The organism is Craterilacuibacter sinensis, assembly GCF_009831765.1.
Classification (GTDB): Bacteria; Pseudomonadota; Gammaproteobacteria; order Burkholderiales; family Chromobacteriaceae; genus Craterilacuibacter; species Craterilacuibacter sinensis.
The window spans coordinates 56,979-112,926 of record NZ_WSSB01000006.1; the positions used below are offsets into that span (position 1 = coordinate 56,979).

57 protein-coding genes and 1 tRNA gene (2 of these 58 only partly in view) are annotated in these 55,948 nt (G+C 57.5%); 39 read left to right on the forward strand and 19 right to left on the reverse strand.

Annotated elements, in window-relative coordinates:
- On the forward strand, positions 1-328 hold the 3' portion of the coding sequence (locus GQF02_RS07895; protein ID WP_160796194.1) for a thiamine phosphate synthase. The gene continues 680 nt to the left of window position 1, outside the view; only the last 328 of its 1,008 coding nucleotides appear in the window; its start codon lies off the left edge, out of view; it ends in the stop codon at positions 326-328.
- A 23-nt stretch (positions 329-351) separates the two neighbouring features.
- Here GQF02_RS07895 and GQF02_RS07900 read toward each other — a convergent pair whose 3' ends face one another.
- From GQF02_RS07900 to GQF02_RS07920, 5 genes are all read right to left on the reverse strand, one after another.
- Complete coding sequence (locus GQF02_RS07900; protein ID WP_160796196.1) at positions 352-1,041, reverse strand: DUF3313 domain-containing protein; 690 nt, start codon at positions 1,039-1,041, stop codon at positions 352-354.
- Between the two features lie 264 nt (positions 1,042-1,305).
- Positions 1,306-3,498 (reverse strand): patatin-like phospholipase family protein, encoded by a 2,193-nt coding sequence (locus GQF02_RS07905; RefSeq protein ID WP_160796198.1) that lies wholly within the window; start codon positions 3,496-3,498, stop codon positions 1,306-1,308.
- Between the two features lie 365 nt (positions 3,499-3,863).
- Positions 3,864-4,712, reverse strand: a complete 849-nt coding sequence (locus tag GQF02_RS07910) for a 23S rRNA (adenine(2030)-N(6))-methyltransferase RlmJ (protein WP_124735819.1) — start codon at positions 4,710-4,712, stop codon at positions 3,864-3,866.
- An 18-nt stretch (positions 4,713-4,730) separates the two neighbouring features.
- The gene (locus tag GQF02_RS07915; protein WP_160796200.1) at positions 4,731-5,495 is read right to left on the reverse strand and encodes a pseudouridine synthase; all 765 of its coding nucleotides are present in this window, start codon (positions 5,493-5,495) and stop codon (positions 4,731-4,733) included.
- Positions 5,496-5,505: 10 nt separating this feature from the next.
- The gene (locus GQF02_RS07920) at positions 5,506-6,399 is read right to left on the reverse strand and encodes a LysR family transcriptional regulator (RefSeq protein ID WP_160796202.1); all 894 of its coding nucleotides are present in this window, start codon (positions 6,397-6,399) and stop codon (positions 5,506-5,508) included.
- A gap of 138 nt (positions 6,400-6,537) precedes the next feature.
- Between GQF02_RS07920 and htpX the strand changes: the two genes are divergently transcribed.
- A complete protein-coding gene (gene htpX, locus GQF02_RS07925) occupies positions 6,538-7,416 on the forward strand; it encodes a protease HtpX (protein ID WP_160796204.1) in 879 nt (292 codons plus the stop codon).
- Between the two features lie 46 nt (positions 7,417-7,462).
- A complete protein-coding gene (locus GQF02_RS07930; RefSeq protein WP_235930112.1) occupies positions 7,463-8,434 on the forward strand; it encodes a TerC family protein in 972 nt (323 codons plus the stop codon).
- 68 nt (positions 8,435-8,502) lie between these two features.
- On the opposite strand, the gene GQF02_RS07935 is transcribed toward GQF02_RS07930, so the two are convergent.
- Positions 8,503-8,889 (reverse strand): diacylglycerol kinase, encoded by a 387-nt coding sequence (locus tag GQF02_RS07935; protein ID WP_124735824.1) that lies wholly within the window; start codon positions 8,887-8,889, stop codon positions 8,503-8,505.
- Positions 8,886-9,476, reverse strand: a complete 591-nt coding sequence (locus GQF02_RS07940; RefSeq protein WP_160796208.1) for a phosphatase PAP2 family protein — start codon at positions 9,474-9,476, stop codon at positions 8,886-8,888. The genes GQF02_RS07935 and GQF02_RS07940 overlap by 4 nt, the downstream gene beginning before the upstream one ends.
- 130 nt (positions 9,477-9,606) lie before the next feature.
- Here GQF02_RS07940 and GQF02_RS07945 point away from each other — a divergent pair, with 130 nt between their 5' ends.
- Together GQF02_RS07945 and GQF02_RS07950 are read left to right on the forward strand one after the other, a co-directional pair.
- Complete coding sequence (locus GQF02_RS07945; protein ID WP_160796211.1) at positions 9,607-11,274, forward strand: SulP family inorganic anion transporter; 1,668 nt, start codon at positions 9,607-9,609, stop codon at positions 11,272-11,274.
- A 127-nt stretch (positions 11,275-11,401) separates the two neighbouring features.
- Positions 11,402-11,893, forward strand: a complete 492-nt coding sequence (locus tag GQF02_RS07950; protein WP_160796213.1) for a DNA-deoxyinosine glycosylase — start codon at positions 11,402-11,404, stop codon at positions 11,891-11,893.
- Positions 11,894-11,962: 69 nt separating this feature from the next.
- Here GQF02_RS07950 and GQF02_RS07955 read toward each other — a convergent pair whose 3' ends face one another.
- Positions 11,963-12,541 carry a superoxide dismutase gene (locus tag GQF02_RS07955; protein WP_124735828.1) on the reverse strand — a complete coding sequence of 193 codons (579 nt, stop codon included), beginning with the start codon at positions 12,539-12,541 and terminating at the stop codon, positions 11,963-11,965.
- Positions 12,542-12,657: 116 nt separating this feature from the next.
- Between GQF02_RS07955 and GQF02_RS07960 the strand changes: the two genes are divergently transcribed.
- Genes GQF02_RS07960 through GQF02_RS07975 form a run of 4 tightly spaced genes read left to right on the forward strand, consistent with a single transcriptional unit; the run spans position 12,658 to position 16,235 of the window.
- Entirely contained in the window at positions 12,658-13,836 is a 1,179-nt protein-coding gene (locus GQF02_RS07960) for a BaiN/RdsA family NAD(P)/FAD-dependent oxidoreductase (protein ID WP_124735829.1), read from the forward strand.
- Between the two features lie 58 nt (positions 13,837-13,894).
- Positions 13,895-15,301: a replicative DNA helicase gene (gene dnaB / locus GQF02_RS07965; protein ID WP_124735830.1), complete on the forward strand. Its 1,407-nt coding sequence runs from the start codon at positions 13,895-13,897 to the stop codon at positions 15,299-15,301.
- Between the two features lie 17 nt (positions 15,302-15,318).
- Positions 15,319-15,627: a (2Fe-2S) ferredoxin domain-containing protein gene (locus tag GQF02_RS07970; protein ID WP_160796215.1), complete on the forward strand. Its 309-nt coding sequence runs from the start codon at positions 15,319-15,321 to the stop codon at positions 15,625-15,627.
- The gene (locus GQF02_RS07975) at positions 15,627-16,235 is read left to right on the forward strand and encodes an alpha/beta hydrolase (RefSeq protein WP_160796217.1); all 609 of its coding nucleotides are present in this window, start codon (positions 15,627-15,629) and stop codon (positions 16,233-16,235) included. The genes GQF02_RS07970 and GQF02_RS07975 overlap by 1 nt, the downstream gene beginning before the upstream one ends.
- Before the next feature lie 550 nt (positions 16,236-16,785).
- On the opposite strand, the gene GQF02_RS07980 is transcribed toward GQF02_RS07975, so the two are convergent.
- The 7 genes from GQF02_RS07980 to GQF02_RS08010 form a co-directional block, all read right to left on the reverse strand.
- The gene (locus tag GQF02_RS07980; RefSeq protein WP_160796220.1) at positions 16,786-17,178 is read right to left on the reverse strand and encodes a hypothetical protein; all 393 of its coding nucleotides are present in this window, start codon (positions 17,176-17,178) and stop codon (positions 16,786-16,788) included.
- Positions 17,179-17,346: 168 nt separating this feature from the next.
- Positions 17,347-17,907 carry a recombinase family protein gene (locus GQF02_RS07985; protein WP_160796222.1) on the reverse strand — a complete coding sequence of 187 codons (561 nt, stop codon included), beginning with the start codon at positions 17,905-17,907 and terminating at the stop codon, positions 17,347-17,349.
- A gap of 891 nt (positions 17,908-18,798) precedes the next feature.
- Positions 18,799-19,239 (reverse strand): hypothetical protein, encoded by a 441-nt coding sequence (locus GQF02_RS07990; protein WP_160796224.1) that lies wholly within the window; start codon positions 19,237-19,239, stop codon positions 18,799-18,801.
- A gap of 247 nt (positions 19,240-19,486) precedes the next feature.
- Complete coding sequence (locus tag GQF02_RS07995; RefSeq protein WP_160796226.1) at positions 19,487-20,158, reverse strand: ORF6N domain-containing protein; 672 nt, start codon at positions 20,156-20,158, stop codon at positions 19,487-19,489.
- Between the two features lie 128 nt (positions 20,159-20,286).
- Positions 20,287-22,020, reverse strand: a complete 1,734-nt coding sequence (locus tag GQF02_RS08000; protein ID WP_160796228.1) for a site-specific integrase — start codon at positions 22,018-22,020, stop codon at positions 20,287-20,289.
- 116 nt (positions 22,021-22,136) lie between these two features.
- Positions 22,137-22,212: transfer RNA gene (locus GQF02_RS08005), tRNA-Thr, on the reverse strand.
- Positions 22,213-22,266: 54 nt separating this feature from the next.
- Positions 22,267-22,713, reverse strand: coding sequence for a hypothetical protein (locus GQF02_RS08010; protein WP_124735833.1), 447 nt, complete (start codon positions 22,711-22,713; stop codon positions 22,267-22,269).
- A 130-nt stretch (positions 22,714-22,843) separates the two neighbouring features.
- Here GQF02_RS08010 and GQF02_RS08015 point away from each other — a divergent pair, with 130 nt between their 5' ends.
- From GQF02_RS08015 to serC, 6 genes are all read left to right on the forward strand, one after another.
- A complete protein-coding gene (locus tag GQF02_RS08015; RefSeq protein WP_124735834.1) occupies positions 22,844-23,656 on the forward strand; it encodes a basic amino acid ABC transporter substrate-binding protein in 813 nt (270 codons plus the stop codon).
- A 57-nt stretch (positions 23,657-23,713) separates the two neighbouring features.
- A complete protein-coding gene (locus GQF02_RS08020) occupies positions 23,714-24,457 on the forward strand; it encodes an amino acid ABC transporter permease (protein ID WP_124735835.1) in 744 nt (247 codons plus the stop codon).
- Positions 24,458-24,587: 130 nt separating this feature from the next.
- Complete coding sequence (gene gyrA / locus GQF02_RS08025) at positions 24,588-27,215, forward strand: DNA gyrase subunit A (protein WP_124735836.1); 2,628 nt, start codon at positions 24,588-24,590, stop codon at positions 27,213-27,215.
- Positions 27,212-27,682 (forward strand): PaaI family thioesterase, encoded by a 471-nt coding sequence (locus tag GQF02_RS08030; protein ID WP_124735837.1) that lies wholly within the window; start codon positions 27,212-27,214, stop codon positions 27,680-27,682. The genes gyrA and GQF02_RS08030 overlap by 4 nt, the downstream gene beginning before the upstream one ends.
- Complete coding sequence (locus tag GQF02_RS08035; protein WP_124735838.1) at positions 27,679-28,122, forward strand: PaaI family thioesterase; 444 nt, start codon at positions 27,679-27,681, stop codon at positions 28,120-28,122. The genes GQF02_RS08030 and GQF02_RS08035 overlap by 4 nt, the downstream gene beginning before the upstream one ends.
- Positions 28,123-28,147: 25 nt before the next feature.
- Positions 28,148-29,233: a 3-phosphoserine/phosphohydroxythreonine transaminase gene (serC, locus tag GQF02_RS08040; RefSeq protein WP_160796230.1), complete on the forward strand. Its 1,086-nt coding sequence runs from the start codon at positions 28,148-28,150 to the stop codon at positions 29,231-29,233.
- Positions 29,234-29,398: 165 nt separating this feature from the next.
- Here the strand turns inward: serC and lgt are convergent, their stop codons facing one another.
- Complete coding sequence (lgt, locus tag GQF02_RS08045; protein WP_160796232.1) at positions 29,399-30,250, reverse strand: prolipoprotein diacylglyceryl transferase; 852 nt, start codon at positions 30,248-30,250, stop codon at positions 29,399-29,401.
- 176 nt (positions 30,251-30,426) lie between these two features.
- On the opposite strand from lgt, the gene ilvD reads away from it, so the two are divergent.
- From ilvD to rnhB, 20 genes are all read left to right on the forward strand, one after another.
- Positions 30,427-32,283 (forward strand): dihydroxy-acid dehydratase, encoded by a 1,857-nt coding sequence (gene ilvD, locus GQF02_RS08050; RefSeq protein WP_160796234.1) that lies wholly within the window; start codon positions 30,427-30,429, stop codon positions 32,281-32,283.
- Positions 32,284-32,378: 95 nt separating this feature from the next.
- Positions 32,379-33,134: a substrate-binding periplasmic protein gene (locus tag GQF02_RS08055; protein ID WP_160796236.1), complete on the forward strand. Its 756-nt coding sequence runs from the start codon at positions 32,379-32,381 to the stop codon at positions 33,132-33,134.
- A gap of 451 nt (positions 33,135-33,585) precedes the next feature.
- The gene (locus tag GQF02_RS08060; RefSeq protein WP_160796238.1) at positions 33,586-34,677 is read left to right on the forward strand and encodes a hypothetical protein; all 1,092 of its coding nucleotides are present in this window, start codon (positions 33,586-33,588) and stop codon (positions 34,675-34,677) included.
- A 95-nt stretch (positions 34,678-34,772) separates the two neighbouring features.
- Positions 34,773-36,020 carry a serine hydroxymethyltransferase gene (gene glyA / locus GQF02_RS08065; protein ID WP_124735844.1) on the forward strand — a complete coding sequence of 416 codons (1,248 nt, stop codon included), beginning with the start codon at positions 34,773-34,775 and terminating at the stop codon, positions 36,018-36,020.
- A 125-nt stretch (positions 36,021-36,145) separates the two neighbouring features.
- Positions 36,146-36,340, forward strand: coding sequence for a hypothetical protein (locus GQF02_RS08070; RefSeq protein WP_124735845.1), 195 nt, complete (start codon positions 36,146-36,148; stop codon positions 36,338-36,340).
- A 128-nt stretch (positions 36,341-36,468) separates the two neighbouring features.
- Entirely contained in the window at positions 36,469-37,197 is a 729-nt protein-coding gene (gene rpsB / locus GQF02_RS08075) for a 30S ribosomal protein S2 (RefSeq protein WP_124735846.1), read from the forward strand.
- A gap of 76 nt (positions 37,198-37,273) precedes the next feature.
- The gene (gene tsf / locus GQF02_RS08080; RefSeq protein WP_124735847.1) at positions 37,274-38,140 is read left to right on the forward strand and encodes a translation elongation factor Ts; all 867 of its coding nucleotides are present in this window, start codon (positions 37,274-37,276) and stop codon (positions 38,138-38,140) included.
- Between the two features lie 88 nt (positions 38,141-38,228).
- The gene (gene pyrH, locus GQF02_RS08085; protein ID WP_124735848.1) at positions 38,229-38,948 is read left to right on the forward strand and encodes a UMP kinase; all 720 of its coding nucleotides are present in this window, start codon (positions 38,229-38,231) and stop codon (positions 38,946-38,948) included.
- A gap of 78 nt (positions 38,949-39,026) precedes the next feature.
- Positions 39,027-39,584, forward strand: a complete 558-nt coding sequence (frr, locus tag GQF02_RS08090) for a ribosome recycling factor (RefSeq protein ID WP_124735849.1) — start codon at positions 39,027-39,029, stop codon at positions 39,582-39,584.
- A gap of 10 nt (positions 39,585-39,594) precedes the next feature.
- Positions 39,595-40,344 (forward strand): polyprenyl diphosphate synthase, encoded by a 750-nt coding sequence (gene uppS, locus GQF02_RS08095; protein WP_160796240.1) that lies wholly within the window; start codon positions 39,595-39,597, stop codon positions 40,342-40,344.
- Between the two features lie 3 nt (positions 40,345-40,347).
- Positions 40,348-41,154 (forward strand): phosphatidate cytidylyltransferase, encoded by an 807-nt coding sequence (locus GQF02_RS08100; protein WP_160796242.1) that lies wholly within the window; start codon positions 40,348-40,350, stop codon positions 41,152-41,154.
- A 10-nt stretch (positions 41,155-41,164) separates the two neighbouring features.
- Positions 41,165-42,346: a 1-deoxy-D-xylulose-5-phosphate reductoisomerase gene (gene ispC / locus GQF02_RS08105; RefSeq protein WP_160796245.1), complete on the forward strand. Its 1,182-nt coding sequence runs from the start codon at positions 41,165-41,167 to the stop codon at positions 42,344-42,346.
- Entirely contained in the window at positions 42,346-43,686 is a 1,341-nt protein-coding gene (gene rseP, locus GQF02_RS08110; protein WP_160796247.1) for an RIP metalloprotease RseP, read from the forward strand. Before ispC ends, rseP begins: the two co-directional genes overlap by 1 nt.
- An 8-nt stretch (positions 43,687-43,694) precedes the next feature.
- Positions 43,695-45,992 (forward strand): outer membrane protein assembly factor BamA, encoded by a 2,298-nt coding sequence (bamA, locus tag GQF02_RS08115; RefSeq protein ID WP_160796249.1) that lies wholly within the window; start codon positions 43,695-43,697, stop codon positions 45,990-45,992.
- Between the two features lie 10 nt (positions 45,993-46,002).
- The gene (locus GQF02_RS08120; RefSeq protein ID WP_160796251.1) at positions 46,003-46,488 is read left to right on the forward strand and encodes an OmpH family outer membrane protein; all 486 of its coding nucleotides are present in this window, start codon (positions 46,003-46,005) and stop codon (positions 46,486-46,488) included.
- Positions 46,489-46,574: 86 nt separating this feature from the next.
- Positions 46,575-47,618: a UDP-3-O-(3-hydroxymyristoyl)glucosamine N-acyltransferase gene (lpxD, locus tag GQF02_RS08125; RefSeq protein ID WP_160796253.1), complete on the forward strand. Its 1,044-nt coding sequence runs from the start codon at positions 46,575-46,577 to the stop codon at positions 47,616-47,618.
- Positions 47,615-48,064, forward strand: a complete 450-nt coding sequence (gene fabZ / locus GQF02_RS08130; RefSeq protein WP_160796255.1) for a 3-hydroxyacyl-ACP dehydratase FabZ — start codon at positions 47,615-47,617, stop codon at positions 48,062-48,064. The genes lpxD and fabZ overlap by 4 nt, the downstream gene beginning before the upstream one ends.
- 1 nt (position 48,065) lies before the next feature.
- Entirely contained in the window at positions 48,066-48,839 is a 774-nt protein-coding gene (gene lpxA, locus GQF02_RS08135) for an acyl-ACP--UDP-N-acetylglucosamine O-acyltransferase (protein ID WP_124735858.1), read from the forward strand.
- Between the two features lie 2 nt (positions 48,840-48,841).
- Complete coding sequence (gene lpxB, locus GQF02_RS08140; protein ID WP_160796257.1) at positions 48,842-50,023, forward strand: lipid-A-disaccharide synthase; 1,182 nt, start codon at positions 48,842-48,844, stop codon at positions 50,021-50,023.
- Positions 50,005-50,601 (forward strand): ribonuclease HII, encoded by a 597-nt coding sequence (rnhB, locus tag GQF02_RS08145; RefSeq protein ID WP_160796259.1) that lies wholly within the window; start codon positions 50,005-50,007, stop codon positions 50,599-50,601. Before lpxB ends, rnhB begins: the two co-directional genes overlap by 19 nt.
- Positions 50,602-50,862: 261 nt before the next feature.
- Here rnhB and arcD read toward each other — a convergent pair whose 3' ends face one another.
- Positions 50,863-52,275, reverse strand: a complete 1,413-nt coding sequence (gene arcD / locus GQF02_RS08150; protein ID WP_160796261.1) for an arginine-ornithine antiporter — start codon at positions 52,273-52,275, stop codon at positions 50,863-50,865.
- Between the two features lie 377 nt (positions 52,276-52,652).
- Here arcD and queC point away from each other — a divergent pair, with 377 nt between their 5' ends.
- The 4 genes from queC to queF are packed head-to-tail and all read left to right on the forward strand — an operon-like array spanning position 52,653 to position 55,432.
- A complete protein-coding gene (queC, locus tag GQF02_RS08155) occupies positions 52,653-53,345 on the forward strand; it encodes a 7-cyano-7-deazaguanine synthase QueC (RefSeq protein ID WP_160796263.1) in 693 nt (230 codons plus the stop codon).
- The gene (locus tag GQF02_RS16250; RefSeq protein WP_220789387.1) at positions 53,345-54,328 is read left to right on the forward strand and encodes a 6-carboxytetrahydropterin synthase; all 984 of its coding nucleotides are present in this window, start codon (positions 53,345-53,347) and stop codon (positions 54,326-54,328) included. Before queC ends, GQF02_RS16250 begins: the two co-directional genes overlap by 1 nt.
- The gene (gene queE, locus GQF02_RS08165) at positions 54,316-54,942 is read left to right on the forward strand and encodes a 7-carboxy-7-deazaguanine synthase (RefSeq protein WP_160796265.1); all 627 of its coding nucleotides are present in this window, start codon (positions 54,316-54,318) and stop codon (positions 54,940-54,942) included. The genes GQF02_RS16250 and queE overlap by 13 nt, the downstream gene beginning before the upstream one ends.
- A 55-nt stretch (positions 54,943-54,997) precedes the next feature.
- A complete protein-coding gene (gene queF / locus GQF02_RS08170) occupies positions 54,998-55,432 on the forward strand; it encodes a preQ(1) synthase (protein ID WP_160796267.1) in 435 nt (144 codons plus the stop codon).
- On the opposite strand, the gene GQF02_RS08175 is transcribed toward queF, so the two are convergent.
- Positions 55,429-55,677 carry a hypothetical protein gene (locus GQF02_RS08175; protein WP_160796269.1) on the reverse strand — a complete coding sequence of 83 codons (249 nt, stop codon included), beginning with the start codon at positions 55,675-55,677 and terminating at the stop codon, positions 55,429-55,431. The two genes, queF and GQF02_RS08175, sit on opposite strands and share 4 nt — an antisense overlap.
- A 60-nt stretch (positions 55,678-55,737) precedes the next feature.
- Positions 55,738-55,948, reverse strand: partial view of a methyltransferase family protein gene (locus GQF02_RS08180; protein ID WP_160796271.1) — the end only. It continues 248 nt past the right edge of the window; only the last 211 of its 459 coding nucleotides appear in the window; its start codon lies beyond the right edge, outside the window — the gene reads right to left on this strand; its stop codon occupies positions 55,738-55,740.

Below are 55,948 nucleotides of genomic sequence, written 5' to 3' on the forward strand. Positions count from 1 at the left end.
CGGCTGTGGTGCCAGCTATATCGCCTGCGGCCCGGTCAAGCCCACTACGACCAAGAGTATGCCGTGGCAGGCGCAGGGGCTGGACAATCTGGCCTGGTGGGTGGCGCATGCGCCCGCACCGGTCGTCGCCATTGGCGGACTGCTCACACCGCAAGATGTGCGCTGGGCGGCAAGCGCGGGGCCGGCCGCGGTGTGTGTGGTGCGTGGACTGGGCGAAAGCTCCGAGGCGATGCCGCGTGCGATCGCGGCCTTGCAGGGTGCGCTGGTCAAGGCACCCTGCAGTCAGGCGCCGGTGCCTGACTGGCCACACCCGGCGCTGCCATCCTGACGAGTCAACGCCCAGCCGTTAGCTTAGCTGCCGCGCTTGGCATCCAGCAGAACATTGTGAAAGCGCTTGGCCCAGCTATTGATCAATTTATCCATATCGTCCCAAGTGATGTTTTTGCCTTGGGGCAGGCTTTCATCCGCTTTGCGGGACGCCACGCCCGCGGCGATCTGGCGGTTGTTAGGGTCGAGGATTTCCATCTCGCCCGTGATCTCCACCACGCGCGGCGACATGCCGGCGGCGGCGCGTCCGGCATTGAAGATGGCCTTGACCGGGATAAAGTCGGTCGGGGTCAGTGCCGGGTCTACCGCCTGGATGCCTGTGATGGCACTGCGTACCCGGATCACGTCCGGCCCCGGCGTATTGACCAGCTGAAAGTCCTGCCCCACTTCCTGCTTCATGGCGTTGAGCATGCCGTCAGCGATGCGTTTGCTGGTGGCAGGGGAAAGATTGTTCACGCTGTATTCCGGGTTGTCGGACAGGATGACCGCCACCGGCTCGAACATGATCTTGTTGTAGGCCTTCCAGTTGGCCGAGCGGTTGATGTAGCGCATCGTGCTGCGCCCTTCGGGCTTGAGCTGCGAATAATTGGAAATAAAGCCCGAGCGCGGCGCATTCTCTACCGATGCGCCATCGGACATTCCTCCGGTCGTACTGCAGGCAGCTGCACCCAGCGCCACCAGACTGACCAATAGGGCCTGTTTCATTTTCTTCATGCCACTCTCCTCATTGCTGTGATAAATCCAGAATCCGCCTGGTTCTGAGCTTTCGTGTCATCGGCCCGGCTCTTGAAGAAAGCCAGACGTTGCCGCACGGATGCTTCATGTATATAGGATGAAAGTGGCGAGTCTTTTAGCTTCGTTGTCTGGCAACCCGTCCATTCCCGCCGCCGGCTGTGCTTTGTCGCAAAAATGCCGCATGCCGACACGCAAAACTGCGCCGCTCATCCCTTTACAGAGTGGGCGGCGCTGGGAGGGTGCTTATGGTGTACCAAGGAAGAGGTAGACGGCGTTCGGCCCCTGTTTTGCGTGGCCATAGCCCAGATACACCGGCCCCAGCGGGGTCTCTCCACCCAGGTAGAGCGTGGCGGATGCCTGCCAACCCTCAAGCTGGCTTTCGCTGAAGCGCCGACCAAAGGTGGCGCCTTCCAGCGCAAGCCCCAGGCGCATGTCGCCGCGTAAACCCAGCGGCAGCTGGCCGATGATCTTTTCGGCCCGCAGCTGGGCAAAGCGCATATCGTCACCGACCAGCTGATCCTGCGCATAACCGGACAGATTAAGGAAGCCGCCCAGTTTTGAGGCCTCGTAGAACGGAACGCTGCCATGCAAGGTCTGGCTGGCCCTGAATTTTCCGCTCACGATCAATGGCCCCAGCGGGGTCGCGCCGGACAGGCTGCCGGAGAGGTTGCCGTAGTTCAGCTGGGGCGAGTCGGAATAGGCCAGTCGCGCGGCCCAGCCCGAGGTCGGCAGGTAGAGACGATCCATCTGGTCAAGGTCCAGTGCCAGATAGGCGCTGCCGAAGTGCTGGTTGTTATTCCCAAGCTCGGGGGTGCCCGTTTCCAGCGCGGCATCCAGCCAGGTCTCGCGCCAGCCCAGCCGCGCCTGACCCAGCAAGCCGATATTGACGCCCACCCCCAGATTGAGCTGGCTAGTTTTGACCCGGTATTCCGCCCGCTTCTGGTTGTCCTGGTAGAAATTGCGCAGCTCGTCGCTGTAGCTTGCCATTGGCTCGACGAAGAAGCGCTGACGCTCATCCAGCGGCTGGTAGAACTCGAAGCCCAGCATATTGCGGTTACCGATTTCGGTGAAGGCAATCATTTCCGCGCCCAGATTGTTCATCCAGGTCTTGTGGTAAGCCGCGCGCAGGCTGTAGCTGGCATTGCCGTCGAAGGTGTTTTCAAGGTTGACCCCGAGGCGCAGGTAATCCGGCCCCCAGCTTTTCTCGACCGGTGTGATGCGCAAGATGGTGCGGTCCCGACTGCCAAGTAGGGAATAGTCGACATGCTCGTAGAAACCATCGCCGTAGACCCTGAGCAGGTCACGCCCCAGCTGCGGCGCTACGCTGCTGCCCGGCTGCTGCTCGATATGGCGGCTCACCACTGCCTTGTTGACATGGGTCATGTCAGCCACCTGCACCTCATCAATGCGGGGTAGTGCCGGTAACTTGGCTTCCAGATGCTGGCGCCATTGCTGGTAGCGCGCCTCGCTCACCGAATAGCGGGCCAGTTTTCCGGCCACTGCCTCTGTGGCGATCCGGCCACGCTCGGCTGTTTCCGCATTGCGTGGAAAGTCGCCTGCGCTGATGCCTTCCAGATCCGGCTGGATATAGATATCGTCGGGTTTGAGTGTTGCGAGCGAGCGGCTGACATTCTGCTCGGTGAGAATATTGACCATCTGTGCCGAGACCGACAGCAGGGAATTGATTTCGTCCGGCTTGAGCAGGGGCGAGCCCACATTCACCGCAATTACCACATCGGGCTGGCAGCGCTCGCGTACTTCGGCGATGGGCACGTTATCGACCAGCCCGCCATCGACCAGCTTGTGGCCGTCTAGCTGTACCGGCGTCATCAGTCCGGGTACTGACATGCTGGCGCGCATGGCCTGGGTCAGGCTGCCTTCGCGCAGTACCACCCGGCTGCCGGTGCCGATATCGGTCGCGATAATGGACAGGGGCAGGGGCAGAGACTGGATCTGCGGCTCACCCCGATCGGCATGCACCAGCTGATTGAAAAACAGCTTGATCTTCTGCCCGGCGACCACCCCGGACTGGTATTGCAGGCCATCTTCCTTGATGCCGGTTTCCGAGCCGGGCAAAAAGCGCTGCGAGATGCGCTTGTTACGGTAGGAAAGCTCGGAAAAGGTCGGATTGTCCTGGAACATGTCGCTCCAGTTGGCCGCAGCCATTTCGTTTTTCATTGTCTGGGGTGTCACGCCGGAGGCATAGGCCCCGGCCACCAGTGCGCCCATGCTGGTGCCTGCGATGCAGTCGACCGGCACGCGCAGGCGCTCCAGTACTTCGAGTACACCCAGATGCGCGGCTCCGCGTGCGCCGCCTCCGCCTAGCACCAGACCGATGCGTGGCGGAGGGGCCTCGGCCTGCGCAAGAGGTGCCAGGGCTAGGCTGATGCAGCAAGACAGCCACAGCATGGAAGTCGGAATTCGTCCTGTCGGCATAGGCGGGCACTCTGCTTAGTTTTTTGTCACACAATAATTACATTATTTAACCTATGAGAATTTTTGCGCATATTTCGACGATGACTGGCGCAGGGGCGCGCCATATCCGCCACCGGCAGTAAAAAGGCGATGTTCCAATGGCGTGTTGGTGCTTGGTGCTGGTGATGGAAGCAGCGCATGCGCCGTCAGGTGTCGCGGGACTTAGGAGGGGGCTTGGGTTTGCAAGGGACTTGTCGCCACTGACTCTTTGCCCGTCCGTATAGGCAACAGCCCGGCAAGCGTAGCCTGCCGGGCTGTTGAATTCAGGCTGGCCATCACATTAGCCCCGGGTCGGGCTGTTGCCAGCATGCAAGCGGGACATGGCCTTACAAGTCGCCGCCTTGCTCCAGCGTATAGCGTGCGCCCCTGTCCTGTCCCAGTGTTGCCACCAGATAGGGCATCACGTCTTTGAGCATGGCCGGCAGTGTCCACGGGGCATTGAGGATGAACATGCCGCTGCCGTGCATGCCGAATCCGTCTGCCGACGGGGACTGCACATCCAGTCGCACATGCAGCCAGTTTTTGGCCGGCAGTTTTTTCATCGCCTCCAGCATGTCGCCGATTTCGCGCCGCGACAAACAGGGATACCACACCGCGTAGACCCCGGTCGAAAAGCGTTTCAGGGCTTCCTTGAGGGCACCCACCACATGCTGGTAGTCGCGTTTGTCTTCATAAGGCGGATCGATCAGCATCAGCGCACGGCGCGGTGGCGGCGGCAAAATAGCCTTGATGCCTTCAAAGCCGTCGCCTTGCTTGACATGCACGCGTCGCCCCTGTTCGGCAAAATTCTCGGCCAGAATGGGGGCGTCGGTCGGGTGCAGTTCGAACAGGCGCAGTTTGTCGCTGCGGCTCATGGCTTCGGCGGCAAACCACGGCGAGCCGGGATAGAGCGCAAGCTTGCCGTCGGGGTTAAGCACGCGCACCAGATCGACATAGCGAGCCAGCGCCTCGGGCAGGTCGGTGCGTTCCCACAAGCGGGCGATGCCGCTCTGGTATTCGGCATTCTTGGCGGCAAAGCCTTCGGTCAGCGAGTAGACGCCGGCACCGGCATGGGTGTCGATATACCAGAAGGGTGTGCCTTTTTGCCCCAGGTAATCGATCAGGGCAACTTCTATCAGGTGCTTGAGCACATCGGCGTGGTTGCCGGCGTGAAAGCCGTGGCGGTAACTGAGCATGGCGGGTGTCTTGTATTTTCAGGGTTCGGATTGTAGCGCAGCAGGCTTAATGCTGCCTGTGCCCAGACTGTCTTGCCAGTTCATGCGCTTGACGAGATGGGCAAATTCGCCGCTAAGCGGGGCGTGCAATTGCAGCAGATGGCCATCGTCGGGGTGGGGCAGGGTCAGCGCACTGCAATGCAGCAGCATGCGTGCAGCGCCTAAGTGTTCGGCAAAGTAGCGGTTGTGTACCCCCTTGCCGAAGGTCGAGTCACCGATGATGGGGTGGGCGATATGCTTCATATGGCGGCGCAACTGGTGGCGGCGCCCGCTGTGCGGCGTGAGCTGCATCAGTGCATAGCGGCTCACCGGATAACGCTCGACCATGACCGGCAATTCTATGGTTGCCAGACGCTGAAAATCGGTTACTGCCGCCTGTGCTTCGCCGCGCGCCAGGTCATGGCGCTTTTCCGCGTCATCGTAACGGCGCGACAGCGCATGGTCGATGCGGCCGGATTCGGCCGGCCAGCCGCGCACGACGGCCAGATAGCGCTTGTCCATGTCTTGCGCTTCGAAGGCTTGCGACAGGCTGCGTGCGGCGTCCTTGTCCAGTGCAAACACCAGTACACCGGAGGTGCCCTTGTCCAGCCGGTGTACTGCATAGACATGCTGGCCGATCTGGTCGCGCAACAGTTGCAGGGCAAAGCGCGTTTCGTGCCAGTCGAGCACCGAGCGGTGCACAATCAGGCCTGAGGGCTTGTCGATGACGATCATGCGCTCGTCTCTATAGAGAATATTCAGCACTGGTTTTCTTTCATGATGCGTGGCGGGCGGCGCTGCAAATGGCCTCGACCGCTCGGTGTTGCAGTTTTTTACGGTTGGCGATGGCCCAGTAGTGTTCGAATACGCCATCGATGGCCCCGACAATGTCGACGGCAAAATGGCCGGTGATGTCGGCGCTGGCAAAAGAAGGCGCCGGAAACAGGCCGAAGCCCTGGCCGCCAAAGGTCTTGAGCAGGGCGCCGTCTTCAAATTCTCCCACCACCCGCACGCGGATATTCAGCGTTTCCAGCCAGTTTTCCACTTGCCCGCGCAGGATATTGTCGCGCGTCGGCAAGAGCAGGGGGGCACCGGCCAGGCTGTGCGGAAAACCGTCACGGTATTGCCCGCATAAATCGTATGTGCCGTAGATATTGACCGGGCAGCGCGACAGCAGATGGGACTCGAACTGCGACTGGGTGCTCATCGCCGGCCGGTCGGCCAGCACCACATCGAGCCGGTGCAGGGTCAGTTCGGTCAATAGTTCGTCAAAGCCCGCTTCGCGGCATACCAGACGTACCCGCTCCTCCATATGCAGCGCGGGCTCCAGCAGATGGTAGCTGACGGTCTTGGGTACTACATCGGAGATGCCGGCGGTCAGGCGTATGGTCTTGTCCAGTGCATCGTCACGCAAGATGTCGCTGAGCTCTTCGCCGAGCAGAAAAATACGTTCGGCGTAGGACAGCGCGGCACGGCCGGCTTCGGTCAGCACCAGATTGCGCCCCTGCTGGTTGAATAGCGCCTGACCAAAGGCCTGTTCCAGGCGCGAGATCTGGCCGCTGACCGTTTGTACGCTCATGCCCAGACGTTCGGCGGCGCGGGTGACGCTGCCTTCACGTGCCACTGCCCAGAAGTAGCGCAGATGCTTGTAGTTCAGTTCTGCTCGCATATGCTTCGAAAAAACAGGATGATTAATCAGTAATTGTCCGATTTTATCATTAAATAGAATGCGCTACTATGACGACAGTGAGTGTGCTGCGCTTTGGGCCAGTCGCTGTTCTGACAAAAAAACAAGAGGGAAAAAAACATGAAACGCGTGTTCTTGCTGATCGCCACCAACATTGCCGTGATGCTGGTGCTGAGTGTCGCGGCACAACTGCTGGGTCTGAACCGCTTTATGACCGGCAACGGCCTGAACCTGACCACTTTGCTCGGCTTTTCCGCGCTGATGGGTTTTGGTGGCGCCTTTATCTCGCTGGCCATGTCCAAGACCATCGCCAAATGGTCGACCCGTGCGCAGGTGATTACCCAGCCGGCCAATGAAACCGAGCGCTGGCTGGTGGGCAAGGTTGCATCGCTGGCCGACCGCGCCGGCATTGCCATGCCGGAAGTCGCCATTTACGAAGGCGCACCGAATGCTTTCGCCACCGGCGCGACCAAAAACAGTTCGCTGGTGGCGGTGTCCACCGGCCTGTTGTCCAGCATGACGCACGAGGAAGTCGAGGCGGTGCTGGCGCACGAGGTCGCCCACATTGCCAATGGCGACATGGTGACGCTGACGCTGATTCAGGGCGTGGTCAACACCTTCGTGTTCTTCCTTGCCCGCGTGGTCGGCTATCTGGTCGATAGTTTCCTGCGCAAGAACGATGAAGAGTCGTCCGGTACCGGCATCGGCTACTTCATCACCGTGATCGTATGTGAAATCGTGTTCGGCATTCTGGCCTCTGTGATTGTGGCCTGGTTCTCGCGCCAGCGCGAATTCCGCGCCGATGCCGGTGCCGCCCGTCTGATGGGCAGTCCGGCTCCGATGGCGGCTGCGCTGCGCCGTCTGGGCGGTATCGAGCCGGGTGCTCTGCCGCAGAATATGGCGGCTTCCGGTATCGCCGGTGGTGGTGGCGGCCTGATGGCGATGTTTGCCTCCCATCCTAGTATTGAAGCGCGACTGGCTGCACTGGGTGCACGCTAAGCAATAACAATCACCAATAAGGATGCTTGCTGTGGAATGGTTTTCGATGTTGTTTGTAGGCTACCCCATCTGGGTGTGGTTGATGTTTATGGGCGTGGTTGCGGCGCTGCTGGCGTTCGATCTGGGTGTCTTACAAAAAGACCAGCATGAAATCGGCGTGGCCGAAAGCCTGAAGCTGTCGGCGTTCTATATCGCCATGGGTCTGGCCTTCGGTGCCTGGATCTGGTGGTACAAGGGCAGCGATGCCGGCATGGCGTATATCACCGGCTATCTGGTGGAAAAATCGCTGTCCATGGACAACGTGTTCGTGATCTCGCTGATCTTTACCAGTCTGGCCGTGCCGCGCATTTATCAGCACCGCGTACTGTTCTGGGGGATTCTGGGCGTGCTGATCCTGCGCGCGATCATGATTGGTCTGGGTGCTGTGCTGGTAGCGCAGTATCAGTGGGTGCTGGTGGTGTTTGGCGTATTCCTGATCTTTACCGGCATCAAGATGCTGGTGTCCGATGATGCACACCCGCATATCGACGACAACAAGCTGTACCAGTGGTTGCGCCGCCATATGCGCTTTACCCCGACCCTGCACGGCGAGAAGTTCTGGGTGCGCGGTGAAGAGCACGGCATGAGCAAGGGCTGGTGGGCGACGCCGCTGTTTCTGACCCTGATTCTGGTGGAAAGTGCAGACCTGGTGTTTGCGGTAGACAGCATCCCGGCCATCTTCGCGATTACGCAAGACCCGTTCATTGTCTACACCTCGAATATTTTCGCAATTCTGGGTCTGCGCGCGCTGTATTTCGCCCTGTCGGCGATGGTGCACCGCTTCCATTACCTGAAATACGCGTTGTCGCTGGTGCTGGTGTTTATCGGTGTGAAGGTTGCGCTGGTGTATTTCAACCAGATCGGCCTGATCGCAATGAAGATTCCGACTCCGCTGTCGCTGGGTGTGACGCTGGCGCTACTGATAGGCGGTGTCGTGTTCTCCTTGTGGAAAACGCGCAACGATCCGCAAAACGTTTAATTCCCTCCAGCGCTGGTAACGGCGCTTTTATCGGGGTGCCTCCTGCAGGAGGTACCCCGTTTTTTTGTCTAATACCAGGCGCGCCACATTTCCCAGCATTCGACTCCCAGCACGATAAACCAGGTGAAGATCGCTACACCAACCGCAGCGGCGGCAATATCTTTGATGGCTTTGATCTTTTCGTTATGTTCAGTTTCGATAAAGTCGCACAGTGCCTCGATGGCGCTATTGAGCAACTCGGCCGTCAAGACAAAAGCGGTGGCGGCAATGACGAATACGCTGTCCATCCAGTCACGCAAAACAATGGACAGCAGCAGAACGATGGCGGACAGCACCAGCTTGTAGGCCACGCTGAAGTCGTAGCGTACGGCATAGCTCAGACCCTCCATCACGGTGCGTATCTTGCGTAGCGGGCTGTAGCCGGGAGTGCCGGTGCCGAGGAATTTGTTTCTCATATTGTTTTTCCTATCCAGTGAATAAGCCCGGCGCACCAGAGCAAGGCCAGTAAAGACCCTGCCAGCACATCGCTGGGGTAGTGTACTTGCAGGTAAAGGCGGGAAACGGCAACCAGACTGGCCATCGCTAGCAAAGCGATGGCCAGAAGCGGAGAGGCCGGATGATGGCGCGTACTCCATAGCAGGGCAAGTACGAAAGCAAAAATCTGGGCGCTGTGTGCGCTGGGAAAAGACGCGCCGACCGGCATCGGGTCGATAATGGCAAACGGTGGCCGTGGCCGGTCAAATAGCCATTTCAGCGCATTGCACCATAGGCTGGCACCGACGAGAGAGGCCAGCGTCAGGGTGCCGGTGGTACGCGTAGCCGGCAATGCCAGCAACAGGCCGCTGGCCGGCAAGAGCAGCCAGAGCGAACCCAGATGGGTGATGCCGCGCCAGAACAGGTCGAGCGCCGGGGTGCGCTGTTGGGCCAGAAGCGCCAGTATGGCCGTGTCGCTATAAGCGCCGCGACTGGCAAGGCCCAGTGTTGTAACCAGCGCTAGCATGGCCAGCCAGCAAAGCCAGCTGCCTATCGGAGGAAGGGGCATGGTGTGATCGGGCTCGCGTAGCGTTTGAAGTGTGAAAAAAGCATGGCAAAAACAGCCCGGAGATTACCCACATAGGTTTGGGCGAAATGCTTATACTATCATTATATTTTTCTCATATTGAATGTGTGCCATGATCGCCCTGATGGAAGCCCACCGTGCCGGCTTGTTTAAAACCCGTGCACAGTGGATCAACAATATTATCGCCGGCGTTATCGTCGGCGTTGTCGCTTTACCGCTGGGCATGGCTTTCGCCATTGCCTCCGGTGCCAAGCCCGAGCAGGGTCTGTATACCTCTATCGTGGCGGGTGCGCTGATTTCCGTGTTCGGCGGCAGTCGGGTACAGATTTCCGGTCCGACCGGTGCCTTTATCGTGATTCTGGCGGCGATTACCGCCAAGTACGGCATTGTCGGCCTGCAGATCGCGACCATGATGGCCGGGGTGATGCTGCTGTGCATGGGGCTGGCGCGCATGGGCGCGGTGATCAAGTTCATACCGGCGCCGGTGATTGTGGGGTTCACTGCCGGTATCGGCGTGATCATCTGGGTCGGGCAGTGGCGCGACTTTTTCGGTTTGCCCAAGGTGGCGGGCGAGCACTTCCACGAAAAGACCTGGCATCTGATCCAGGCCTTGCCCGAGCTGCATCCGGCCACCACCGCGTTGGCGCTGCTGGCTTTGTGCCTGGTGATCTTCACCCCCAAGCTGCCTTATCTCAAGCGTCTGCCCGGGCCACTGGTTGCGATGGTGGTGGCGACGCTGATCCAGTCTGTTTTTCATTTTGACGGAGTTGCCACCATAGGCAGTGCCTTTGGCGGCATTCCGCAGGGCTTGCCCGGTTTTGCCATTCCGTCGGTGACGCCGGCCTTGCTGGTGGAACTGGTCGGTCCGGCGTTCACCATCGCCATGCTGGGTGCGATCGAATCCTTGCTGTCGGCGGTGGTGGCGGACGGTATGACTGGCACCAAGCACAACTCCAACCAGGAGCTGGTAGGGCAGGGTATCGCCAATATCGTGACCCCGCTATTCGGCGGCTTTGCCGCCACCGGCGCCATCGCCCGTACCGCGACCAATATCCGCAACGGCGGCTCCAGTCCGCTGGCCGGTATCGTGCATTGCATCGTGCTGTTGCTGATCGTGCTGTGTCTGGCACCGGCCGCTGCCAATATTCCGCTGGCGGCATTGGCGGCCATTCTGTTTGTCGTTGCTTACAATATGAGCGAAATCCGCCACTTCAAACATATGCTGCGCCATGCGCCGCGTGCCGATGTGGCCATCTTGCTGATCACCTTCGTGTTGACCGTGTTTACCGATCTGGTGGTGGCGGTGAATATCGGGGTGATTCTGGCAACCCTGCATTTTTTGCGCCGAATGGCCGCCTCGGTCGATGTGCATGAAGTCAAGGGCGAGGATCTGACGATGGAGCTCAAGCATCACGGCATTGAGCGCTTGCCGGATGATGTGCTGGTGTACGAAGTGGAAGGCCCGTTTTTCTATGGTGCGGTGGAGAATTTTGCCCGTGTGCTGGGCGTCACCCACACCGAGCCGCGCGTACTGATCCTGCGCCTGAAGCGTGTGCCTTTTATTGACGGTACCGGCTTGCGCTCGCTGGAAGAGGTTTGCCGGAGTCTGCACTCGCGCGGGATACGGATCATGTTGTGTGATGCCTGTCCGGATGTGCGCCATGCGCTGGTCAAGTCCGGTATCGCCCATATGCTGGGTCGTGGCGGCATTTACCGTAAGCTGATTCACGCGGTGCGTAGTAGTCTGTCGCAGACGGATGCCTCGGCGCAGTCATCATGAGTTGTAGGCTGCATGCCTGAAGCCGATCACCGCGCGCAGTTTTTATGCGTGCGGTTTTTTTGGCCCCTTGCGCCCATGGTTTGTTGTTTTTTGAGTGTTTGTTCGTCCCCTGTTTGCACGATCTTTTATGAGCGAATTCAAGCATTGCTTTGCCCCTGTGGTGAATGCCCAGACCCGTATTTTGGTGCTGGGCTCTTTGCCGGGGGATGCTTCGCTGGCGGTTAGCCAGTATTATGCCCACCCGCGCAATGCCTTCTGGCCGATAGTTGCCGCGCTGACCGGCAAGCCGCTGGATACCTTGCCTTATGGCGAACGCCTGCAAGGTTTGCTGGCCTGCGGTATCGGTTTGTGGGATGTAGTGGGCAAGGCGCAGCGGCGCGGCAGCCTGGATGCGGCGGTGCGGGATGTGCAGCGCAACGACTTGGCAAGTTTGCTTGTCTCGCTGCCGGCGCTGGAAGTGCTGGCATTTAATGGTGCGCTGGCGTACAAAACCGCGCTGCGCGAGCCGGGGGTGTATGTGCCGGCTTTGGCGCTGCCATCCACCAGCCCGGCTTATACCGTGGCGTTTGCCGACAAGCTGGCCGCGTGGCGGGTTTTGCAGCCTTATCTGGGCGTTTAATGCCGGGTGGCGAGAGGGCGGGCATGAAAAAAGGACTCCGCAGAGTCCTTTGTTGACCAGAGGCCTGAATCAGGCGAAGTTCTTGGCTACGTAGTCCCAGTCCACCAGCTTCCAGAAGCCTTCCAGATAGTTCGGGCGACTGTTGCGGTAGTCGATGTAGTAGGCGTGCTCCCAAACGTCGCAAGTCAGCAGTGCCTTCTTGTCGGTCGTCAGCGGGGTGGCGGCATTGCTGGTGGAAACCAGTTCGAGCGAGCCATCCGGATTCTTGACAAGCCATGCCCAGCCGGAGCCGAAGGTGCCGGCAGCGACGGCATTGAAAGCCTTCTTGAATTCGTCGAACGAACCCCACTTGGCATTGATGGCATCAGCCAGTGCGCCTTCCGGTGCGCCCTTGCCGTTCGGGGTCAGGCCGAACCAGTAGAAAGTGTGGTTCCAAACCTGGGCTGCGTTATTGAAGATGCCGCCGCTGGATTTCTTGACGATTTCTTCCAGGCTTGCGTCTTCGAATTCGCCGCCCTTGATCAGGTTGTTCAGGTTGGTGATATAGGTCTGGTGATGCTTGCCGTAGTGGTACTCCAGCGTTTCCTTGGAAATGGTCGGAGCCAAGGCGTCCAGGGCGTACGGCAGTTCAGGCAGTTTGTGTTCCATTTATGCTCTCCTTGTTGCTATTTAGACAGTAACATCACCTAATCATACCCGGGCAGTTTACTGGATTTGGGCGTGTCCCGCCAATAGTTGACCAGATAAGTAAAGTAAAGGCTTGCATGACGCATTTTGATGTAATCGTGATTGGTGCCGGGGCGGCCGGCCTGATGTGTGCGGCAACGGCCGGACAGCGCGGTCGCCGTGTTTTATTGCTGGACCATGCGCAAAAACTGGCGGAGAAAATCCGCATCTCGGGCGGCGGGCGCTGCAATTTTACCAATAGCGGCGTGCGTTATGACTGCTATCTGTCGGAGAACCCGAATTTCTGCCGCTCGGCGCTGGCGCAATATACGGCGCAGGATTTTATCGATCTGCTGGCGCGCTACAACATCGCCTGGCACGAGAAAAAGCTGGGCCAACTGTTTTGCGACGAGTCCAGCGAACAGATTATTGCCATGCTGGATGCCGAATGCGGCCTGGGCGGCGTAGAGCGGCGCATGGGCGTGACGATTGGCGAGGTGGCGCGCGACCCGGCCGGGGGCTTTACCCTGCAAACGGCTGACGGCGTATTTGCTTGTGAGTCACTGGTGGTGGCCACCGGTGGCCTGTCGATTCCGCAAATCGGTGCCAGTCCTTTCGGTTACCGTCTGGCCGAGCAGTTCGGTGTGGCGCTGACGCCTTTGGCGCCGGCGCTGGTGCCGCTGACCTTCCATGTAGATGATGCCGCCCGCTTTGCCGAACTGGCCGGCGTATCGCTGGAGGTGGAGGTCAAGGCAGGCAAGGGGCGTTTTCGCGAGAATGTGCTGTTTACCCATAAAGGTGTGTCCGGGCCTGCCATTTTGCAGGTGTCGTCCTATTGGGCGCCGGGCATGGAAATCAGCATCGATTTGCTGCCGGGGCAGGATGCCGAAGAATTGTTGCTCGCGCGTGCCAACAGCGAGCAGCGCGTGGCCAATGCGCTGGTAGAGTGGGGCTGGCCGCGACGCTTTGCCGATGCCTGGCTGTTGGCGCAGGGGATGGATGTGCGTCTGCGTGAACTCTCGCCCAAGACACGCAAGCAACTGGCCGAAGCGATACATCACTGGCGGCTCAAGCCCAACGGCACGCAAGGCTATAAAAAAGCCGAGGTGACGCTGGGCGGGGTGTCGACCCGCGCCTTGTCATCCAAGACCATGCAGGCCAATGCTGTGCCCGGCCTCTATTTTATCGGCGAGGTGGTCGATGTGACCGGCCATCTGGGTGGGTATAATTTCCAGTGGGCCTGGTCGTCCGGCTTTGTTGCCGGCAAAAACTGCTAGAATCCCGCTTTGTTATTTCGCGGCCGGCCGCTGCCGGCTGCACACTTCAAGTGTCCACATGACCGAATCCACCGAGAATTTTGACAGCGAGGCTGCGGCCGTACGCACGCCGCCGCAATCCGTCGAGGCCGAGCAGTCGGTGCTGGGCGGCCTGTTGCTGGATAACAGTGCGTTCGACAAGATCGCCGATGTCGTCAGCGAGTCCGACTTCTATCGTCACGACCACAAGATCATCTTCAAACATATTCTGCGTCTGGTTGAAGTGGCACGCCCGGCCGACGTGGTGACCGTCTCCGAGAGCCTGGACAAGAATGCCGAGCTTGGCAATGTAGGCGGTTTGGCTTATCTGGCGCAATTGGCGCAGAACACGCCGTCGGCCGCCAATATCCGCCGCTATGCCGAGATCGTGCGCGAGCGCTCGGTGATGCGACAGCTGGCCATTATCGGGGCCGAAATCACCGAGTCGGCATATAGCCCGCAGGGGCGGGACGCTTCGCAGCTGCTGGACGAAGCCGAAGGCAAGGTCTTCAAGATTGCCGAGTCGACGGCCAAGGGCAAAAAGGGCTTTCTGGAAATGCCCGGCCTGCTGAAAGAAGTGGTCGAGCGCATCGACATGTTGTACAGCCGCGATAACCCGGATGAAGTCACCGGCGTGCCGACCGGCTTTACTGATCTGGATGCCAAAACATCCGGCTTGCAGCCGGGGGATCTGGTGATTGTGGCTGGTCGTCCATCCATGGGTAAGACGGCGTTTTCGATGAATATTGCCGAGCATGTGGCGGTCGAGCACCATCTGCCGGTGGCAGTGTTCTCCATGGAAATGGGCGGCACCCAGCTGGTGATGCGTATGCTGGGCTCGGTCGGACGGCTGGACCAGCATGTGCTGCGAACCGGCAAGCTGCAGGATGAGGACTGGAGCAAGCTGACATTCGCCATCGGCAAGCTGTCGGATGCGCCGATGTATATCGATGAGACGCCAGCCTTGACTGCGCTGGAAGTGCGCGCGCGCGCGCGTCGCCTGGCGCGCCAGCACGGCGGCAAGCTGGGCCTGATCGTGATCGACTATTTGCAGCTGATGTCGGGCTCGGGGCGCGGCGACAACCGGACCGCCGAACTGGGCGAGATCTCGCGCGGCATCAAGGGGCTGGCGCGGGAGCTGGAAGTGCCGATTATCGCGCTGTCGCAGTTGTCGCGTGCAGTCGAGCAGCGCCCGAACAAGCGCCCGATGATGTCCGACCTGCGCGAATCCGGCGCCATCGAGCAAGATGCCGATATCATCCTGTTTATGTACCGCGACGAATACTACAACCCGGATTCGCCGGACAAGGGTCTGGCCGAAGCCATTATCGCCAAGCACCGTAACGGCCCGACCGGCACGGTGCGGCTGGCCTTTGTCGGTCATTACGCCAAGTTCGAGAATGCCGCCCTGCACGGTGCCAGTGGCTGGGCCGACAGCGACGGTTAAACCAGAGAGAAAGCCGTATGAGTTTTTACGACAAGCATGTGTTCATCTGTTGCAACCAGCGTGCCGCCGGCGAGGACTGCTGCAACAATCATGGTGCCAGCGAACTGCTTGGCTATATGAAGGACAAGGTCAAGACGCTGGGTCTGGCAGGCGAAGGGCAGATCCGCGTCAACAAGGCAGGCTGCCTCGGCCGTTGTGATGCCGGCCCGGTGATGGTGGTCTACCCCGAGGAAACCTGGTACACCTTTATCGATCAGCAAGACATCGATGAGATCGTGGCCGAGCATATGGTGGCCGGCCGTGTGGTGCAAAGGCTGAAGATCTGATGCTCAAGGCGTTGAATAAATTGGTGGTAGCCGGCCCTGTCGGTGCTTTGGACACGCTGTATGTGCCTGCCGTAGGGGCGGTGCAGGGTGTGGCTGTCATCTGCCATCCTAATCCGCTGCAAGGCGGCACGCATAGCAATAAGGTGGTACAAACTGCAGCGCGTGCCTTGTCCCAGATGGGTTACGCCTGCTATCTGCCCAATTTGCGCGGTGTGGGCGAGAGTGCGGGCCAGCATGATTATGGTGTGGGTGAAGTTGACGATGTAATCGCCGTGGCCGAGCATGCGCGATCTGAGCATGGAGATGTTCCCTTGGTGCTGGCCGGTTTTTCCTTTGGTGGTTTTGTCGCGGCCAGAACGCGGGCGCGTATAGAGGCTGACAAGCTGCTGTTGATGGGCGTTGCGGTGGGTAAATATCCGATTGAAACGCCGGCGGTGCCGGCGGATACGCTGGTCATACACGGGGAAGAAGACGAAGTGATTCCGCTCTCCGACGTCTTTAACTGGGCGCGCCCGCAAGCTTTGCCGGTCGTGGTATTGCCCGGTGCCGGCCACTTTTTTCATGGCCGGCTGATTCAACTGGCGGCGCTGATCAAGCGCTGCTGGTAAAAACTTGCTCCGGCATCCCAGCTCAACCGGCCTGCAAGCCCGATCTTGCCGGCCGGTTTTCTTTTTAGATACACAGGCTCTGGCCTGCCTGAGTAGCTGCTTTGGGTTGTAAACTTATTCGGCTTGAAGCGAAAGGGGGGGTAGAGCAGAGGCTGGAAATGAAAAAGCTCCCATGATTCCATCGTGGACTCCTCGGTGATTGCCTTTCGGTTTGATCACTTTGGAGCACTTTGGGCATGAGAGCCTTAGAGTCGTTGAACTTGTGTTGTTATTCAACAACTTACATACGGTGGTGCCGACTACCGGAGACGACTTAAGCATATGATTTTATTGGGAAATGTTATGCGATTGGGTGATTCTGGATTGCTTTGGAGCAGGCGTCAAGAGCTGGTAGCAAGATGCGCTAGGTATTTTGTTGCCTGATTTGGGGAGTAAGTGCGGGAAGGGTATTTGGAGTGAATTTAGACCGCACCGTATCATTTAGAGGCGCGGTCTATTTGATGACTGAACACGTTATTATTGGTTAATCATCAGGGTATGTGGCTATTAATTAAGAAGCTTTTTTGTCACAAATCGGAGTGACTGTGTATGAGCTAGGGCTAATTTTCCAAGCGCCACCACTAATCATGTCAATTGGGATTGTGAAAATGCCAAAATCAATAAAAATACCCAAGAGTGATCTGCCGTCAAAACTTTCTTGAGTCTGGATTGTTACATCTTTGCAGCCTTCTTTGCTGGCTGTAATCGTATATGGTTTTCCTCGCTTCAAGTCAGCGGCTGTATTGTCTAGTCCGCGTGGGGCACCATTGATAGATAATGTTGTTCCCTTTTCGAGGGAGTTAATGCTGACATTATCACTTCCGCCGCTAAAAATAGATGCGCAGCCTGTAATGGATGTGGTGATAAAGGTCGCTGCAATAATATGTTTTATATTTACCATCATGAGCCGCCTAGCTTGTTGAAAATGCGGCGATGGTACACGCAAATGACATTCAACTCAATATGTTAGGTATCAGTACTTATCTAATTTGCGGTGTATTATTAGTCTATATGCTTTATATATGACATTCGTTTTATTTATTTGTAGAATAACATTATTGTTATCAGTAGGTTATGTGCGTGCGCGTATGATTGTTTGGCGGGAAACTTTAAGCTCTCTAGCTGTTTTGGATACATTGCCTTCGTTGACCTTTAGGGCTTTTAATATGGTCTCTACTGGTGTTTCCCGAGGTCTACCCATGTGTTTACCTTCAGCCCTAGCGCGTGCCATACCGGCTTCCCTGCGCTCGGCAATGATCGCCTTTTCCATCTGAGCAAGACCCGCAAGCATGGTCAACATCATCTGGCCTGCTGGTGTGGTCAGGTCGAAAGATTCCCGAAGGCTTATCACAGACACTCCCTTGTTCTTCAGGGTTTCCACAGTCTGTAATACATCAATCGTGTTGCGCCCTAGGCGATCTATGGCGGCCACTACAAGCGTATCGCCGTCTCTCAGATAGTCCAGCATGGCTTTGAACTGTGGGCGCTCAGAGGCTCTTGTAGACCCGCTGATGGCTTCATCCACATACCAGTGATTGCTCTCGACCTTGTAACCCTTAGCCTCGATCTGCATGCGCTGGTTGTCGATGGTCTGGTCATCAGTGGAAACGCGAAGATAAGCGATAGTGGCCATGTGAAGTGCCTTTAGGGTGTTACATAAGATATGCGCACAATAACGTACATGTACACAATTTGCAAAGGTACTTTAGTTCATAGTTGGGGCGCTGTTTATTGGGGTGTCCGTAAGGAGAACCTTTTGATACACCTTGAAGGGCGACTGCCGTGTAAGCATTGGTTCACCTCCATGACCCTGCAAGAGTGCCCTGTCGTGGCCTTATGGCTGACCCTGTAGCGCCCTGTGATGCCATGCTTCCATGACCCTGCAAGAGTGTCTTAGCGGCCTTGGGGTGATCTGATGCCTGCTACTGGTCTACGGCTAGGGGTACAGGGGGGAGTCCTGCGGTCTTCCTACTAGATATGGGTTCAAAGATTTTTCCCTAGTATTTTCAAGGTGACATGCAGGAGGCATGTGTGATCCATGAGTAATTCAGGAGACCTCGTTATATTACTCTCTGACGCTTATTGAAGGCTGCTCTAAGGCGAGGAGATATAATGATGAAATCATCCTCCTGATAAGGGATTCCTTTGAAGACCCTACTATCTGGTCTATGCAATAATTACTATCGGTTTCTATTGTGCTGGTCTTTAGTATGTGGTAAGAAAACAATCACCCTATAGGTGTGTTTAGTTTACTTAAAGGTTATTTCTAGTATTCTCTTTTCTCATTATCATTCGTATCTTTATCCTTATACCTGCTTCCTAGTGCCTTATAGTGCCTTGAAGGTTTCCTTAAGGGTATGACTTGATGGGTCTTCTCCCTTATGTGTTACTTAATTAAATTTCTTCGAAGCCCTTGGAGGTGCTTGTATGTGCTTGACAATCCAAGGGAATTCTGAATATCTTTTTGTTGCCCTTTTATATAGGTGCGCGTAATTAAAAAGGCTGGCCGATGCGGCTTCTAGGGCTAATGTAGTTCTCTATCGAAGCGATCCATAGGGGCGAGATAGTCGAACTCATCATCTTCAGGTATGACCCATTGACATTTATCTAATGTGTTTCGAATGGCAACGGATGAAACTCGTGCAAGTGCTGCCAAATCTCTAGCATGTGCAGGTGATACTTGGAGAAGTTCGGCAACGCTTTCTGAGGTGATAAAGTCAAGACGCATAAGGATTGTCAGTAGGGTATTTTTGCGAATTGGCCGGGTATTTCCTCTAAGGTCGAGATTGCACGCGCCAGTGATTACGTCATCAATGCGGCAGAGGATATGATTTGCTCCGCTAGTTTTAATGATTCGTATGGCCTTAGCCGTATATGTATTGTTGAAGATGATCGGTTTGCGGCCTGCGCCCTTAGGATTCTTGGTGGTGGTCGTTGCGGCTACGGTGATAGTGGTTGCAGTCATTGGTATGAGTTCCCTTAAGTAAGTGATGAGTGAGTTCCTTCTGCCTCATGTGTTACTTAATTCAACCCGTCTCAAATCCCCTCTAATAACCATCCATAAAAACTTGACAGACTGGAAAGGCCATGAGTCGATTTCAGGTCATCCCTTAGATATGTAGGTGCGCGTAATTAACTATCGTCACGGTCGTTGCGCTGCGCTCCTTAGTGACTGGACTAGATCACACGCATACATACAAAAAAAAATCCCCTCAGGGTTTAACTGAAGGGATGGCCGCATGGCAAAGAGGAGAAACTTGCAATGCCAGTGTAGGTAGTGCCCATCCAAAACAAAAGAAATGAAGTGTAAGCAGAAGTACAAGGATGTAATCAAATGTACAGCCACATATCGCCATACGGTTTACCGGCAAGGCCATGGCAGTGCGTAGGTGGTCACCATCGGGCAAGCTAGGGGTATCCTGTAGGGCGATCCCAGCAAATAGACCCTGACCACGCTTGACGACTTCCTGAGTCTTGGCAGCGCCTTCCTGTACCGTTAGGGAGCCTGTAGCGAGTCCTTCAAGGGTGAAATAGGCGTCTATGAAGGTATCCATCATCGCCCACGCTTGGGGAGTTCCTACGGACTTGGAGAGCTTCGCAAGGCCACGGCGAGTAAAGAGAACAACGCCTTGGCTGGAGTATCTGAAAAGTTCTAATGTCTCTATTTGAGACACAAGCTTTGCCGTGGTATGAGGAAGGCCAGCGGCTCGCGCTTCAACTGCATTAATCTTAATAAAATCAATACCTTGCATGAATTTATGTTGATTGCGGCCAAAATTAACTGTAACAGCGTGAGGTTTGCACCCTAGTAATTCAGCGAGCGCCCTAGTAGTCAGCACTGGCTGCCCCTTGTAAGTCACTTGCGGCAGGGTTACAGAGTTCACGGTGATCGCCTTGAGGTTGTTTAGGGGGCGTGCATGTGGTTGATCTTGGTGCGCTTCAAAATGAATCTTCGTGGCTTTATCGGGTGGTAGACCACAAACATTCAAATCAGCGCACCTGCGCCCTCAGGTTATGCGCGTGTTCGCCATGCTTCGAAAGGTTCCAAGATATCGCTACTGAGGCTGGGTAACTTGGAGAGTTCTTCGAAGGCCATCATGGGGTCAATGCCCTTGCTGTAGCGGCCATAGGTCATGTCATCCATGCTGTGTCCTACAAGGCGCTTGAGTGTAATCGGCTCCACCTTGGCTCTTTCCATGTTCGTGGTGAACGAGTGTCGGAGGGAGTGGAAGGACAGGTTGTCACCCTTTACGCCTGCGCGTAGGTACATGCTGTGCGATTTATCGGGGTGACCGTTAAACCAGTTGGAGACCATTCCCCCGTACCCGTTGTGGGTCATCTTCAGCTCCATAAACAGCCTGGAGTTTCCCTGCATGGCTGCTTCAAGGGCGTACTCGACCAGTCCGAGGCGCAATAGCTCAGGGTGGATTGGGACGATACGGTCTCCGGCCTTGGATTTTGTTTTCTTGGTGCCATCGTTCTGCTGGCAAATGTCTATGCACCACACATCATCCACCTTTCGAATGTCCTGAGGGCGCAGAGAAGCTATCTCGTTGACCCTCGCGCCTGTGTAGTAGCCCAGCAGGGGAATCCAATAGTGGAACTCCTGCAAGGTTGCTGTGCCCCGTTTGACGGGCTTCGGGGTACGTTTGTCAGCTATGCATTTGAAGATCAGGCGCAAGTCATCATTGGTGAAGGCATCCCGTTCTTCGGAGGCTTTGCCGGTATCTGCCTTGCCTAATCCTTCTGCAAGGTTCTTCTTGATGAGACCGTTTATCTCTGCCCACTTGAGAATGGTCGATAGTCGGTTCGTGTGCTTGTTCTGTGTGGTAATGCTCATTAGGGCGCTGGGGGCGTGTTCCATTAGTGCAAGCTGCATGAGGTCACTTACATCTGGGAATCGCTTGCTGGCCTGAGCAGGGAAGTTGCTGATTAACTCCGATACACGCACAAAGTCCTTGCGGGTCAATGTATCGACCGGCTGGGGAGGGACGAGGGCAATCAGTACCCGAATGGCTGCTTCGGCTTCAAGCTCGCTCTTGTCAGACCATTTGCCCTTCAGCTTTTGCTCGCCGATATATTGCTCGGTCAGTTGGGCAAAGGTATAGCCGTCTGCTTGGTCGCTGCTAGGGCTTGATGCATGGGCTATAACCGGTGCTGGTGCTTGTTGTGGTGCTGCTGGTGTATAGGCTTCAAGAAGCTCCTGAAGTTGCCCTGATACCCCTTGGGTGGCGAGTTTGACCATAGGTATGGCGTTCCCGTCCATCTTGGCTTTCATGGCCTTGAGGTATTCCAGTTGAGCGTGCCACTTGATGAAGTCTTCAGGCTCCCCTGTGCCATGTTGTATGCGCTGAAGGACTGACGTATAGACTTCTTGGACGGAGTGCGGGTCTTCGTGCTCATCCGTTATGCAGGTGCGAAGGGTGTCTTTGGCGTCTTCCCGAAGCTCCCTAAGGATTTCTTCTAGTCGTTGCTGGCTATTTCTGCTGGCAGGCATGGTCGTTGCAGTAATGAATCTTGCGGATAAGGATCTGCTTATTTTACTGGAAAGACCCTTGGCAGTCCTACGGTCGCCTGTGCGAAGACTCAGGGTGACTTCTCCAAGTCTCGGGAAGACCTGTCGGAAATAGTAGGTAGAGCCGCGAAGTCTCAGGTGCTGGGCGAACTCATCGGGCTTGAAGCTGAGGGAGGGGAGGTCATTGGTGCTGCTGGCGCTGCTGTTTTGACCAAATGAAAAAGCTCCCATGGTTCCATCGTGGACTCCTCGGTGATCGCCTTCCGGTTGGATCACTTTGGAGCACTTTGGGCATGAGAGCCTTAGAGTCGTTGAACTTGTGTTGCTATTCAACAACTTACATACGGTGGTGCCGACTACCGGAATCGAACTGGTGACCTACTGATTACAAGGCAGTTGCTCTACCAACTGAGCTAAGTCGGCTTAGGTGAAGAATTATGCCCTGATTTTTTTTATTTGGCAAGCCTGGTAATTGTTTTATTTTTTCTGGAGTTTGCTCTTGTTATGGGTCTTGGCATTTGCCAGCTTCTTTTTGCTGCCTTTGGTCGCGCTGGCGAGCTTGCGTTTGCTTGAGGTCTGGTTTTTTTTGAGGGTGCTTTTTTTGTGTAGCGAAGGCTGTGTCTTGCTGCTTGCTTTCGTTGCTGTAGTACGTTTTTTGCTGTTTACATGCTTGCCTGTACGCAACTGGGCAGGCTTTTTTGCTTTGGCATTGCGCGTGTTGATGTTGCGGGTTTTACTGGCTTTGTGTTTGTTAGTAGCCTTGCGAGTTAGGGAGGGGCTGGGCTTTTTTTGCGGGGTAGTGGCACGTTTTGTGCTGTACGTCATTGGCGTATCGCCCGGCAGAGGGAGGTCTTCTGCTTGGGTGGTAAAGGGGCTTAGTAGGGCGAGCGAAATAAGAGCTGTAAAAAAAGTACGGGGAAGCATGGAAATGGTGATATTTGAGTGAATGTTGGAATGTTATGCCAATGCATTGTTATGTGATGGACACGTTGTTATAGTAACACGCAGGGCCGTTGCGCTCTGTTATGTTACCAAACCTGAGGGGGCATAGAAGATGAAGCAAACAAGAAGAAGTGTTCTGGCAACCTTGTTGATGGGGTCGCTGTTTCTGGTAGGTTGTGGTCAGAAACAGGATGCTCAAACCCAAGGTGGCGCAAGCGAGCCACAAGCGAGCACCGAAGTGAAAACCTATGTGGTGGGGTCCGATGCGGCGTATGCGCCCTTCGAGTTCCAGAACGATAAGGGTGAGGTGGTCGGTTTTGATATGGATGTGCTGAATGCGGTTGCTGAAAAAGGCGGATTCAAGGTTAAGGTCATCAATACGCCATGGGAGGGTATTTTTGCCACGCTGGAGCAGGGAGATCGCGACATTATTGTTTCCTCGGTGACGATTACCGATGAGCGCAAGCAGTCGATGGATTTTTCTTCGCCTTATTTTGAGGCGCGCCAGTTGATTGCAACCGGCAAGGGCGGGGAAACGATCAAGTCCTTTCAGGATCTGAAGGGCAAGAAGGTTGCCGTGCAGACGGGTACGACCGGCGACGAGGTGGTGCAAAACCTGCTGGGTAAGACCAGTGTCGATATCAAGCGCTTCGAGAGTACGCCGCTGGCACTGAAGGAGCTTGAGAACGGTGGTGTGCAGGCTGTAGTCGGTGACAATGGCGTGGTGCAAAACTATGTGTCCAATAACCCTGCCAGTAATCTGCGCATGGTTGAGGATACCCAGAGCTTCCAGCCGGAGTTTTACGGTATGGCGGTGAAGAAGGGTAATCAGGCTTTGCTGGATAAGCTGAATGCAGGCATTCAGGCTATCAAGTCTGACGGGACGTACGACAAGATTCACGCCAAGTACTTTGGTGCCAAGTAATTAGGTTTGAGGGCCGGCATGGTGTTTGTGCCGGCCTGTACACTCTCGGAGAAGAGTATGGAAATGCGTTGGGGCATGATTGTTGAGTACGCACCGCTGTTTATCGACGGCGCTGTGATGACTCTGGTTATCACCTTGATTGCGGTGGTATTTGGTAGCCTGATCGGCTTGTTTATGGGGATGGCGCGTCTGGCATCGGCGCCGCACGGTTTTGCCCGGTTTTTCCTTGAGTACTTTGTCAAATGGCCGGCCACGGCTTATGTGACCTTTTTCCGTGGCACACCCTTGTTTGTCCAGATCCTGCTGGCACATTTCGCTTTAATGCCGGCCTTGATCCATCCGGTTGATGGTCTGCTGATTGATGGAGATCTGGCGCGCGAAATCCGTCAGAACTACGGGGCTTTCATTTCCGGTTTGCTGGCACTGACGCTGAACGCGGGTGCGTACATTACCGAGATTTTCCGTGCAGGTATCCAGTCCATAGACAAGGGGCAGGTCGAGGCTGCGCGTTCGCTTGGGCTGACTTATGGTCAGGCTATGCGCTTTGTGGTCGTGCCGCAGGCGTTTCGCCGTATGTTGCCGCCTTTGGGGAATGAGGCGATCATGCTGCTTAAGGATTCGTCGCTGGTGTCTGCCATTGGTCTGGCCGAACTGGCTTTTGCTGCGCGTACGGTAGCGGGCGTGTACTCGCGCTATTGGGAGCCGTACCTGACCATCTCGTTTATGTATCTGGCGCTGACCATGTTGATGGCCTGGGGCTTGTCCCGGCTGGAAAAACACTATCAGCTCGCCTCGCGCTGAGCCAACTGCGTCATTGTTGCACCCGGGCCGGCCTTGCGCTGGCCTTTTGCTTGGCTGCGGCATGCGTCAGGGGCGTTGCCATGGTAGAATGACCCTCTATTGCCATCAAAAGAAGACAGTGCGCTAACCCATGACAGATCAGCTTTTCGCCAAGGAAACGATCCCGGTCAGCCTGGAAGAAGAAATGCGTCGCTCCTATCTCGATTACGCCATGAGCGTGATCGTGGGGCGCGCGCTTCCGGATGTCCGTGACGGCCTCAAGCCGGTGCACCGCCGGGTGCTTTTTGCCATGCACGAGCTTTCCAACGACTGGAACCGTGCCTACAAAAAGTCCGCCCGTATTGTCGGCGACGTGATCGGTAAATATCACCCGCACGGTGACACCGCCGTATACGACACCATCGTCCGTATGGCGCAGGATTTTTCGCTGCGCTATCCCTTGGTCGATGGTCAGGGCAACTTCGGTTCGGTCGACGGCGATAACGCTGCGGCCATGCGATATACCGAAATCCGTATGGCGCGCATCGCGCATGAACTCTTGTCCGATCTCGAAAAAGAAACCGTCGATTTCGGCCCCAACTACGACGGCTCGGAACACGAGCCGCTGGTCATGCCGGCCAAGATCCCCAACCTGCTGATTAACGGCAGTTCGGGGATCGCGGTCGGCATGGCGACTAATATCCCGCCGCATAACCTGAATGAAGTCATTGATGGCTGCCTGGCTTTGCTTGGCAATGCCGAGATCACCATCGACGAGCTGATCGACATCATTCCTGCGCCGGACTTTCCGACGGCCGGCATTATCTATGGTGTGGCCGGCGTCAAGGAAGGCTACCGCACCGGTCGCGGCCGCGTGATTATGCGTGCCCGCGCGCACTTCGAAGACATCGGCAAGGGCGACCGTCAGGCGATTATCGTCGACGAGCTGCCGTACCAGGTCAACAAGGCGCGCCTGCTGGAGCGTATCAGCGAGCTGGTGCGTGAAAAGCTGATCGAAGGCATTTCTGATCTGCGTGACGAGTCGGACAAATCCGGCATGCGCATGGTGATCGAGCTCAAGCGTGGCGAAATGCCCGAGGTGGTGCTCAATCAGCTGTACAAGCTGACCCAGCTGCAAGATAGCTTCGGGATGAATATGGTGGCGCTGGTCGATGGCCAGCCGCGCCTGTTGAACCTCAAGCAGATGCTGGACGAGTTCCTGCGCCATCGCCGTGAAGTGATCACCCGCCGTACCATTTTCGAGCTGAAAAAAGCGCGTGACCGGGGTCATATTCTCGAAGGCCTGGCCGTTGCCCTGTCCAATGTCGATGAAATCATTGCGCTGATCAAGGCCTCGGAAGCGCCGCCTCTGGCGAAAGCCGGGCTGATGGCTCGTCCATGGCGCTCGTCGCTGGTCGAGGACATGCTGTCGCGTGTCGATCAGACTATGGCGCGTCCGGAAACCTTGTCGCCGGAATACGGCTTGAAAGACGATGGCTACCATCTGTCCGATATCCAGGCACAGGCCATTCTGGAGCTGCGTTTGCAGCGTCTGACCGGGCTTGAGCAGGACAAGATCGTTGGCGAATATCGCGAAATCATGGACGTGATTCTGGATCTGATCGATATTCTGGCGCACCCAGAGCGGGTGAACCAGATTATTGCCGACGAGATGAATGCGATCAAAACCCAGTTTGGCGATGCGCGCCGCTCCGAGATCGAGCCTTTCGGCGCCGATATCAATATCGAAGACCTGATCACGCCGCAGGATATGGTGGTCACGATTTCGCACACCGGTTATATCAAGGCACAGCCGGTCGGTGATTACCAGAGTCAGCGTCGCGGTGGCCGCGGCAAGCTGGCAGCAGCCACCAAGGATGCCGACTTCGTCGAAACCCTGTTTGTTGCCAATACCCACGACTTCCTGTTGTGCTACTCCAGTCTGGGGCGCTGTTACTGGATCAAGGTCTACAACGTACCGCAGGGCGGGCGTACCAGTCGCGGCAAGCCTATGGTCAACGTATTGGCGCTGGCCGAGGGCGAGCGCATCAATGCGGTGCTGCCGGTGAAAGAGTTCCGCGAAGACCAGTATGTCTTTATGGCGACCGGCAACGGTACCGTGAAGAAGACACCGCTGACCGATTTCTCCCGTCCGCGGACTTCCGGCATCATTGCGGTGAATCTGGACGAAGGCGACAAGCTGATCGGTGTGGCGCTGACTGGCGGTGACGACGAGGTGATGTTGTTCTCCGACGCCGGCAAATCGGTGCGCTTTAACGAAAATGCCGTACGCGCCATGGGGCGTAATGCGACCGGTGTACGCGGCATGGCCTTGCAGGATGGCCAGCAGGTTATTTCGCTGCTGGTGACCACGGCTGAAGAGCAGCAGGTGCTGACCGCCACCGAAAACGGTTACGGCAAGCGTACGCCGGTCGGCGATTACCGCCTGACCAGCCGCGGCACGCAAGGCGTGATCGCCATCGATACCGGTGAGCGTAACGGCAAGCTGGTGGCTGCGACACTGGTGGAAGAGTCTGACGACGTGATGCTGATCACCACCGGCGGTGTGCTGATTCGTACCAAAGTGTCGCAGGTGCGCGAAACCGGCCGGGCAGCGCAGGGTGTGCGTCTGATCAATCTGGACGAAGGCGAAACGCTGATCGGTCTGGAGAAGGTCGCCGAGGCAGATGTCGAGGCGGATGCCGAACTGGAAGACAGCGTGGATGCGCCCGACGCTGCAGCGGCTGGCGACAGCACCGAAGAAGGCGCTAACGAATGAGTATCGGCCCCGTCAATCCGCAAGTACTGGAGACGATGGGGCAACTCTTCGTGTCCTTGCCGCATTGCCAGACACTGGGCATGGAGTGGGTGGGTGTCGAAGGGCGCAAACCCACACTCAGGATAAACTGGCGTGAAGATCTGGTCGGTAATCCGGCCAGTGGCGTGATCCACGGCGGGGTGATTACCTCGCTGGTGGACACCACTAGCGCCATGGCCGTGACGGCCAATCTGTCTGACTATGAAACCATCGCCACGCTGGATCTGCGTATCGACTATCTGACGGCTGCCAAACCTGGGCAGCCTATTTTTTGTTCGGCCGAGTGTTACCGTCTGGCCGGACAGATCGCCTTTACCCGCGCCATCTGTTATCAGGACAGTATCGATCTGCCTATCGCGCACGGCGTGGCGACTTTTATGCGAGGCTCCAGCCGGGTGCCGATGGTGGACGAGGGGGGTAAATCATGAGCGCGTTTATGCAGCGTTTTGCTGCTTTGCGTGATGCCGGCGATTGCGTTGGTGTGATTGATGCCATTCCCTATGCCCGGCTGATGGGGGTTGAATTCAGCGAGTCCGGCGAAGATGGCTTGCTGTTTTCCTTGCCTTTTCATGAGCGCAATATCGGTAACACCATGTTGCCGGCCTTGCATGGCGGCTTGATTGGCGGCTTTCTGGAAAATGCGGCGTTGATCCATCTGATGTGGAATCGGGACTCGCTGGAGGCGCCGAAAATCGTCGACTTTTCGCTGGACTATCTGCGCTCGGGGCGGGCGCAGACACTGTATGCCAGTTGTGAAATTACCAAGCAGGGCAAACGGGTTGCCCATGTACTGATTGAAGCCTGGCAGGAAGACCGGGCCCAACCTGTGGCCGTTGCGCGCGCGCACTTCTTGCTCGCGACCGGCTAAACCGACAAGACAAAGGAAGCGGTTCATGACGAAGCTGTTCAACTTTTCTGCAGGTCCTGCGGTGCTGCCGCATGCGGTACTGGCCGAGGCGCAGGCCGATATGCTGGACTGGCATGGTTCGGGCATGTCGGTGATGGAAATGAGCCATCGCGGACGCGAATTCATGGAAATCATCCATGATGCCGAGCAGGATCTCAGGCAGTTGATGGCGGTACCGGCAGGTTATAAGGTGCTGTTTTTACAAGGCGGTGCCTCGCAGCAGTTTGCCATGGTGCCGATGAATCTGCTGGCTGGTAAAACCTCGGCCGATTACGTGAATACCGGGCACTGGTCCAAGCTGGCAATCAAGGAAGCCTCACGTTTTGGCAAGGTTAATGTGGTGGCCAGCGCCGAAGATCGCGGTTTTAGTTATGTGCCGGATCAAGGCGTCTGGCAGTGCGACCCCGAGGCGGCTTACCTGCATTACACCTCGAACGAGACCATCGGTGGCGTGCAATTCCCCTTTGTGCCGGATGCTGGCAAGGTGCCGCTGGTGTGTGATATGTCCAGCGATTTCCTGTCGCGCGAGATTGATGTGGCCAAATTCGGCCTGATCTATGCCGGTGCGCAAAAGAACATCGGCCCGTCCGGCCTGGTGGTAGTCATCGTGCGCGAAGACCTGCTGGGGCAGGCGATGCCGGGTACGCCGACCATGCTTGACTATCAGGTGCACGCCAACGCCGACTCGATGTACAACACACCGCCGACTTATCCTATCTATATCGCGGGTCTGGTATTCAAGTGGCTGAAAGAGCAGGGCGGAGTAAAGGGCATGGCGGCGCACAATGGCGAGAAGGCCGGGCTTTTGTATCACGCAATCACGTCCAGTAACGGTTTTTATTCGACCCATGTGGCCGAGGCCGACCGCTCGCAGATGAATGTGGTGTTCCGCCTGAAAGACGAGGCTCTGGACGAGGTGTTTGTTGCCGAGGCCAAAAAACGTGGTCTGGTGCAGCTTAAAGGTCACCGCGTGGTGGGTGGGATGCGCGCCTCCATCTATAACGCCATGCCTATCGAAGGCGTGAAGGCACTGGTTGGCTTTATGGGTGAATTCGCGCATCAGCATGGTTGAAATGCGCTGCACTTGTACCGGCGGGACGTCGTAGCTTTTTGTGCCGGCGCTGTACTGACTGCTTTGCACTAACCCGCCCCGTTTGCGTCAGCAGGGCGGGTTTTTTAATGCGCAAGGCGCTGGTGGGGCTTGGGTTGCAGGGCCACGGCCTTTGGGCTGTAAGCCTTAACTCGCTTTGTGCCTTCCTGCCCAAATGTAAACAAGGATGCCGATCGCTATCATCGGCAGGCTCAGCCACTGCCCCATGCTGATAGCGTAGGATTGGCCGAATATGCCGGCGTCCGGCGTGCGGAAAAATTCGGCACAGAAGCGGAATGCGCCGTAGCCCATCAGAAAGACGGCCGAGACGCGGCCGCTGGCGCGCGGCTTGGCGGAGTAGAACCAGAGAATAACAAACAGTGCGATGCCTTCCAGTGCAAACTGGTAAAGCTGCGACATATGGCGTGGCAGGCCACCCAGAGTCAGGTAGGTCTGCAATAGCTCCGGGTGTTGTTGAACCCAGTGCATGTCATCAATTCGTGCCTGCGGAAATACCATCGCCCATGGCGCATCAGCGCGGGTCACGCGTCCCCACAGTTCGCCATTGATAAAATTGCCTACACGTCCGGCCGCGAGGCCAAGAGGTACCAGTGGTGCGATAAAGTCGGTGATCTGCCAGAAAGTCTGGCCATGGCGGCGGGCGAACAGCCACATGGCAAACAGCACGCCTAGAAAGCCACCGTGAAACGACATGCCGCCTTTCCACACCATCAGGATTTCGGCCGGATGGGCGAGGTAGTAGCCGGGCTGGTAGAACAGTACTTCACCCAGGCGTCCGCCGATGACGACACCGAGTACGCCGTACATCAGCAGGTCATCCAGTAGTTTGGGCGTCATGAAGCTGTGGCCGGCTTTGATGCGGACATTGCCCAGCCAGATAAAACACATGAACCCCACTAGGTACATTAAACCGTACCAGTGGATGGCGAGTGGCCCCAGGTGGATAGCCACCGGGTCGAATTGCGGATGAATGAGCATTTGTCAGGTGGTGTGCGAATGGGGTAAAAGGAGAGTGACGAAATTATACGTAAAAGTGTTCCCCCGTGCCTCGCTTCCTACCCCGGAGTGGGCGCGATGCCTCAACGCAAGGTGGTGCCGGTGCACAATGCCGGCCGGAGGAATACCGGACTCAGATCGAACCTCAAGGAAAAAGCATGCCGCAATACCGTTCACGCACTACCACGGCTGGCCGCAATATGGCCGGCGCCCGCGCCTTGTGGCGCGCTACAGGGATGAAGGATGATGACTTCGAAAAGCCCATCATCGCTATCGCCAACTCGTTCACCCAGTTTGTGCCGGGTCATGTGCATCTGCACAATATGGGCCAACTGGTGGCGCGTGAAATAGAACGCGCCGGCGGTGTGGCTAAAGAATTCAATACCATCGCCGTGGATGACGGCATTGCCATGGGCCATAGCGGCATGCTGTATAGCCTGCCTTCGCGCGAGCTGATTGCCGACTCGGTCGAATATATGGTGAATGCGCACTGTGCCGATGCGCTGGTGTGTATCTCCAACTGCGACAAGATCACCCCGGGCATGTTGATGGCGGCCATGCGGCTGAATATTCCGGTGGTGTTTGTATCCGGCGGGCCGATGGAAGCGGGCAAGGTGCAGTGGGGCAATGATATCCGTAAGCTGGATCTGGTGGACGCCATGGTCGAGGCAGCCGACAGCCGCATCTCGGACGAGGATGTGGCCAAGGTTGAACGCTCTGCCTGCCCGACCTGTGGTTCGTGCTCGGGCATGTTTACCGCCAATTCGATGAATTGCCTGACCGAGGCACTGGGTCTGTCCTTGCCGGGTAACGGCTCGATGCTGGCCACGCATGCCGACCGTAAGGAGTTGTTCCTCAAGGCGGGGCGCACCATCGTTGATCTGGCTCGCCGTTATTATGAAGGCGACGATGTCTCGGTTTTGCCGCGTAGCATAGGTTCCAAGCAGGCGTTCGAGAATGCAATGGCGCTGGATGTCGCCATGGGCGGCTCGACCAATACCGTGTTGCACTTGCTGGCGGCAGCCAGTGAAGCCGAGGTCGATTTCAAAATGGCCGATATCGACCGCATTTCGCGTTCGGTGCCGTGTCTGGCCAAAGTGGCGCCGGCAACACAAAAATATCATATGGAGGACGTGCACCGCGCCGGTGGGGTGATGGCCATTCTGGCCGAGCTGGATCGTGCCGGCATCCTGCATCGCGACCTGCCGACCGTGCACAGCCCGAGCATGGGCGATGCGCTGGCTGCTTGGGATATCTGCGTTAATAGCCCGGACAGCGAGGCGCACCGTTTCTATCGTGCGGCGCCTGGTGGCGTGCCGACCACCATCGCTTTTTCGCAAAGCATGCGTTACCCCGAGCTGGATCTGAATCGTGCGGATGGCTGTATCCGCGATAAAGCTCATGCTTACTCACAGGATGGGGGGCTGGCGGTGCTGTACGGCAATATTGCCGAGCGCGGCTGCATCGTGAAAACGGCAGGGGTGGATGACTCCATACTCAAGTTCACCGGCCGTGCGCGCCTGTTCGAGAGTCAGGATGATGCCGTGGCAGCGATTCTGGCCGACCGCATCGTCGAGGGCGATGTGGTGGTGATTCGCTATGAAGGCCCTAAGGGCGGGCCGGGCATGCAGGAAATGCTGTATCCGACCTCTTACCTTAAGTCTAAAGGGCTGGGAAAGGCGTGCGCACTGCTGACTGATGGCCGTTTCTCCGGCGGAACCTCGGGGCTGTCTATCGGTCATGTGTCGCCCGAGGCGGCCGAAGGTGGTGCAATCGGGCTGGTGGAGGAAGGCGACACCATTCTGATCGATATTCCGGCGCGCAGCATTGTCCTGCAAGTGACGGATGAAGAAATGGCGCAGCGTCGTAGTAAGATGGAAGCGCGTGGGGTGGCAGCATGGAAGCCATTGGATCGTAACCGCGTGGTCAGTCCGGCATTGCGTGCTTATGCCGCGATGACGACCAGTGCCGACACCGGTGCGGTACGTGATGTTTCTCAGGTTGAACGGCGCTGAGTGGTTTTGGCCTGTCGTTGTGAACGGGTCGCCATAGCGACCCGTTTTTATTGGTTAAATGGTAAAGGTCGGTTGTGGGTAATACAGGGCAAGACATGGGGCGGCGGGTTTTTTTGGCGAGTGTGCTCTCGGGGGTGTTGACTGCTTGCAACGATAGTCAGTCACCGTTTTCTGGCGTGTTTGGCCGGGTTGCGGTACAGCCTTTGCGCGTCGGCATCAACGCCGCTTATGCGCCGTTCGAGTCGCTCAATGCGCGCGGTGAGCCGGTCGGTTTTGATATCGACTTGATGCGTCTGGTCGCTTCGCATATGGGGCGGGAGTTGGTATTTGTGAATCTGCCGTGGCGGCGTCTGTTGCAGTCGCTGGCGCAAAGGCGGCTGGATGTGGTGATTTCGGCGGTTGCTGTCACGCCGGCACGGGCGCGCAACTTTCTCTTTACCAGACCGTACTACCGTGAGCGTCAGGGTTTGCTGCGCGCTCAGGCGCTGGTTGCGCTGCCGCTGCAGCAAATCCGGCGTATCGGTGTGCTGGAGTACAGTCGTGCCGATGACCATCTGGCGCGCCTTGGCGTTGAGTCGGGGCAGATCAAGGCTTATCCGGATGCTGTGCTGATGCAGGCGGCTTATCATGCGGGCGAAGTCAATGCCTTATTTGGTGATGAGCATGTGCTGCGGGTGTTGCATGTCGAAACCACTGATACGCTTAGCTTTGATGCGGCATTCGGTCTGGACGAGTATGCGATTGTTTTGCCTATGGGGGCAGAGGATTTGCAGGCGCAGTTGAATCAGTCGTTACAGGAACTTGAGCATAGCGGGGCGCTGGCTGCATTGGTGCGTCAGCTGGATATATGAGGCTGAATGTTCGGAATTGTTGTTTTTTGCTGCTTCCGGGCTTGGGACTGGGCTTTAGTGTGTGGCCGCCGGGCTTGCTATGCGCCGCTGTAGTGTGCGGCAAGCTGTATGACTGAGATCGGTTTTGGTAGAAACCTTTAAAAATCAGTGACTTGTGTTTTTCCGTAAACGGCAGGCAAAAAAATGCGCGGGATTTTTGAGCCCGCGCCAAGTCTACAAAGGAGAAATAGAGGAGAAACTATCAAGAAGCATCACTGCATCTCAACAAGCTTGAATTATCGGTTTTTAGTAATGTACTGTCAATCAATGTGTGTTCTTAAATCGTCAAAATGTAAGAAAACGTCGCAATTTATGACAATGGGTGTCGCTAAACGAAAGTAGCTATCTTGCTAGATACTGAATACGCGTTATATGCCACAATACCCGTTTTACATTGCCGTTTGATGACACCATGCCCAGTCAGCTTCCTGATCCGCGTCAATACCCCGCTTTGCTCGCTTCGAACCGCCTGATACACCACGCCGTTTCTGCGCTTGATGCCAAAACAGATGCCGATGCCGGATCTTGGCGCGAGGGTTTGCGCTTGGCGCTGGGCGATGTGCTTAAACGCGACGATATGCTGACCCTGTCGGTTGCGCTGGCGATGGCGCCATCTGCCGCTGCCTATCGTGAACTATGGCAGGCCTTGCGCGCTGCGGTAGAGCAGGCCGACGGCCGGCATGTGGTACTTTTTGCCATGCCGCTGGTGCTGGTGGCTGCCGCAGACGGTGAAGTTAGCTTGCCGGCTGAAATTGGCGATGCGGCCGGGCTCAATGCCTTGTTGCGCCAGCATGCGGTATTTTCTCCCGGTGCCGAAGTGTGGCTGGGCGGTGCTTTGCTGCATCCGGATACGCTGTCTGAGATTTCGGCTGGCCAGATCTATCGTGCGACGCATGAGGCGGCGGGCATGATGGATGCCTTGCCGGCTAATCTGGCCGGTCGTGCGGTGACCGTGCACAAGGATGGCGTCTTCCTGCGTTACCTCTTGGGGGTTGCCATACAGGAAGAGGGGCGTCCGTCTGCGCTCAAGCTCGGTGGTGCCGTTGGGGCGTGGGGTTTGCCATTGATGAAGTTTTTGGGCGAGCAGCTGAAAACCTCAGGGCTTAATCTGTTTCCGATTGCCCGCCCGCCACAAATGCTGATGCAGGCCATGGTGGAAGGCGGCAAGGCGCGGCATGAAGTCGCGCTGCAGGCTTTTGCCAGTAGCCAGATTCGCCGTCTGCGCGATAAATCGCTGACGCCGGTTGCGGTATTGGCCGCCCATAGTGGTGGTGAGCTGCGTTTCACCTTGTCGGCGGTAAGCGGCGAGGGTGCGGATGAGGGATTTGTCTGGACGCTGTCGCCACTGGATTCGGTGCCGGCGATTGAGACCATGGTGCGCGAACTGATGGCCGAGTGTCAGGTCGAGGATGTGCGTATCGTCACGGGCTTGATGGCCGAAGAGCAGCAAGGTGAGCGTTTATTCCTGCATGCAGGCAATACAGCATCGGCTGCCGCGCACTGATTTACCTGTATGAGCGGGGAAAGCCGCCGTGTGCGTGCGGCAAATGATGTAAAATCACGCCTCGTTACTGAACCCTTGATTTGGAAGAGTTGAAGATGTTTGCTACTGACCAGTCGATTGCCCAGTTTGACCCCGAACTTTCCGCCGCCATTGAGGCAGAGTGCCAGCGCCAGGAAGACCATATCGAGCTGATTGCGTCGGAGAACTACACGAGTCCGGCCGTGATGGAGGCGCAAGGCTCCCAGCTGACCAATAAGTATGCCGAAGGCTATCCGGGTAAGCGCTTCTATGGCGGTTGCGAGCATGTGGATGTTGTCGAGCAACTGGCGATCGATCGCGTCAAGCAACTGTTCGGTGCCGAGTACGCCAACGTGCAGCCGCATTCCGGCTCCCAGGCCAATCAGGCGGTGTATTTCTCCATCCTCAAGCCGGGTGACACCGTGATGGGGATGAATCTTGGTCATGGCGGTCACCTGACGCACGGTAGTCCGGCCAACCTGTCGGGCAAGATGTTCAATATCGTTGCTTACGGTCTCAATGAAAATGAAGAGATCGATTACGACGATATGGAGCGCGTGGCCATGGAAACCCGCCCCAAGCTGATTATTGGCGGTGCTTCGGCCTTTGCCTTGCGTTTCGATTTCGAACGCATGGGCCAGATCGCCAAGAAGTGCGGCGCTTACTTTATGGTGGATATGGCGCACTACGCCGGTCTGATTGCCGCCGGTGTTTACCCTAACCCGGTGCCGCATGCCGACTTCGTGACCTCGACCACGCACAAGACTCTGCGTGGCCCGCGCGGCGGCATCATTCTGGCCAAGGCAGAGTACGAGAAGAGCCTGAATTCTTCGGTGTTCCCGACCTTGCAGGGCGGCCCGCTGATGCATGTCATCGCCGGTAAAGCCATCGCCTTCAAGGAAGCACTCAAGCCTGAATTCAAGGCGTACCAGGAGCAAGTGCTGAAGAACGCTGATGCCATGGCACGTACCCTGACCGAACGCGGTCTGCGCATCGTGTCCGGTCGTACCGAAAGCCATGTCTTCCTGGTGGATCTGCGTGCCAAGGGCTTGACCGGCAAGGCAGCCGATGCGGCTTTGGGTAAGGCACATATTACCGTCAACAAGAATTCGATTCCGAATGACCCGGAGAGCCCGTTCATTACCTCCGGCATCCGTATCGGCAGCCCGGCGATCACTACCCGTGGCTTTAAAGAAGCCGAAGCCGTGATTGTGGCCAATCTGATCGCCGATGTACTGGATGCGCCGGAAGACGCGGCAGTGCTTGCGCGAGTAGCGGCTGAAGCGACTGCCCTGTGCCATCGTTTCCCGGTATACGCCAAGTAAGCCGTATCTGACTGCAAAAACGCCGCGCTTCCCGTATTTGGGGCGCGGCGTTTTTGTTGTGTCGTTCACGCTTGCCCGCAAGGTTTCAGGCCCGGGTGTAGAAATCAATTCAAAGGTCTTTTGCTATGTATTTGCTGATGGTGGGCTGGGTGTATGTGATCCTGATGTTTTCTCTGGCGCAAGAAAGTGTGCTTGCCGGCGTATTGACCTTTTCCCTGCTTGGCGTGCTGCCCGTGGTTTTATGGGTCTGGATGAAAATACACCGCTTGCGCGCACGGCGCGAGGCTGCAGCATCTGCACAAGATGATGGCAAAGCTTGAGGATAACGCCCTGGCAGTGATAGAATCCCGCGTCCCCGGAATTTAGGGGAACTACGCACGTTCGCGCCAAAGGGTGTCCGCAAGGATTTTTGCGCGAACGGAGCCCATAACCCTTAGGAGTTTATTTAATGAGCACTACCGTTACCATGCGTCAAATGCTGGAGGCCGGCGTTCACTTCGGTCACCAAACCCGCTTCTGGAACCCAAAGATGGCTCAGTACATCTTCGGCAGCCGCAACAAGATCCACATCATCAACCTGGAAAAAACCCTGCCACTGTTTATCAGTGCTCAGGACTATGTTCGCCGCTTGGCCGCGAACAAGGGTACCGTGATGTTTGTCGGCACCAAGCGTCAGGCGCGTGAAATCGTACGTGAAGAAGCTAGCCGTGCAGGCGTTCCTTTCGTTGATCACCGCTGGCTCGGCGGCATGCTGACCAACTACAAGACGGTCAAGCAGTCGATCAAGCGTCTGGAAGAAAAGTCTGCTGCGCTGGCTAACGCGGACGAAAGCGGTTTCAACAAGAAAGAACTGCTGGACATGCAGCGCGAAGTTGAAAAACTCGAGCGTTCGCTGGGCGGTATCAAGGATATGAAGGGCTTGCCAGACGCCATCTTCGTTATCGATACCGGCTACCAGAAGGGCACCATCGTTGAAGCCCAGAAACTGGGTATCCCAGTTATTGGCGTGGTTGATACCAATAACAACCCAGAGGGTATCGATTTCGTGATCCCGGGTAACGACGACTCCAGTCGTGCGATCCGCCTGTACGCTCGTGGTATCGCTGATGCGGTACTCGAAGGTCGCGCACAAGCGATGCAGGAAATCGTAGCTGCCCAACCGGCTGCTGCCGAGTAAGCAGGGAAAACCAAGGGGGCGCAAGCCCCTTTTTTCCGGTCTGGTTACCTGTTTCACATAATCTAGGAGTTTGAAAATGGCGGAAATCACCGCGAAAATGGTCGCCGAGTTGCGCGCTGCAACCTCGATGGGCATGATGGAATGCAAAAAAGCACTGGTCGAAGCCGAAGGCGACATGGCCAAGGCTGAAGAAATCCTGCGTATCAAGTCCGGCAACAAGGCTTCCAAGCTGGCCGGCCGTACCGCAGCCGAAGGCGTTATTTCCACTTTCGTTGAAGGTGGTGTGGGCGCCATGGTCGAAGTCAACTGCGAAACCGACTTCGTAGCCAAGGATGCGACTTTCCTCGCCTTCACCCAGGCTGCAGCCGAAGCCGTTGCCAAGGCCAACCCTGCCGATGTTGAAGCGCTGTCCGCCGTTATCGTTAACGGCCAGAGCGTAGAAGACATCCGCAAGGCCGCGATCGCCAAGCTGGGCGAAAACATGACGATCCGTCGTTTTGCCCGCTACGACACGACCGGCAAGATCGCTACTTACCTGCACGGCGCCAAGATTGGTGTGATTGTTGACATCAATGGCGAAGAAGCACTGGGTCGCGACGTGGCCATGCATATTGCTGCATCCAAGCCTATCTGCGTATCCAAGGAGCAGGTTCCTGCCGAGACGCTGGAAACCGAACGCCGCATCTTTACCGAGCAGGCTATTGCCGAAGGCAAGCCGGCCGATATCGCCGCCAAGATGGTTGAAGGCCGTGTACGCAAGTACCTGGCTGAAGTCACCCTGGTTGGTCAGCAGTTCGTCAAGAACCCTGACATCACCGTTGAGAAGTTGCTGTCCGAGCAGGGCGCAACCGTCAATGCATTCGCTATGTTTGTTGTTGGCGAAGGCATTGAGAAAAAAGTAGTTGATTACGCTGCTGAAGTGGCTGCTGCCGCCAAGGTTTAAGCCTTAATCCGGCTACGAAGGACGGCACCTCGTTTCGGGGTGCCGTTTTGCAAATGTACACTATCAAAATCACGAGTCCGAGGACACCATGAGCCAAGCCCCTGCCTATAAACGCATCCTGTTGAAATTGTCCGGTGAGGCCCTGATGGGAGGGGATAGCTACGGGATCAACCGTGCCACCATCGAACAGATCGTATCCCAGGTCAAGGAAGTGGTTGATATGGGTGTTCAGGTTGGTGTCGTGGTTGGTGGCGGCAATATTTTCCGTGGCGTATCCCAGGCAGCATCCGGCATGGATCGTGCCACCGCTGACTATATGGGCATGATGGCCACCGTCATGAATGCCTTGGCGCTGAAAGACGCGATGGAGCGTATCGGTATCGTGGCGCGCGTGCAGTCGGCGCTGACCATGCAGCAGGTGGCTGAGCCTTATGTGCGTGGCAAGGCAATGCAGTATCTGGAAGAAGGTAAGGTCGTGATCTTTGGGGCCGGTACCGGCAACCCGTTTTTCACCACCGACACCGCTGCCGCCTTGCGCGGCATGGAAATGAACGTGGATATCATGCTGAAGGCCACCAATGTTGATGGCGTGTACACCGACGACCCGAAAAAGAATCCGGAAGCGGTACGCTACCAGACGCTGACTTTTGACGAGGCCATCTCTCGCAATCTCAAAGTCATGGATGCGACCGCCTTTGCGCTGTGCCGTGACCAGAACCTGAATATCAAGGTATTCAGCATCTTCCGCAATGGCGCGCTGCGCCGCGTCGTGCTTGGCGAAGATGAAGGCACGCTGGTACACTGCTAAGCATTAGAACACGACAGGCGGAAACGGCGAGTGCGCCGCTTTCCGCCTTGTTTTTCAGAAATACACTGTGGAGTAAACATGATCAACGACGTCAAGAAAACGGCCGAGCTGAAAATGCAGAAGTCGCTGGAAGTCTTCAAGAACGACCTGAACAAGGTACGTACCGGTCGTGCACACACCGGCATTCTTGATCACGTAATGGTTGATTACTATGGCAGTCCTGTGCCGGTCGCTCAGGTCGCCAGTGTCAACCTGATCGATGCACGCACAATCGGTGTCCAGCCTTGGGAAAAACCGATGCTGGCCAAGATCGAGAAGGCTATTCGCGATTGCGACCTCGGCCTGAATCCGGCTGCGATGGGTGATCTCATCCGCGTACCGATGCCGATGTTGACCGAAGAGCGCCGCCGCGACCTGATCAAGGTGGTACGCAGCGAAGCCGAAGGCGCGCGCGTATCGGTGCGTAATATCCGCCGTGATGCCAATAACGAGTTGAAGTCGCTGCTGAAAGACAAGGATATTACCGAAGACGACGAGCGTCGCACCCAGGACGATATCCAGAAGCTGACCGACAAGTACATTGCCGAAGTCGACAAGGCGCTGGCCGCCAAAGAAACCGACCTGATGGCGGTATAAGGGGCTCGATTTGCTTGGTAGTTCAACTGTAGCGGTGCCGGACGCGCATCCGGTGCCGCGTCATGTGGCGATTATCCTCGATGGTAACGGGCGCTGGGCTAAAAAGCGCCTGTTGCCGCGTGTGGCCGGTCATAAACGCGGTCTTGATGCTGTGCGGGAAACGGTCAAGGGCTGTGCCGAGATGGGGGTCGAGTACCTGACCCTGTTTGCCTTCTCTACCGAGAACTGGCGCCGGCCGGCCGAGGAAGTCTCCTTTTTGATGGGGCTGTTTATCTCCGCGCTCGAGCGTGAAGCCAAGCGTCTGCATGAGCGAAATATCCGACTCAAAGTGATAGGTTCGCGTGAGCGTTTTGCCCCCGAGTTGCAGGCGCGTATCGTGGCTGCCGAGGCGCTGACCGCGGCGAACACAGGCTTGACGCTGGCGATTGCTGCCGATTACGGCGGGCGCTGGGACATCCTGAATGCGGTCAACCAGCTGATCGCCGAGGGTGCAAGCCATATCAGTGAAGATACGCTGTACGGCAGGCTGTCTTTTGGCGATGCGCCAGAGCCTGATCTTTTTATCCGTACCGGTGGCGAGCAACGCATCAGCAATTTCCTGTTGTGGCAACTGGCCTATAGCGAGTTGTATTTTACCGATCTGCTGTGGCCGGACTTTGACCGGCAGGCACTTGAAGCCGCCATTGCCTCGTACCGGCAGCGCGAACGCCGTTACGGGCGTACCAGCGAACAACTGCCGCCCGATCAACAACGAGGCTGACCCATGCTCAAGACCCGTATTCTGACTGCTTTAGTCTTGCTGCCGTTAATGCTGGCGGCATTGTTTGTTTTTCCGTCGCCGCTCTGGGCCGCATTTTCCTGGTTGATTGTCGGCGTGGCCCTGTGGGAGTTCTCCCGTATGGCGGGTCTGGCAGGTCCCATGCAGTGGGGCTATCTTGCCGTGTCCAGCGCCATCGCTGGCCTTGCCTGGCTGCAGGGCTGGACATTGCCGCTTGTCGCGCAACTCGGTGTACTGGCTTTCTGGCTGGTGCTGGCTCCTTTGTGGCTGGCCAGGCGCTGGCGTTTGACCCATCAGCCCGCTGCCATGGTGCTGGGCTGGGCCATGTTGTTTCCATGCTGGTTTGCTTTTATCGAACTCAGGCCGACACCGGCTGATGGCTATGCGCTGCTTGCCATAATGGGCCTAGTGTGGGTTGCTGATGTGGCGGCCTATTTCAGTGGCCGCACCTTCGGCAAAAGAAAGCTGGCGCCTGCCATCAGCCCGGGTAAAAGCTGGGCTGGCGTCTATGGGGCGTTAGTGGCGGTGGTGGCTTATGTAGTACTGGTCACGCAGCTGGGCTGGATTAATGTGAGCCTGCCGCTATGGGGCCTGGTGCCGCTGGCACTGGCTATGACCATGGTCAGCGTCGAGGGGGATTTGCTCGAGTCCTGGTTCAAGCGTGCGGCAGGGGTCAAGGATAGCAGCGCGCTATTGCCAGGGCATGGCGGGGTTTATGACCGTATCGACAGCCTGATTGCGGTTCTGGCGGTGACTAATGCGCTGATGGCGCTGTCCCGCACGTTTATCTAGAGGCCATGACATGTCGCGTTCTTCTTTGGGCGTTACGCTGCTGGGTTCAACCGGCAGCATAGGCAAGAGCACGCTGGACGTGCTGGCGCTGCATCCCGAGCGTTTCCATCTGGTGGCGCTGACGGCGTATTCGCAGCTGGATCTGCTGTTCGAGCAGTGCTGCCGCTTCAAGCCCTTGTTTGCCGTCGTTGCCAATGAGGCGGCTGCCCGCGAGCTGCGCCCGCGACTGTCGGTTGCCGGTATTCGCACCGAGGTATTGCAGGGGGAGGGCGCGCTGGAAACGGTGGCCTCTTTGCCGCAAACCGATGCGGTGATGGCGGCAATCGTCGGTGCGGCCGGTTTGCGCCCCGCCATGGCGGCGGCGCGTGCCGGCAAACGCGTGATGCTGGCCAATAAGGAATCCCTGGTGGTGGCCGGTGCGCTGTTTATGCAGGCCGTGCGCGCCAGTGGCGCGACCCTGCTGCCGGTAGACAGTGAACATAATGCGATTTTCCAGTCGCTGCCCTCTGGTTTTAACGGCGATATGGCGGCCAGCGGCGTAGAAAAACTGGTGCTGACCGCGTCGGGTGGGCCGTTTCGCCGTATGGCAGCGGCTGATCTTGAGCATGTGACCGTGGAGCAAGCATGCGCCCACCCCAACTGGTCCATGGGGCGCAAGATTTCGGTCGATTCCGCCACGCTGATGAACAAGGGGCTGGAACTGATCGAGGCACACTGGCTGTTCAATATGCCGGCGGCCGATATCGAGGTGGTGGTGCATCCGCAAAGCGTGATTCACTCCATGGTGCGCTATCGCGATGGCTCGGTGATTGCCCAGTTGGGTGCGCCGGACATGCGTACGCCGATTGCCTATGCCTTATCCTGGCCCGAGCGCATCGAAGCGGGTGTCGAGCGGCTGGACTTTCTTAAACTGGGTAGCCTGACTTTCGAAGCGCCGGATATGGCACGCTTCCCGTGCCTTGCGCTGGCCTATCAGGCCCTGTCCGCGGGCGGGGATGCCTGTTGCGTGCTGAATGCCGCCAATGAAGTTGCCGTGGCGGCTTTTCTGGCCGGAAAAATCGGCTTTGCCGATATTGCGCGCCAGGTTGAAGCCGCGCTTGCGGCGCTGGATTTGTCGGCCAGTACTTCGATAGACGGCCTGATGGCGCGCGACGCCGAGGCGCGGCGTTTTGTTGCGACGAGGATAGGCTGATGCTGACAGTACTCGCATTTTTGCTGGCAATCGGCGTGCTGGTAACCTTTCACGAGTATGGTCATTATCAGGTTGCGCGCTGGTGCGGTGTGCGCGTGCTGCGTTTTTCCATCGGCTTTGGCAAGCCGCTATTGAAACGGCAGCGCGGCGACACCGAATGGGTGTTGGCGGCGATTCCTCTGGGCGGCTACGTCAAGATGCTGGACGAGCGCGAGGGGGAAGTCAGGGCGGAAGATCGCCATCTGGCATTCAATAATCAGTCGGTTTACAAACGTATCGCCATTGTTGCAGCCGGACCGCTGGCTAACTTCCTGCTGGCCATCGCTCTGTTCTGGCTGGTGCTGCTGCCCGGTGGCACGGCCGTGCAGCCCTTGGTCGGAACCGTGGCGCAGCAAAGTGCGGCAGCGGCGGCCGGAGTGCAGGCAGGTGACCGGCTTGTCGCGATCAACGGTCAGGCGACACCCAACTGGGAGGCGATCAGTGATGCCGTCAATGAAGGTATCGCCAATGAAGGCCAGCTTGTTTTAAGCGTGGAGCAAGGCGGCACGCGCCGTGAACTACAGGTCGACCTGCCGCGTTTTGGCCTGACGCAGCTGGATGAAAAAAGCCTGAGCAAGCTGGGGATGATGCCTGCGCGCTATTTGCCGAAAATTGCCATGCTTGAGCCCTCGGGCGCGGGTGCGAAGGCCGGACTCAAGGTAGGAGATACCTTGCTGGCCATGGATGGCGTACCGGTCAAAACCTGGGCGGACTGGGTGGAGGTGGTGAAAAATCATCCCGGAAAGTCGATGCAGCTTCAAGTTGAACGCGCGGGTAAAACGCTGGATTTGACTTTGCGCCCGGATACGGTGATGCAGGACGGGCAGGCCAGTGGACGTATTGGTGCGGCCCCCGAAGTTGATCGTGCCTGGAGCCAGTCCTTGCTCTTGCGCGTAGATTACACCCCGTTTGAAGCGCTGGAGGCGGCGCTGTCCCGCACCTGGTCCATGTCGGTGACCACGCTAAGAATGATGGGTGGCATGTTGTTCGGTCAGGTGTCGCTGGATGCGGTCAGCGGTCCGTTTACCATTGCCGACTATGCCGGCAAGAGTGCCAATCAGGGCTGGCAAAGTTATCTTGCATTCATGGCTGTCATCAGTATTAGTCTTGGCGTACTCAATCTGTTGCCTGTGCCGGTGCTGGACGGGGGGCACTTGCTGTATTATGTGGCAGAAATTATCAGGGGCCGGCCGTTGAGCGAACAGGTTCAGCAGTTTGGCCAGCGCATCGGTTTTGCCATTATCATGGCACTTATGGTTCTTGCCCTCTTCAATGATTTGGGCCGACTGCTCGGAGGCTGACGCCAAGCATGAAAACAACAACATTAGTCGCTGCACTTGCCATGGCCTTTATGGCCCAGGCTCAGGCTGAAAGCAGCTTTGTCATCAAGGATATCAAGGTAGAAGGCTTGCAGCGTACCGAGCCCGGTACGGTGTTCAGCTATCTGCCGGTCAAGGTGGGCGATACGTTTGACAGCCAGAAGGCTGCCGACGCGATCAAGGCATTGTTTGCCACCGGTTTTTTTAATGATGTCCGGGTCGAGCATGAAGGTGATGTCGTTATCGTTGCCGTGGCCGAACGTCCGGTGGTGGCTCAGCTGACGGTCGAAGGTGCCAAGGAATTCGACAAGGAACAGCTGAAAAAGGCGCTCAAGGAAAATGGTCTGGCCGATGGCCGCATCTTTGATCAGGCTTTGCTGGATCAGGCGGTACAGGAGCTCAAGCGCCAGTATTACAGCCGGGGAAAATACTCGGTAGAGATCCAGCCTACGGTGACGCGGCTGGACCGCAACCGCGTGGCGGTGACGCTGGATATTACCGAAGGCGTGACGGCCAAGATTCGCGACATCAAGATCGTCGGCGCCCAGGATTTTTCGCAGGATGATCTGCTGGAAGAGTTTTCACTGGCACCGTCCGGCTGGACCAGCTGGCTGGCGCGCGATGACCAGTACTCCAAGCAAAAACTGTCTGCCGATCTGGAAAAGCTCAAGGCTTTCTACCAGAACCAGGGCTATGTCGAGTTCAATATCGAGTCGACACAGGTTTCCATTAGCGCTGACAAAAAAGACGTTTACCTCACCATCAATGTGACCGAGGGCAAGCCGTTTCGCGTGTCGGAAACGCGTCTGGCCGGTGACTTGAAAGTCGCCGAAACTGCGCTCAAGCCTTTGATTGCGATCAAGGACGGGGCTTTGTTCGAGCGCGAGAAGGTCAATGAAACGGTCAGTGCCATTGCCGACAAGCTGGGCGCCGAAGGCTACGCCTTTGCCAACGTCAATGTGGTGCCTGAACTTGACAAGGAAAAGCAGACCGTCAAGCTGACCTTTTTTGTCGATCCGGGCCGCAAGACCTATGTGCGCCGTGTATCCATTGCCGGCAATACCCGCACCCGTGACGAAGTGATCCGGCGCGAACTGCGCCAGCTGGAGGCCTCCACCTATAGCGGCGAGGCGATCAAGCGCTCCAAAGAACGTCTGGAACTGCTGGGCTATTTCGAAACCGTCAATATCGAAACGCCACCGGTGACCGAAACGCCGGATCAGGTCGATATGGCGATCTCGGTCAAGGAACGCGCCACCGGCAGCATACAGGCCGGTGTCGGTTTCGTGCAGGGCGAGGGTTTGCAGCTGTCGGCCTCGGTGTCGCAAAGCAATGTGCTGGGTTCGGGCAAGTCGATTGCGCTGGCCTTCTCCAACGGCAAGGCTAACAAGCAGGCGTCGGTATCATTTACCGATCCTTATTTCACCGCCGATGGCGTGAGCCTTGGTTATGATGCTTACTACCGCGTGTATGACCCGGATGCAGTCGACCAGAGCCGCTATAAGAGCACGACGGTTGGCGGCGGTTTGCGTATGGGCGTACCGATCACCGAGTACGACCGTGTCAACCTGGGTCTGGGCGTAGAAAATACTGACCTGACGCTATTCCCCGAGAGCCCGGATCGGTATAAAGACTTTGTCGACGAGTATGGTCCCAAGAATACCACCTTGCTGGGAAGTGCCAGCTGGGGGCGCGATACGCGCGACAGTGCCTTGTGGCCGACGCGTGGCGGCACCATGGGCTTGCGTCTGGAAGCAGGCTTGCCTGGCGGCGATATCCAGTACTGGCGCTTTACGCCTAGCGTGACCTGGTTCTTCCCGCTGTCCAAGACCTTCACTCTGGCTACCAGCGGTGAAGCGGGTATCGTCAAGGGCTATGGCAGAACCAAGGATGTGCCGTTCTTCCAGAACTTCTATATGGGCGGCATAGGCTCGGTGCGTGGCTTCGACAATGGCAGTATGGGGCCCAAGGAGACGGATCAATTTGGTGATGAAGACTATCTGGGCGGCACGCACAAGCTGCAGACCAGCATCGAGCTGCTGTTCCCCTTCCCGGGTATGAAGGATAACCGCTCGCTGCGTACCAGCCTGTTCTTCGATGCCGGTACCTTGTGGGACCCTAAGGTTGCGGGCAGCGATATGTCCGGCGAACTGCGTTACTCGGCCGGTGCTGCACTGGCCTGGCTGTCGCCGGTCGGGCCGATGAAGTTCAGCTATGCCGTGCCGTTGAAAAAGGAAGAAAGCGACAAGATCCAGCGCTTCCAGTTCACCTTGGGCACGGTCTTCTAAGGGAGGTTTTGTGAAAGCGATCAATACACTGTGTCTGGCGCTGGGCCTTGTTTTTGCCGGCTCGGCGTCGGCGGCCGACTTCAAGTTCGGCTATATCAAGATCGAGCGCATTTACAGCGAATCCGCGCCGGCACAAGCTGCGCAGAAGAAACTGGAGAGGGAGTTTGCGCCGCGCGAAGCCGAGCTTAAGCGTCTGGGTGCCAAGGCCAAGGATTTGCAGGCGCAACTGGCGAAAAAGCCGGATGACGGGACACGCCGTACCATAGAGCGCGAGATGGGGTCGCTGGAGCGCGAGTATCAGGCCAAACTCAGGGATTTTCGCGATGACCTGAACCAGCGCCGCAATGAAGAATTCGCTGCGGTGCAGGAGCGGGCCAACCGTCTGGTGCGCCAGATTGCCGAAAAAGAGCAGTATGATCTGGTGCTGCAGGATGCGGTCTACGTCAATCCCAAGTTTGACATCACGCCGCGCGTGTTGAAAGAAATGGAAAAATAAGCCCGGACACGGTCCGGTTTATGCTGCGCGGGCGCCGATGCGTCCGCGCCATTGCCAGCCGACGTCAAGTCGGCTTTATTACTGCCATGAAACTATCCGAAATTATCCGTCACCTCGGTGGCGAACTGCTTGGTGAAGACTGTGAAATCGTCAAGCTGGCTCCGCTTAGCAGCGCACAGGCCGGCGAGATCACTTTCCTTGCCAACCCGAAGTACCGGCGCGAGCTGGCCTTGTCCTCTGCCGCTTGCGTGATTGTGCGTGCCGATATGCTTGATGAGGCCACTGCACCCGGGCGCAGCCTGATTGTGACCGCTGATCCTTATCTGTATTTTGCCCGCGTAGCGACGCTGCTCAATCCCGTTCCGGCCCTGCGGCCGGGGATAGATGCACGCGCGGTCGTCGACGCCAGTGCAAAGGTTGCGGACAGCAGCGAAATCGGCCCCTTGGTGTCGGTTGGGCGTGGCGTGGTGATTGGTGAGCGTTGCCGCCTCTATCCGGGTGTGGTGCTGGGCGACCATGTGGTACTGGGCGACGATGTGACCCTGTACCCGAATGTGACCATCTATCATGGCTGCCATATTGGCCATCGTGTGGCTATCCATTCGGGCACGGTTATTGGTGCCGATGGTTTTGGTCTGGCCTGGGACAAGGATCACTGGTTCAAGATCCCGCAAACCGGCCGCGTCGTGATTGAAGACGATGTCGAAGTCGGCGCGAATACCACGATAGATCGTGGTGCGCTGTCGGATACGGTGATCCGTGCCGGCGCCAAAATAGATAATCTGGTGCAGATCGCGCACAACTGCGAGATCGGTGAACACACGGCGATTGCCGGCTGTACCGGCATTGCCGGCAGCAGCAAGATAGGTGCGCGCTGCACGCTGGGCGGGGCTGTCATGATGGTCGGGCATATCGAAATTGCCGACCGTACCCATATCGGCGGCGGCACTCTGGTGTCCAAGTCGATCAAAAAAGCCGACAACTACGCCTCCAGCTATCCGATGTCGACTGCCAAGGACTGGATGGCCAATGCCGTGCATTTGCGCCATCTGGATCGTCTGGTTGACCGGGTCAAGCTGCTGGAAAAAGAACTCTTACAGATCAAAAACAAAGAAGGACAAGCCGAATGAGCGAAGAAGTAACGATCGATGTGCGTGAAATCATGCGCCACCTGCCGCACCGCTACCCGTTTTTGCTGGTGGACCGCGTCACCGAATTCGAGCCGGGCAAGCGCATCAAGGCACTGAAAAACGTCACCATCAACGAGCCGTTTTTTGTTGGCCATTTCGGCGACTATCCGGTGATGCCGGGCGTGCTGATTATCGAGGCACTGGCGCAGGCCGCCGGCGTGCTGTCGATCAAGAGTGCGGGCGAGCGCAAGGATAACGAGCTTTACTTCTTTGTCGGTATCGACAATGCCCGCTTCAAGCGTCAGGTGGTGCCGGGCGACCAGCTGGTGCTGGAAGTCGAGCAGATTGCCGCCAAGCGCGGCATCGCCAAATACACGGCGCGCGCGCTGGTCGACGGCCAGGTGGCGTGCGAGGCTGAAATCATGTGTGCCAAACGCGAGGTCTGATATGGCTATCCATCCAACGGCGATTGTCGATGCGAATGCCAAAGTCGCCGCCGATGTCGAAATCGGCGCCTACTCCATCATCGGCCCGCATGTCGAGATAGGCGAGGGCTGCTGGATCGGCCCGCATGTGGTGATCGAAGGCCATACCCGTCTGGGACGCAATAACCGCGTGTTTCAGTTCTGCTCGCTGGGCGCAGCCCCGCAGGACAAGAAATACGCCGGCGAGCCGACCCGGCTGGAAATCGGCGACAACAACACCATACGCGAATTCTGCACCTTCAATCTGGGCACCGCCCAGGATGTGGGCGTAACCCGTGTCGGCAACGATAACTGGATCATGGCTTATGTCCATCTGGCGCATGACTGCCAGGTCGGCAACCATACCATCTTCGCCAATAATGCGACCCTGGCCGGTCATGTGCATATCGGCGACTGGGTGATTCTGGGCGGCTTTACCAGCGTGCACCAGTTTACCGTGATCGGCGACCATGCCATGACGGCTTTCTCCAGCGCGGTGACGCAGGATGTGCCGCCCTTTATCATGGCTGCGGGTAACCGCGCCGTGCCGGCGGGCATCAATAGCGAGGGCCTCAAGCGTCGCGGCTTTAGTGCCGAGGCGATACGGGCGGTGAAAAATGCCTATAAGGCGCTATACCGTCAGGGCCTGTCGCTGGACGAAGCCAAGGCTGCGGTTGCCGGCCTGGTGACGGCTCAGCCCGAGCTTGAGCCTTTCACTCGCTTCTTTGCCCAATCGGCGCGAGGGATTATCCGCTGACCATGGGGGAATCTTTATTCCGCAAGCCGGGCGCGCTCAAGGTGGCCATGGTCGCCGGAGAGGCGTCCGGCGATCTGTTGGGCGCCTATCTGATTGATGCCATCAAGGCACGTCACCCCGAGGTGGAGTTTGCCGGCATAGGCGGGCCGCGCATGCTGGCGCGCGGCTTTCATAGCATGGTGCCGCAGGAGCGTCTGGCTGTGCGCGGCTATCTGGAAGTACTGTCGCGCTTGCCCGAACTATTGGGGATACGGCGTCGTCTGAAAAACGCCTTGCTGCTTGAACGCCCCGATGTGTTTATCGGTGTGGATGCGCCCGACTTCAATCTGGGGCTGGAAAAGTCGCTCAAGTCCGGTGGGCTGGCAACCGTGCATTATGTCAGCCCTTCGGTCTGGGCCTGGCGGCCCGAGCGGGTGGCCAAAATCGGCGAATCGGTGTCGCGCATGCTGTGCCTGTTTCCGATGGAGCCGCCGCTATATGAAAAATATGGTGTGCCGGTGTCCTTTGTTGGCCACCCCTTGGCCAGCGAAATTGCGATCGTGCCGGACAAGGCCGCAATGCGGCGCGAACTGGGCTTGGCGCAAACCGTGCCGGTGTTTGCCTTGCTGCCGGGCTCGCGCGTAAGCGAGCTGGACTTCATGATGCCGGTGTATCTGGCAGCGGCGCGTTTATTGCTTCAGACCTATCCGGATGCACAGTTTCTGGTGCCGCTGGCCACGCGCGCAACGATGGACAGGTTCGATGCCTTGCTTACCGAACACAAGGCATGGGATCTGCCGCTACGCAAGTTGATCGGTCATGCGCAGATGGCGATGATAGCCAGCGATGTGGTGCTGGTGACCAGTGGTACCGCCACGCTGGAAGTGGCGCTGACCAAGCGTCCCATGGTGATCAGCTACAAGCTCTCGGCGTTCACCTACTGGCTGGTCAAGCGCAAGATCAAGCTGCCTTGGGTCGGCTTGCCCAATATTCTTGCCGGACGCGCGGTGGTGCCCGAGTTGTTGCAAGGCGAGGCAACGCCGCAAAAACTGGCGGCTGAACTGATCCGTATCTATCAGGATGCGGCTTATCAAGCCGAGGTGGTGGCGGAGTTTACCCGCCTGCATCTGGCTTTGAAGCAGGACACGGCGAGTCTGGCGGCAGATGCGGTACTGGAGGTGGCAGGATGCAGCAAATCAGTCTGATTGCCGGCGTGGATGAGGCGGGCAGGGGCCCCTTGGCCGGTGAAGTCTATGCGGCCGCTGTGATACTCGATCCGGCGCGGCCGATCGCGGGCCTGGCCGACTCGAAAAAACTGTCCGAGGCCAAGCGTGACGCATTGGCGCTGGAAATACGCGAAAAGGCCTTGTGCTGGCACATTGCCCGCGCCAGCGTTGCGGAAATCGATACGCTGAATATCCTGCACGCGACCATGCTGGCCATGCGTCGTGCACTGGAGGGGCTGGATCGGCAACCTGTCGAGGCCATCATCGATGGCAACCGCGTACCCACCGGCCTGCTGATGCCGGCACGGGCCATCGTCAAGGGCGATGCGACCGAGCCTGCCATTTCGGCGGCCTCTATTCTGGCTAAAACGGCACGCGATGCGTCCTTGCTCGAATTGGATGCGCGTCATCCCGAATACGGCTTTGCCCGGCACAAGGGCTATCCGACCGCCGAGCATATGGCGGCCATCGCCGCGCATGGCGTGCTGGCTGAACATCGCAAGAGTTTCGGCCCTGTCAAAAAATGGCTGGAGGCGCATCAGGGCGAGTTGTTCTAAGAGTGTGTTCACGATCTCGCGAGCTAGCGCGAGACAAGACGAAAACGGCTAAGAAAGCGGAGTGTACATACGGTACATGAGCATTTCGAAGCCGTTTTTAACGCCGTATCGCCAACGCACAGCAAATCGTGAGCAGGCTCTAAAGGACTTGATGGCGCGCAGCGTCGGTGAAGCTGCTGAAGGTAAAAACAGGGCGCTCCTTGAATCGGGAGACGCCCTGTTTTTTTGTGGCAGGCTGACGAGTGCCGCAGCGCAGGGGACTTACAGTTTCAGCGTGCCTACTACCAAGCCGTAAGCGGCATAGATTCCCAGTGCCACAATCAGGATGGCAAGAATGGTTTCACCGCCGTTAAACGGTTTTTGTGCTTTTTCTTTGCGTGCCCAGACATAGAACAGCAGGCCTGGGGCGTAGAGCACCATGGAGAGCAGCAGGTATTGCAAGCCGGCTGCGTATAGCAACCATATGCCGTAAACGGTGGCGAGCACCGCTACCAGCATATCCTTGCCGGTCGACTCTCCGCTCTTATAGCCTTCGCCGCGCTGAACTACCATCCACGAGTAAATGGCGCAGAACAGATAGGGCAGCAGAATCATCGAGGTGGCCAGTTGCACCAGGCTCAGATACACCGCGCCGTTGAAGTAGGTGATGACCAGAAATAACTGGATCATGCCGTTGGTCAGCCATAGCGACGGCTCGGGCGAGCCGTTGGCATTGGTCTTGCTGAATACGGCAGGCATCATGCCGTCCTTGGCGGCAAGGTAAGGCGTCTCCCCGCATAGCAGCGTCCAGGCCAGCAAGGCGCCGCCGACCGAAATCACCAGACCGGCATTCATCAGGTTGGCGCCCCAGGGGCCGACTGCCGCTTCCAGCACATAGGCGGTGGACGGGTTCTTCAGCGCAGCCAGTTCACTCTGGGTCAGAATGCCCATGGATAGAACCGATACCGCAATCAGCAAGGCTATGGTGAGCAAAAAGCCGATTACGGTGGCCCTGCCTACGTCGGCCATGCTCTGGGCGCGGCTGGAGAACATCGACGCGCCTTCAATGCCGATAAACACCCATACGGTCACCAGCATGGTGCTTTTCACCTGGTCGACAATGGAGCCCAGTTCGGGTTTGCCCCAGAAATCGAGATTGAAGGTGTCGATCTTGAAGGCAAACAGTACGATCAGGATAAACAGTGCCAGTGGCACCAGCTTGGCGATGGTGGTGATGGTGTTGATCATCGCCGCACCCTGCACGCCGCGCAGTACCAGAAAGTGCAGTGCCCACAGCAAGATGGAGGCGCAGATAATGGCGGCGCCGGTATTGCCTTCGCCAAACATCGGGAACCAGAACGACAGGGCGGAGAACATCACCACAAAGTAGGCGACGTTGCCTATCCAGGCCGAGATCCAGTAGCCCCAGGCCGAGTTGAAACCGACATAGTCCCCCAGTGCAGCGCGGGCATAACCGTAGACGCCACCAGTGACTTCGGGTTTTCGGGTTGCCAGTTGCTGGAAAACAAAAGCCAGTGCCAGCATGCCGACAAAGGTAATGGCCCAGCCTATGATAATGGCGCCGGCACCTGCGCCGGCCGCCATGTTTTGAGGTAGCGAGAAAATGCCGCCACCTATCATTGAGCCGACCACCAGTGCGGTGAGGGCACCCAGTTTCAGTCTGTTGTCAGACATGACTTCCTCCAGAAAAATTGATGTGCTGCAAGCTGGATGCTTGCCGCGGCATCGGCGTCAAAATGCGAAATAGCGTGCTGCGGTGTAGCTGAACCCATTAACCGGGATGCAAACCTGCGTGCTTTCGGTTTGGCATGGCCGGTATATGACCAATCGGTAGTGCGGCAACTGCTCTGTGTTATAGACGGCGCATCGGGTTTTGCAGCATCTTGTCGGGTGTTTGCCGACTTTTTGCACGCAACAGCCTCCGCATGGCTTTTTGGCTCGTGCAAGACTTTGTGCTTGGCAGTAGTAGTCGCTTGCCTTTAGAATGCGCCCCGCACCGCGAGACCGAGCGGCTGCTTTCCGATTCACTTCGACTGTTCTCGAAGGACAATATGAGCCATACCCCGCTGGAACCCGACCGCGCCCTTGTTGTGCTGTCCGGAGGACAAGACTCGACCACCTGTTTGTACTGGGCCCTGTCGCGCTTTCCCCATGTAGAGACCGTGACTTTCGATTACGGCCAGCGCCACCGCGTGGAGCTGGACTGCGCTCGCACCATCGCGGCCATGGCTGGCGTCCGCCATACCATCCTTCCGATTGATACCTTTGCCGCCATGGGCGGCAATGCGCTGACCGATGCGGCTATCGCCCCCGAAGACGGCGTGCGCAGCGACGGTGCGCTGCCCAACACCTTTGTGCCCGGGCGCAACCTGATCTTTCTGACCTTTGCCGCCGCCCATGCCTGGCAGCGCGGCATCGCCAATGTCGTGAACGGCGTGGCGCAGACTGACTATTCGGGCTATCCCGATTGCCGCGAGAACACGCTCAAGGCACTGGAGCTGGCGATCAATCTGGGCATGGATAGCCGTATCACCTTGCATGCGCCGCTGATGTTCATGAGCAAGGCGCAAACCGTGCATCTGGCCGAAGAGGTCGGTGCGCTGGATGCACTGGCTTACAGTCACACCTGTTATCAGGGCGCGGTGCCGCCGTGCGGCGAGTGTGCATCCTGCCTGTTGCGTGCCAAGGGCTTTGCCGAGGCTGGTGTGGCTGACCCGCTTGTTGTACGCGTGGGAGGCTGCTGATGCGTATGCTGCATATTGCCAAGGCAGGCTTCGAGGCGGCCCGCAGCCTGTCCGCCATTCCCCATGGCCACAGTTTTTCCGTTACCGCCAAGGCTGATCTGCCTTTGGCCGATTTGCGCGCGCGCCTTGGCGCCATATGCGCGGGGCTGGACTACTGCGATCTGAATACCCGTTTTTCCTGTCCTGATGATTTGACCCTGATCCGTCATCTGGCGAGCGATCTGGCCGTGCCTGCCGCCTTGTCGCTGCGTAGCGCACCCGGTCGCGGGGTGGAGCTGGATGCCGAGGGTCAAGCGCGGGCCTGGCTGAAAACCGGTTTTGAAGCGGCGCACTGGCTACCGCATGTGCCGGAAGGGCATCAGTGCGGGCGGCTGCATGGCCATGGCTTTGGCGTGCGCCTGCTGGCCGATGCTGGCCTGGCAGATTATGCGGCGCTGGAAAAAGCGTGGCAGCCGCTGCATGCCTTGTTGCAACACGGCACGTTGAACCGGATTGCCGGCCTGGAAAACCCGACCAGCGAAGTGCTTGCGTGCTGGCTGTTTGATGCATTGTCGGCGCGCTTGCCGGCCATGGCGGCGGTGGAAGTGTTCGAGACGGCCACGGCCGGTAGCCGCTTTGATGATCAGGGTCTGCGCATCTGGAAGGAGCAGCGCTTCGAAGCGGCGGTGCCGTTTGATGATCAGGGCCGCTACACCGGACACAGCTATCTGGTGCGCCTGCATCTGGCTGGCGATATCGACCCGGAGCAGGGCTGGGTACGCGACTTTGGTGAAGTCAAGGCTCTGTTCACGCCGCTGTATGCCCGGCTGGACCACCATGCGCTGGATCAGTTGCCGGGCATTGGTGCGACTGACTGCGCCGGTATCGCCCGCTATCTGGCGACGCATTTTGCGCTGCCACAACTGGTGCGCATCGACCTGTTGGAAAACGATACCGATGGCGCGCTGCTGTGGCTGGACGGGGGGCGTGCATGTACACGGTAAAAGAGATTTTCTACACGTTGCAGGGCGAGGGCGTACATGCCGGCCGTGCAGCGGTGTTTTGCCGCTTTGCCGGCTGCAACTTGTGGAGCGGGCGCGAGGTGGACCGCGCCAAGTCGATTTGCCGCTTTTGTGATACTGATTTTGTCGGCGTCGGGCCTGATGGCGGACGTTTCGCCTGTTCGGCGGCGCTGGCCGACCAGATCTGCCGCCAGTGGCAGGGGCTGGGCGGCACGCCTTATGTGGTGTTTACCGGCGGCGAGCCACTATTGCAGCTGGACGAGGCGCTGATAGCAGCGCTGCACGAGCGCGGCTTTGAAGTCGGGGTGGAAACCAACGGCACGCTGGCCGCGCCAGATGGTATTGATTGGCTGTGCGTCAGCCCCAAGGCCGGTGCCGACTGGGTGCAGCGCCACGGCGACGAAATCAAGCTGGTGTATCCGCAAACCGGCTTGCTGCCGCACGATGTCGATACCACCGGCTTTGCCCACGCCTGGCTGCAGCCTATGGATGATTGCGCCCGCGCCGGCAATACCGCCGCCGCCATTGACTACTGCATGCGTGCGCCGCACTGGCGTTTGTCGCTGCAGGGGCACAAGCTGGTTGGCATCCGCTAGCTGTCCCCGCGCCCATTATTCCTCATTCCTTAATTTTCGCATCCGGAGCCATATCATGGACCTGCATACCGATCTGCAATCGCTGGGCAACAAGAAAACCGACTACCGTTACGACGAGCCGGACGCCAGCTTGCTGGAGCGCTTTCCCAATCCCTATGCCCAAAGCGCGATCAACCCCAATGGCGTGACCGGCAGTCTGAACATCACCTGTCCCGAGTTTACCAGCCTGTGCCCGGTCACCGGTCAGCCCGATTTCGCGACCATCGTCATCGACATGGTGCCGGGGGAGTGGTGCGTCGAATCCAAGTCGCTCAAGCTGTATCTGGGTTCGTTCCGCATGCATGGCGAGTTTCACGAGTCCTGCATCTGCCGCATCTGCAATGATCTAGTCAATCTGCTTAAGCCGCGCCATATCGTAGTCGAAGGGCGTTTTACTCCGCGCGGCGGCATTCCCCTGTGGCCCAAGGCCGAGTGGAAGAGTCCGGCTTAAGGCTTGAGCATGGTGCTGGTGACGGTAAAGTCGTTGCCATAGCGGCGTACCAGTTTGGCCAGTAGCGGGGCAAGTGTCGGCCAGTTTTCGCTCAGGCAGGCGGGCAGGTCGGGGATGCTGTCTACACCCAGATAATCGGCCAGCGCGACCGGTTCGATATGGAAGTAGGCGGGGTAACCATCAAGGCGGGTATTGACCAGCAGCATCTGGCTACGGTCTATGCGGCAGGCAAGCAGGGTCAGCAAGGGCGGATCTCCGGAAAAAGGGCTGCAGTCTGCCTGCGCCAGGCGGCGCAGGCAAGTGCTTCATAGCCAGCGCCGAACGCGCTGGCAATAGTCGTGGTAGGCGGCGCCGAAATGCTGGCCTAGCGTGCGCTCTTCCGGCCGGATCTGGAAGCGGTTCATGTAGAGTACAAACACCGGCAGCAGGATAAGCGTCAGCGCATTGCCCAAGTAAAACGCCCATGCGCCCAATAACAACAAGTCGCCCAGATACATGGGGTTGCGGCTCAGGCGG

Bases quoted from the DNA above. Each gene is read 5' to 3' on its own strand.
- GQF02_RS07900 (WP_160796196.1), bottom strand. From the start codon at position 1,041: ATGAAGAAAATGAAACAGGCCCTATTGGTCAGTCTGGTGGCGCTGGGT.
- GQF02_RS07905 (WP_160796198.1), bottom strand. From the start codon at position 3,498: ATGCCGACAGGACGAATTCCGACTTCCATGCTGTGGCTGTCTTGCTGC.
- GQF02_RS07910 (WP_124735819.1), bottom strand. From the start codon at position 4,712: ATGCTCAGTTACCGCCACGGCTTTCACGCCGGCAACCACGCCGATGTG.
- GQF02_RS07920 (WP_160796202.1), bottom strand. From the start codon at position 6,399: ATGCGAGCAGAACTGAACTACAAGCATCTGCGCTACTTCTGGGCAGTG.
- htpX (WP_160796204.1), top strand. From the start codon at position 6,538: ATGAAACGCGTGTTCTTGCTGATCGCCACCAACATTGCCGTGATGCTG.
- GQF02_RS07930 (WP_235930112.1), top strand. From the start codon at position 7,463: ATGTTGTTTGTAGGCTACCCCATCTGGGTGTGGTTGATGTTTATGGGC.
- GQF02_RS07935 (WP_124735824.1), bottom strand. From the start codon at position 8,889: ATGAGAAACAAATTCCTCGGCACCGGCACTCCCGGCTACAGCCCGCTA.
- GQF02_RS07940 (WP_160796208.1), bottom strand. From the start codon at position 9,476: ATGCCCCTTCCTCCGATAGGCAGCTGGCTTTGCTGGCTGGCCATGCTA.
- GQF02_RS07945 (WP_160796211.1), top strand. From the start codon at position 9,607: ATGATCGCCCTGATGGAAGCCCACCGTGCCGGCTTGTTTAAAACCCGT.
- GQF02_RS07950 (WP_160796213.1), top strand. From the start codon at position 11,402: ATGAGCGAATTCAAGCATTGCTTTGCCCCTGTGGTGAATGCCCAGACC.
- GQF02_RS07955 (WP_124735828.1), bottom strand. From the start codon at position 12,541: ATGGAACACAAACTGCCTGAACTGCCGTACGCCCTGGACGCCTTGGCT.
- GQF02_RS07960 (WP_124735829.1), top strand. From the start codon at position 12,658: ATGACGCATTTTGATGTAATCGTGATTGGTGCCGGGGCGGCCGGCCTG.
- dnaB (WP_124735830.1), top strand. From the start codon at position 13,895: ATGACCGAATCCACCGAGAATTTTGACAGCGAGGCTGCGGCCGTACGC.
- GQF02_RS07970 (WP_160796215.1), top strand. From the start codon at position 15,319: ATGAGTTTTTACGACAAGCATGTGTTCATCTGTTGCAACCAGCGTGCC.
- GQF02_RS07975 (WP_160796217.1), top strand. From the start codon at position 15,627: ATGCTCAAGGCGTTGAATAAATTGGTGGTAGCCGGCCCTGTCGGTGCT.
- GQF02_RS07980 (WP_160796220.1), bottom strand. From the start codon at position 17,178: ATGATGGTAAATATAAAACATATTATTGCAGCGACCTTTATCACCACA.
- GQF02_RS07985 (WP_160796222.1), bottom strand. From the start codon at position 17,907: ATGGCCACTATCGCTTATCTTCGCGTTTCCACTGATGACCAGACCATC.
- GQF02_RS07990 (WP_160796224.1), bottom strand. From the start codon at position 19,239: ATGACTGCAACCACTATCACCGTAGCCGCAACGACCACCACCAAGAAT.
- GQF02_RS08000 (WP_160796228.1), bottom strand. From the start codon at position 22,020: ATGGGAGCTTTTTCATTTGGTCAAAACAGCAGCGCCAGCAGCACCAAT.
- GQF02_RS08010 (WP_124735833.1), bottom strand. From the start codon at position 22,713: ATGCTTCCCCGTACTTTTTTTACAGCTCTTATTTCGCTCGCCCTACTA.
- GQF02_RS08015 (WP_124735834.1), top strand. From the start codon at position 22,844: ATGAAGCAAACAAGAAGAAGTGTTCTGGCAACCTTGTTGATGGGGTCG.
- GQF02_RS08020 (WP_124735835.1), top strand. From the start codon at position 23,714: ATGGAAATGCGTTGGGGCATGATTGTTGAGTACGCACCGCTGTTTATC.
- gyrA (WP_124735836.1), top strand. From the start codon at position 24,588: ATGACAGATCAGCTTTTCGCCAAGGAAACGATCCCGGTCAGCCTGGAA.
- GQF02_RS08030 (WP_124735837.1), top strand. From the start codon at position 27,212: ATGAGTATCGGCCCCGTCAATCCGCAAGTACTGGAGACGATGGGGCAA.
- GQF02_RS08035 (WP_124735838.1), top strand. From the start codon at position 27,679: ATGAGCGCGTTTATGCAGCGTTTTGCTGCTTTGCGTGATGCCGGCGAT.
- serC (WP_160796230.1), top strand. From the start codon at position 28,148: ATGACGAAGCTGTTCAACTTTTCTGCAGGTCCTGCGGTGCTGCCGCAT.
- lgt (WP_160796232.1), bottom strand. From the start codon at position 30,250: ATGCTCATTCATCCGCAATTCGACCCGGTGGCTATCCACCTGGGGCCA.
- ilvD (WP_160796234.1), top strand. From the start codon at position 30,427: ATGCCGCAATACCGTTCACGCACTACCACGGCTGGCCGCAATATGGCC.
- GQF02_RS08055 (WP_160796236.1), top strand. From the start codon at position 32,379: ATGGGGCGGCGGGTTTTTTTGGCGAGTGTGCTCTCGGGGGTGTTGACT.
- GQF02_RS08060 (WP_160796238.1), top strand. From the start codon at position 33,586: ATGCCCAGTCAGCTTCCTGATCCGCGTCAATACCCCGCTTTGCTCGCT.
- glyA (WP_124735844.1), top strand. From the start codon at position 34,773: ATGTTTGCTACTGACCAGTCGATTGCCCAGTTTGACCCCGAACTTTCC.
- GQF02_RS08070 (WP_124735845.1), top strand. From the start codon at position 36,146: ATGTATTTGCTGATGGTGGGCTGGGTGTATGTGATCCTGATGTTTTCT.
- rpsB (WP_124735846.1), top strand. From the start codon at position 36,469: ATGAGCACTACCGTTACCATGCGTCAAATGCTGGAGGCCGGCGTTCAC.
- tsf (WP_124735847.1), top strand. From the start codon at position 37,274: ATGGCGGAAATCACCGCGAAAATGGTCGCCGAGTTGCGCGCTGCAACC.
- pyrH (WP_124735848.1), top strand. From the start codon at position 38,229: ATGAGCCAAGCCCCTGCCTATAAACGCATCCTGTTGAAATTGTCCGGT.
- frr (WP_124735849.1), top strand. From the start codon at position 39,027: ATGATCAACGACGTCAAGAAAACGGCCGAGCTGAAAATGCAGAAGTCG.
- GQF02_RS08100 (WP_160796242.1), top strand. From the start codon at position 40,348: ATGCTCAAGACCCGTATTCTGACTGCTTTAGTCTTGCTGCCGTTAATG.
- ispC (WP_160796245.1), top strand. From the start codon at position 41,165: ATGTCGCGTTCTTCTTTGGGCGTTACGCTGCTGGGTTCAACCGGCAGC.
- rseP (WP_160796247.1), top strand. From the start codon at position 42,346: ATGCTGACAGTACTCGCATTTTTGCTGGCAATCGGCGTGCTGGTAACC.
- bamA (WP_160796249.1), top strand. From the start codon at position 43,695: ATGAAAACAACAACATTAGTCGCTGCACTTGCCATGGCCTTTATGGCC.
- lpxD (WP_160796253.1), top strand. From the start codon at position 46,575: ATGAAACTATCCGAAATTATCCGTCACCTCGGTGGCGAACTGCTTGGT.
- fabZ (WP_160796255.1), top strand. From the start codon at position 47,615: ATGAGCGAAGAAGTAACGATCGATGTGCGTGAAATCATGCGCCACCTG.
- lpxA (WP_124735858.1), top strand. From the start codon at position 48,066: ATGGCTATCCATCCAACGGCGATTGTCGATGCGAATGCCAAAGTCGCC.
- lpxB (WP_160796257.1), top strand. From the start codon at position 48,842: ATGGGGGAATCTTTATTCCGCAAGCCGGGCGCGCTCAAGGTGGCCATG.
- rnhB (WP_160796259.1), top strand. From the start codon at position 50,005: ATGCAGCAAATCAGTCTGATTGCCGGCGTGGATGAGGCGGGCAGGGGC.
- arcD (WP_160796261.1), bottom strand. From the start codon at position 52,275: ATGTCTGACAACAGACTGAAACTGGGTGCCCTCACCGCACTGGTGGTC.
- queC (WP_160796263.1), top strand. From the start codon at position 52,653: ATGAGCCATACCCCGCTGGAACCCGACCGCGCCCTTGTTGTGCTGTCC.
- GQF02_RS16250 (WP_220789387.1), top strand. From the start codon at position 53,345: ATGCGTATGCTGCATATTGCCAAGGCAGGCTTCGAGGCGGCCCGCAGC.
- queE (WP_160796265.1), top strand. From the start codon at position 54,316: ATGTACACGGTAAAAGAGATTTTCTACACGTTGCAGGGCGAGGGCGTA.
- queF (WP_160796267.1), top strand. From the start codon at position 54,998: ATGGACCTGCATACCGATCTGCAATCGCTGGGCAACAAGAAAACCGAC.